Here is a 55,153-nt window from a genome sequence, read left to right as displayed (position 1 = left end):
ATCTTGTCGATCTCGTCGATGTAGATGATGCCGGTCTCCGCGCGCGTGACGTCGAAGTCGCAGTTCTGCAGCAGCTTGAGGACCACGTTCTCCACGTCCTCGCCGACGTAGCCCGCCTCGGTCAGCGTGGTGGCGTCGGCGATGGCGAAGGGGACGTGCAGGATCCGCGCGAGGGTCTGGGACAGGAGCGTCTTGCCCGTCCCCGTCGAGCCGATCATCAGGATGTTGCCCTTCTGCAGCTCGACATCCCTCGGCCGGGTGCGGTTGAGGACGCGCTTGTAGTGGTTATGGACGGCGACGGCGAGGACCTTCTTCGCCCGCTCCTGGCCGATCACGTACTGGTCCAGGATGGCCTTGATCTCGGTCGGCTTGGGGAGCTGCAGAACCTGGGCGGCGTCTTGCGGCGCGGCGGCGCGCTCGCTGAGGAAGGTGCTGCAGAGATGGATGCACTCGTTGCAGATCAGCAGCGTGGCGCTGGTCCGGCAGCTCCGGCAGTGGTAGGAGGCGGGGCTCTCGATGAGGCTCTTGACCAGGCCCTCGCGCTTGCCGCAGAAGGAGCAGTGCCGCTCCTGCTTCTCCTTCTCCTGGCGGGACTCCCAGAACACCGTCGGTTCCTCCCTCGCGGCCCCGCGCGGGCGCGGAGCCGGCGATCATCTTAGCGGGAGGCGCGGCTCCTGACAAGCGGTCAGCCGGCGGTCCCCCGCGCCGGGACTCCGGCCTCCGGCCCCGTGCCGTCCCCGGGCGCCGGCGGGCCGCAGGCCGGGAAGCGGAGGATGAACCGACTGCCCCGGCCCTCCTCGCTGGCGACCTCGATCGCGCCGCCGTTGTCCTGCACCAGCCGCTTCACGTTGGTGAGGCCGAGGCCCGTGCCGTACTCCTTGGTCGTGAAGAAGGGCTCGTAGATGCGGTCCAGGTGGCTCGCGGGGATGCCGCAGCCGGTGTCGGCCACCTCGATCGCCACCAGGCCGTCCCCCTCGGCGCGGGTGGCGAGGGTGATCTGGCCCCCCGCCGGCATGGCCTCGCGGGCGTTGGCCAGCAGGTTGACCAGCGCCTCCTTCACCTGGTCCGGGTCCACGGCGATGTCGGGCAGCCCCTCCGCGAACCGCGTCTCCACGCGTACCCGCTCGTGGCCCCCCTGCGTCTGCCACTGCCAGAGCGCGAGCTGGGGCAAGGCCTCGGGGCGCAGGCGTCTGGGCTCGGGCGGCTTCTGCCGGGCGTAGCGCAGGAAGTCGTTGATGCGGTGCGTAAGCCGGTCCACCTCGTCGATGATGTACTGCGCGACCTCCCGCCGGACCTCCTCGGCCTGCCGGTCCTCGACCACGAGCTGGGCCGAGCTGCGGATGACGCCGAGCGGGTTGCGCAGGTCGTGGGCCAGCGCGGCGAGCAACTGGCCGACCGACGCGAGCTTCTCCCGGCGGATCAGCTCCTCCTGCTGGGAGGTGACCGTGCGCAGGCTCTCTTCCAGCGCGCTCCGCATGGCCTGGAAGGTCCGGGCCAGGTCCTCGATCTCGTCCCCCGTCCGGATCTCCGGCGCGGGCTCGATGCGGGTCGCCGGCGGCGCGTTGGGCAGGGCGGCGACGTGCTGCTTGAGCGCCTCCGTCTCGCGCCGGAGGGCCAGGATCGGGCCCACGATCCGGCGGCCCACGACGAAGCCGAGCGAGGCCAGCACGACGACGAGGCCGAACCCGATCAGCCCCACCGCCAGCAGCATGGAGTTGATCGGGGCGTAGGTCTCCTCCGGCGGCTGTCGCACGAAGGCGAACCAGCGGGTGCCGCCGAGGCTGGCCGGGCTGAGCCGGTGGGCGAACCGCACCGGCGCCGCGCCGACGATCGAGTCGTGCCCGCCGTGGGCGTCGTCGTCGGCGACCAGCCAGAGCGGCTCGTCGCGCGCGAGCTGGTCGAGCAGCGTTTGCGGGATGAGGTGGGCGGTCGGCGGCAGGACCGGACAGATGAGGGGCGTGCCGTCGGTGTCGAGCAGCATCCCGTGGCCGGTGTCGCCGACCCGGATCGGCAGGATCGTGTTCAGGAGCACGTCGCGGCGGACGACGATCCCGACCGCCCCGGCCGGCGGGCCGCCGGCCTCGCCGGGAATCGGGACTGCGACCTCGAAGACGTATTCGTTGAGTCGGGGGTCCAGCCGGAGGGCGCTCACGTAGGCTGTGCCCGGCGGGCCGCCGAACGCCTCCCGCCACCATTCTTCGTCGGCGTTGAGGTAGGGCACGTGCGCGTCGGTCGAGGCCACGAGCGCGCCGCGGCTGTCGGCGATGACGACGCGCACGTAGTAGCCGGCCTCCCGCGCCCATTCGCGCAGGTACTCGCCCGTCTCCAGCAGGCCGGGCGGGAACGGACCGCCGTCGAGCAGCGCCTTGCGGTGCGCGGCGGCCCGGGCCGCGAGCAGCATGCGGACCTCCGCCTCGCTGCGGCCCGCGTACTGCCGGTTGGTCGCGTCCACGACCCGCCGGATGAGCAGGGGAACGCGGGCCAGCCGCACGGCACGGTCCACTTCCTGGTCCACCGCGGCCGCGATGCGGATGGCCGTGGATCGGGCGATCTCCTGGAAGCCGCTGCCGATGGACCGCTTCAGGCTGCTGATGCTGTAAAGGTAGGTGGCCGTCAGCGCGACGACGCCGGGGAGGGTCCCGACGATCAGCAGGGCCACGAAGAACTTCTTCTGAAGGCCGCCGGTGCGGGGCATCGCGTCGCTCGCGACTCAGGCCAGGCGGTACTTCGCCATCCGGTAGCGCAGCGTGTTCCGGGTCATCTTCAGCAGCCGGCTCGCCTCCGAGATGTTGCCGCCGGCCTTCTCGATGGCCTCCTCTAGCAGGGTCTTCTCCAGCTCCTCGGCGGAGAGGCCGAGGGCCAGGAGCGAGGGGCGCTCGCGCCGGTCCCCGTCGGCCGGCGCCCGCAGGTAGGCGGGGAGGTGCGCCGGCGCGATCTCGTCCTCCTTGCAACTGATCGTGAGCCACTCCGCGACGTTGTGCAGCTCGCGGACGTTGCCGGGCCAGGCGTGGCCTTCCAGGACGGCCAGGGCCTCCGGCGTGACGCGCCGCGCCCGCGTGCCCCGCTCGCGTCCTGCGCCCTCCAGGAAGGCGTCGAGCAGGGCGCGGATGTCCTCCGGCCGCTCGCGCAGCGGCGGCAGGTGCAGCGGACAGACGTTCAGCCGGTAGAAGAGGTCCTCGCGGAAGCGTCCCCGGCGGATGAGGTCGGGCAGGTCTTGGTTGGTGGCGCAGATCACCCGGATGTCCACCGTGATCGCGCGCGTGCTGCCGAGCGGCTCCACGCGGTGGTCCTCCAGCACGCGCAGCAGCGTGGCCTGGGCCGCCGGGCTCATCTCGCCGATCTCGTCGAGAAACAGGGTCCCGCGGTCGGCGAGCTGGAAGCGGCCGCGCTTGGCCTTCTTCGCGTCGGTGAAAGCGCCCGCCTCATGGCCGAACAGCTCGGATTCCAGGAGCGATTCGGGCACGCCGGCGCAGTTCACGGCCACGAGCGGGCCGCGCGCCCGCGGGCTCGCGTAGTGGATCGCCCGCGCCAGCAACTCCTTGCCGGTACCGCTCTCGCCGGTGATCAACACCGTCGCGTCGGTCCGCGCCACCTCCTTCGCGAGCTGCAGCACCTCCTGCATCTTCGGGGAGCGGGTGACGAGTCGCTCGAAGGCGTACTGGTCCCGCAGGCCGGCGCGCAGCGCCTGGTTGTCCTGGGTGAGCTGCCGGTGCTGGAGGGCCCGGCCGATGACGATCTTGAGCTCCTCGTTGTCCACGGGCTTGGAGAGGTAATCGTAGGCGCCCTTGCGCATGGCCTCGACGGCGGACTTGACCGTGCCGTAGCCGGTGATGACGAGGACGGGCACGTCGGGCAGGGCCTGTTTCGCGGCTTCCAGCACGTCGAGCCCCGTGACGGCTCCGAGCTGGAGGTCCGTGACGATCAGGTCTACGTCCGGCTTGTCGCGGATGAGCGCCAGGGCTTTCTCGCCGGATTCGGCGAGGATAAGGTCGTACCCCTCCGGCCGCAGCACGAGGTCGAGGAGACGCCGCATCCGTTCCTCGTCCTCGATGATGAGCAGGGTGGCAGGAGGCATGGGCACCTACCGGAGGGGCCGGCGGCGAGGGGCGCCCCTGCGATCACTATAGAGGAGGCGTGTGGCTCGCGCAAGGGCGCGGCCTAGCCCGCGGCGCGCCGCGCCAGGTTGCGGAGGGCGAGCCCGACGTTCCGCAACAATCCTGCGCGCTTGGCCCGGCGGATGGGGCTCCCGCGGAAGGCGGCGGCGAAGCCCGCCTCATCCAATCGGGTCAGGGCGAGGAGGTCCGGCCCCCTCGTGAGCGGAGTCGGCCGGAAGGCGGGCTCGGCGGTCGGCGATTCCTGGACGTTGTAGGGGCAGGCGTCGAGGCAGTCGTCGCAGCCGAAGATCCGGTTCCCCAGGCCGCGGGCCAGGTCCTCCGGGATCGCCTCGGCGGGCCCGCGGAACTCGATCGTGAGGTAGGACAGGCAGCGGCGCGCGTCCACGACGTAGGGCTCGACGATGGCCCCCGTCGGGCAGGCGCGCAGGCAGAGCGTGCAGGAGCCGCAGAGGTCGGCGCCGGGCTCGTCGGGAGAGAGCTCCAGCGTCGTCAGGATCTCGCCCAGCAGGAGCCAGGAGCCGAACCGATCCGACACGAGGTTCGCGTGCTTGCCGATCCAGCCGAGCCCGGCCTCCTGGGCCCAGGCCTTCTCCATCACGGGTCCCGTGTCCACGTACCGGCGCGTCGCGACGCCGGGCGCGAGGGCGCGCACGCGGGCCTCCAGCCGCGCGAGCCGCTCGCCGAGCACCTCGTGGTAATCCCGGCCCCAGGCGTAGCGGGCGATGCGGCCGCGCCCCGGTCCCTCGTCCGGGCGGTCGCCGGTGAAGTAGTTCAGGCCGACGGAGACGACCGACCGGCAGCCGGGGAGCACGAGGCGGGGATCGGCCCGCCGTTGCGGGTCCCGCGCCATCCAGGCCATCGTGCCGTGGCAGCCGCGGCGCAGCCAGTCGGTCAGGCGCCGGCCCAGGCGCGCCGGCAGCGCCGCCTCCCCGGGAGCGACCCGCGCGATGCCGACGGCGTCGAACCCCAGGGCGCGCGCCTCGCGCTTGATCGCCGCCGCCAGGTCCATCTCACTCATCCGGCTCCGGCCCCCGCTCGTCGTAATACTTTTCCCGATAGACCGGGCAGAGCCCGCGCCGGTTGAGCAGCGCCGTCACCTCCTTGATCATCGCGCCGTTGCCGCAGAGGTAGGCGGCGAGCCCGGCGACGGAGGTGATCCGTTCCTCGACCAGGCGCGTCACGCGCCCGACCTCGCCCGTCCAGTCGGGCTCCGGCCGGGACAGGGTGACGACGGCGGAGAAGCCGGGGTGCTCCGTGGCGAGCGCCGCCAGCTCCTCCTGATAGTAGAGGTCGCGCCGGCTGCGCAGGCCCCAGTAGAGCGTGGCGCGGCGGGCGTCGCCGCGCTCGCGCAGGGCCAGCAGCATCGAGCGGATGGGCGCGATGCCCGTCCCCGTGGCGACGAAGAGGCGGTCGCGGGTCCCGTCGTCCTTCAGGGTGAAATGGCCGGCCGGGCCCTTGAAGCGGACCTCGTCCCCGGGGCGGAGCCCGAAGAGAAAGCCGGAGCCGGGGCCGCCGGGCACGCGGTTGAACAGGAGGGTGAGGATCCCGCGCCGGCTCGGCGGGGAGGCGATCGAGTAGGGGCGGGTCACGGGCCGTGCGGCGCCGGGGGGCAGGACCTCGAAGGAGATGAACTGACCGGCCTGGAAGGCCAGCTCCGGGGGCTCGATCAGCTCGAGGTCCAGTTCGCGGACGTCGTGGGTGAGGTCCCGGCAGCGGGCCACCCGCGCCCTGAAGGTCTGGAGGGGCATGTGGCTATTCTGCCACAGGGAGCCAGCCCGGCGCTCGGAGGGGCCGGGCCGGCCCGGCCCAGGCGGTCAGGTTGCGAGGCCTTGATCGACTGTGACAGAGTGAGTGCCCGAAGGAGGGGCGGGCCATGCCGCTGGATCCCCAGGCCGAAGCGCTGTTGAAGGAGGTGGCGGCGAGCGGCTTGCCGCCGCTCGAGAGCCTGACACCGGCCCAAGCCCGCGACCTGACCCGCCAGCGTCGGGCCCAATGGGCCGGCGATCCCTTGCCGGTGGCGGCGGTGGAGGAGCGCTGGGTCCAGGGTCCGGCCGGGCTCGTTCCCTTGCGCCTCTACAAGCCGGCGGAGGCCGGTCCGCTGCCCTTGCTCGTCTATTTCCACGGCGGAGGATGGGTGAATGGCGACCTGGACAGCAGCGACGTGCCGTGCCGTGCCATCGCCCAGGCCTCCGGCTGCCTCGCGGCCTCCGTCAATTACCGCCACGCGCCGGAGCACAAGTTTCCCGCCGCGGTGGAGGACGGCTACGCCGTCTTGCGCCATCTCGCCACGCATCCCCGGGAATTTGCAACGGCTCCGGGACGGATCGCGGTCGGCGGTGACAGCTCGGGCGGCAACATCGCCGCCGCCGTGACCTTGATGGCGCGCGACCGGGGCGGCCCGCCGATCGCCTTTCAGCTGCTCCTCTATCCCGTCACCGACCACCGCTTCGATACGCGGTCCTACCGCGACCATGCCGAGGGGTATCTTCTCACCAAGGCCGGCATGGCCTGGTTCTGGAACCATTATCTCAAGTCTCCGGCCGACGGCGACCATCCTTATGCCTCGCCGTTGCGGGCGGGGGATTTCCGCGGGCTGCCGCCGGCCTGGATCGCGACAGCCGAGCACGATCCCTTGCGGGATGAAGGGGAGGCCTACGCGGCGAGGTTGGAGGAGGCGGGCGTGCCGGTGACGGCGAGGCGCTACGACGGCATGATCCACGGCTTTCTCAACATGGCCGGCGTGCTGGATCAAGGCCGGCAGCTCATGGAGGATGCCGCCGCGGCGCTCCGCGCGGCCTTCACGAAGTAAGCGGCCGCGGCTGCGCTCAGCTTCTGGTCAGCTTGCGATAGCGGATCCGGTGGGGCTGGTCCGCCTCCTTGCCGAGGCGCTTTTTCCGATCCGCTTCATACTCGCTGAAGCTGCCTTCGAAATAGGCCACCTTGCTGTCGCCTTCGAAGGCCAGGATGTGGGTGGCGATGCGGTCCAGGAACCACCGGTCGTGGCTGATCACGACGCAGCAGCCGCCGAAAGCCTCCAGCCCCTCCTCCAGCGCCCGCAGCGTGTTCACGTCCAGGTCGTTGGTCGGCTCGTCCAGCAGGAGGAGGTTCGCGCCCTCCTTGAGCATCCGGGCCAGATGCACGCGGTTGCGCTCGCCGCCCGAGAGGTCCTTGACCTTTTTCTGCTGCTCCGACCCGCCGAAGTTGAAGCGCCCGCAATAGGCGCGCGAGTTGACCTCGGTCTTGCCCAGCGCCACCGTGTCGCGGCCGTCCGAGATGACCTCCCAGACCGTCTTGTTCCCGTCCAGGGTCCGGTCCTGGTCCGCATAGCCGATCTTGACCGTCTCACCGACCTTGAAGGAGCCGCTATCCGGCTTGACCTGGCCGGTGATCAGCTTGAACAGCGTCGTCTTGCCGGCGCCGTTGGGGCCGATGACGCCGACGATGCCGCCGCGCGGCAGCGAGAAGTTCAGGTTCTCGAAGAGCAGCTTGTCGCCGTAGGCCTTGCTGACGTCCTTGGCCTCGAGCACGATGTCGCCCAGGCGCGGCCCCGGGGGGATGTAGATTTCCAGATCATCCGCCTGCTTCTGCTCCAGCCAGGAGGAGTAATTGCCCTCGAAAGGGATGCCCTGGCCGCGGTCCAGCTCGAGGATCCAGCCCGCCACATTGTCCAGGAAGTAGCGGTCGTGCGTGACGGCGATGACCGTCCCCTTGTACTGCTGGAGGTGCTGTTCCAGCCAGAGGACCGATTCGGCGTCCAGGTGGTTGGTCGGCTCGTCCAGCAGCAGGATGTCCGGCTCCTGGATCAGCAGCCGGCAGAGGGCCACGCGCCTCTTCTCACCGCCGGACAGCACGTCCACCTTGGCGTCGGCCGGCGGGCAGCGGAGCGCGTCCATGGCGACGTCGAGCTCGTTCTCCAGCTCCCAGCCGTTGGCCGCCGCGATTTTCTCCTGCAGCGCGCTCTGCTTCTCGAGGAGCTTTTCCATCTCCTCCGGCGTGCAGTCGCCCAGCTTGTTGCTCACCGCTTCGTACTCGCGCAGCATCGCGATCAGCTCGCGGCGGCCCTCCTCCACGACCTCCTTGACCGTCTTGTTCTTGTCGAGCTGCGGCTCCTGCTCGAGCAGCCCCACCGTGTAGCCCTTCGACATCGTGATCTCGCCGAGGTAGTCCTTGTCCGCGCCGGCGATGATCCGCAGCAGGCTGCTCTTGCCCGAGCCGTTGGGGCCCAGGACGCCGATCTTGGCGCCGTAATAAAAGGAGAGGTAGATGTCCTTGAGCACCTGCTTCTTCGCGGGTGGACACGCCCGACGCCGATCAGGGAGAAGATGACTTGCTTGTCGTTGGTGGTCGCCATAACTCAGTGTCGCCTTTCAAGGGTTTACGGTTGTCGCTCGGTCAGCGGTCGCTTTCGGCCTTCCGAATCGCTTCCGACTGATCCTTGGCCAGGTCGGCCTCGAGGAAGTCCCCGCATTGCGGCATTTCCATGTGGAGGTCCGAGGTGACGTCGATCTGCACGGTCGCGTCGCGCATGCGGAAGTTCAAGACGTGGCCGCCGGTCCGGCCGTCCTCGGTGAGGAAGTGAACGTGGTAGCCGGGGACGTTCAGCCCTTGCGCATAGTCCGGGAAGCGGAAGCCGACCAGCGTGCCGCGGACTCCCTCGTGCTCGAAGACCGCCTGGCGCTTGGCCACCTCGGCCAGCGGCGGATAGGGCTTCTGCTGGCGCGGGACCGTGCGCACCTTGATGTAGTCGAAGGCGGCGGTGGCCATGACCGCATAGAAGATGTTTTTGCTCGGCACGGCCTTGTCCACGGCCTGTTGAAAGTGGTCCCAATCCGTCAGCTCTTCCCACAGGACCTTGACGGTCGGATCGAAGAACATGACCACGGCAAAGGGCGTCTTGGCCGAGGGCGAGACCGGACGGGCCTTGCCGTCGCCCGTGATCTGGTAGAACCGGCCGTTGAAGGCGATCATCTCGCCGTCCAGCGCGTTGAAGGTGCCCAGGCCGAAATCGCCGTGCTTCGCCAGCTCGCCGTAGGTCACCTCGCCGTCGTAGATGCCTTCCATCAGCGCGCCGATCGTCGAGGTCTGAAACAGCTCGTGCGCCTGCCGCTGATCGTGGTGAAAGAGGTCGCCCTGGGTCCGGTGCGACTGGAAGGCTTTGATGAAGACGTCGTCGATGGCCATGCGATGGTCGATTAGTGTTGCGCGGATTCGCCGACCGCTTTGACCAGCTCGGCATTGTCGGCATAGTCCACGGGCATGTCGATCAAGGCCGGCCGGCCGGCTGCCAGCGCCCGCTTGAGCGTCGGGACAATCTGATCGGGTTCGGTGATGCGGAAGGCCGCCGCGCCGAAGGCCTCGCCCAGCTTGACCAGGTCCGGATCGGTGAACGTGGCGCCGAAGGTCCGCCCGAAATCGCGCATCTGCAGCTGCTGGATCAGGTTCAAGGTGCCGTCCCGCCAGACCACGTGCACGATGGGCAGGTTCAGGCGGACGGCGGTTTCCAGCTCCATGCAGGTCATCAAGAAAGAGCCGTCGCCCGAGACCGAGACGACCGGCCGGCCGGGCCGGGCCAGCGCGGCGCCGATGGCCCAGGGCAGCGCCACGCCCATCGTCTGGTGGCCCATGCTGAACAGCAGGTGCCGGGGCTCATAAGAGAAAAAGTAGCGCGCCATCCAGATTTCGTGCGCGCCGACGTCGCAGGTGACCGTCACGTCGTCGCCGATCGTCTGCCGCAGGTCGTGCATGAAGCGGAGGGGGTGGATCGGCTTGCCGGAGAGCCTTGCCCCGCGGCCCTGCTCGTCGAGCAGCATCTGGCGGGCCCGCGACACCTCCTGCCATTCGTCCTCCGCGGTCAGGCTCAGGCGCTCGGCCAGCGCGTCGAGGTTCCGCCCGATGTCGCCCAGCACCTCCACGGCCGGCTGATAGGACCGATCCAGGCCGGCGGGATTCTCGTCCACGTGGATCACGACGCCGCGGCCGCCGCCGTGCCAGACCGTCGGGTCGTATTCGACCATGTCGTAGCCGATCGTCAGGACGGCATCGGCTTGCTGCAGGATCGCGTCGCCCGGCTGATTCCCTACGTAGCCCACGCGCCCGACGAAGCGATCGGCCAGATCGCGCGAGACGACGCCGGCGGCTTCAAAGGTGCAGACCACCGGGAGCGCGTGCCTGTGCAGCAGGCGGCGGAAAGCCGCGGCCGCCGCCGGCGTGCTGGCGCCGACGCCCAGGAGCACGACGGGCAACCGGGCGTGGTTCAGGAGCGCGGCGGCGCGGCCGAGCGCATCCGGCGCGGCCGCGCCCAGGTGGGGCTGTTCGGGGGCCGGAATGGGCTGCGCCGTCACGGGCGACTTGGCGACGTCCATCGGCACGGAGATGTGCACGGCGCCCGGGCGTGATCGGGCGGCGATGCGAAAGGCGCTGACCACGATCTCCGGCAGCGTGTCGGCCACCTCCGCCTCGACGCTCCACTTGGTGATCGGGGCGAAGAGGGCGACCGAGTCCAGGTTCATGTGGCTCTGCTTGAAGCGCATCCCGCGCGGCACCTGGCCCGTGATGATCACCAGGGGATCGCGGTCCTCCGTCGCCGTGGCCACGCCGCAGACGGCGTTGATCAGGCCGGGGCCGGAGGTCGTCAGCACCACCCCGGGCTTGCCGGTGATGCGGCCCCAGGCCTGGGCCATGAAGGTGGCCCCGGTTTCGTGCCGGCAGAGGACGAACTTCGGTCCGCCGTCCGCCAGGACGTCAAGAATCGGCAGCACGGCGCCGCCGGGAATGCCGAAGATGTAATCCACGCCCTGCGCTTCGAGCGACCGGATCAGCAGTTCGGCGCCGTTCTTAATGGTCGGCGATGCCGTCATCTCAGCATTGATGGTGGTAAACGGGCGACCGCGAGCCTCAAGGCAGCGGCGGGAGCCCCACGATAACAAAGTCTTTGCCGATACACAATTGCCCCGGCGTCCCGGGTGATGTAACCTTCTCTGTGTAAAAACAAGACGGGTGTAAGCTGGGCGCTGCTGAAGCCAACCCATTCTCCACTGAAGGAGGCTTACACCCCTGGCAACGCTAGCACCGTGGACCGAGCAGTGGCAACACGTTGTGACCGATGGGCGCGAGCAGTTGTGGGGCGACCTGACGCAGCACACCCGGCAGATCTGGGCCGACTTCCTGGGGCGGCTCTCGGTCGAAGCCCGGGATCAGTACCTGGGCGTGCGGGCGTATGAACGCAGTCCGGCCCGTGCGGACGCCCGCAACGGCTTTTATGAACGGGACTTTGTGACGCGCCTCGGCACCGTGCGGGTGCGCGTTGCCCGGAGCGGCGGCGGGCGTTTCTGCCGGCCGGCCTGGGGCGCTTGCAGCGCCGGGCGGGGGAGGTGCTGCTGTTGATCCGCGAGGCCTTCTTGCGCGGGCTGTGAGTACCCGGACGGTAGGGTGCGTGGTCGCGCTGGTGACGGAGGAGGCGGTCAGTGCCCAGACCGTCTCGCGCCTGACGCAGGCCTTGGACCAGGCCGTGGCGCAGTTTCATGCGGCCCCGCTGGGCGATGTCTGGCCGTACCTGTTCCTGGATGGGGTGAGTCTGCGGGTGCGGCGGCCCCAGGGCCGCCAGCGGGTACAGCTCTTGGTGGCCTATGGCGTCCGGGCTGATGGGCGTCGGCAGCTCCTCGCCTTTACCCGCAGCCAGGGGGAGAGTCAGGCCGCCTGGGAGGGGTTGCTCCAGGATCTGTACCGGCGGGGGCTGGAGGGCTGGCAGCTGGCGCTGATCGTGACGGACGGCTGTCCCGGCCTGGCCGCGGCGCTGCAGACCGTCTATCCCCGGGTGCCCCATCAGCGCTGCTGGGTGCACAAGCTGCGCAACGTGCTGCAGGCCGTCCGGCGGCGGGATCACGCGGCCGTGAAGGCCGATGTCCAGGCGATCTATCAGGCCGCCAGTCGCCGGGAGGCCGAGGCCCGGGCCCGCCAGGTTGCGCAGCGGTGGCAAGCAGCCTACCCGTCGGTGATCACGCGGCTGGTGCGGGATCTGCCGGAGTTGCTGGCCTTCTTCCAGTGCCTGCGGCGCCTCTGGCGGCGGCTCCGCACCACGAACTTCATCGAGCGCTGCTTCGTGGAGGTGCGCCGCCGGACCCGACCGATGGTGTGCTTTGTGAACGTCCAGAGCGTGGAGCGGATCATCTTCTCCATCTTCAACCGGTTTAACCTGGAGTGGCACCAGCGCACCCGTCGCCAATTTACACAAGCCGCGTGACATTACCACGGCCCCCGCCGTCTTGACAGGCCGGGAGGTATGATTACAATTCTCGAGTGGCTCCGGCCCGGAAAGGAGGTGAGCGTGCCGATGTTGTGGACCGAAGCGGCGAACGTCAACTGGATGGAATCGCTCATGTGGATCTTCATCGGGATGTCGGCCGTGGCGGGTATCGTCGGGCTGTGGCGTCGGCTGACCGGCGCCTCGTCCCAGATGGATCGCCCCGCCAGCAAGGCGGCGTAGCCCAGCCCCTCACCGATGGCTCGATGAGCGGTCGTCACGGGGCGCGGCTGTCGGATGCGTCGCGCCCCTGCTCATCGGGAACGCTCCCGTTGTTTCCCCGCCCGAAGTCCCGTCACGCTACTTCCCGCCCCCCGGCGTCTGCGGCGTGTAGGGGGCGGCGGAGGCGGAGCAGTCGAACATCGCGCTGAAGCGGGCCGAGCATTGCGGCGACTTGCAACGAAGGCAGGTGCCGGTGATCGTCGTCTTCCAGTCGGTGGCCTGCTCGTCGAACCGGCAGGTGCAGTTGCCGCCCTTGGAGATGGTGGCCCAGGGCTTGTCAGTCCCCGGCAACAGGGCGACCCGGCAGCCGGCCGGGATCGGAACCCGGCAGCTCCGCGCCGTCTCTCCCTTCACCATCCCGAAGGTGCAGTTCGACTCGGTCGTCGCGGGCGAGCCCGACGGCTGGGCGGCCGTCGCTTCCGCGAGGACGAGCAGGCCGGCGAAGGCCAGGGGTAAGCCCACGAGCGAAGGAATCGGCATCGAGCACCTCCCGAGGGTGAACGCCGCGGATCGTAGCACAGGGCCCGCGTCGTCGGCGACCGCGTCGGCCCCCGGCGGTTCCCGCGCCTGGACTGACCGCCGTCGTGGGGGTAGACTACGCGCAGTGGGGGGACGATGTCCTGCCGATCGTCGGCCATCATCCTGGTCATCGGGGCCTGCCTGGGCGTGGTGGGGGAGGCAGCCGCCGAGGCCCTGCCCGCCCCGGACGTTACGACAGACCGTTCGGGGACGGTCACGGCCAGGGCCACGCTGCGGCTGCCCGGCCCGCCCGCCGCCGTCAAGGCGGTCCTGACCGACTACGCGCACTGGCCGGAGCTGTTCACCACGCCGCTGCGGGTAGCCGGACTGGAGCGTCGGCCCGACGCGGTCCTGACCGACCTCTACATCGGCCATCCCTGGTGGTTCGGGGAGAAGCGGCTGCTCTGCGAGACGCGGGAGCTGCCGGGCGGGCGGCTGAAGACCTCGCTCGTCGCCGGCGACTTCCGCGCGTACGAGCGCACCTGGGCGTTGTCGGAGAACGGCGCGCCGGACCGGACGCAGGCGGAGTTCGAGCTGGTCGTCGCGCTCGACACCTGGGCGCCCGACTGGCTGGTCGTCTGGGAGCTGCGCCGCCAGCTTCAGGGCCATTTCGAGCAGCTCAGCCGGCGGGTGCGCGCGCAGGTCTCGTCGAGCCGGCGGGGAAGGTGACCTCGGCCAGCTCCGCCCGCTCCACTCCCAGCTTGACCATCCCTTCCACGTCCAGGCCCCGCTCGACCTTCCGGACGTCGTCCGGCGCGGTCCTGGTGCTCGGATGGGGCGGGACGAAGAGCCGGCAGCAGTCCTGGTCGGGCTCGATCGAGGTCTCGAAGGTGCCGATGCGCTGCGCCTGCTCGGTGATCTCGACCTTGTCCATGCCGATCAGCGGGCGCAGGATCGGCAGGCGCGCGGCCTCGCCGACGACGCTCAGGTTCTGCGGCGTCTGGGAGGCCACCTGCCCGAGGCTGTCCCCGGTCACCACGGCCCAGCACCGCTCCTGCCGCGCCAGCTCCTCCGCGATCCGCAGCATCATCCGGCGATAGAGCACGATCCGCAGGGGCGCGGGCGCGCCGAGCACGATCTGCCGCTGGATCTCGCCGAAGGGCACGAGGTAGAGCCGCGAGTACTGCTGATAGGCCGTGAGCTCCTCGACGATCTCCCGCACCTTCTCCTCGGACGCGCGGCTCACGTAGGGCCGGCCGTGGAAGTGGACGAACACCGCGCGGCAGCCCCGCTTCATCATCCGGTAGGCGGCGACGGGGGAGTCGATCCCGCCGGAGATCAGGCAGGCGACCTTGCCGCTCACGCCGACGGGAAGCCCGCCGGGCCCCGGCTCGCGGCGGACGGCAAGGTAGGCCTCCTTCGACAGGGTCTCGATGTGGACGGTCAGCTCCGGGTCGCACAGGCTCACGCGCTTGCCCGTGACGGCGCAGAGGTGCGCGCCGACCTCCCGGTCCACGTCCATCGAGGTCTTCGGGAACCGCTTGTCCGCCCGCTTGGTCGTCACGCGGAAGGTGGCGAAGGGCAGGTCGCGTACCGCCTCCGCGGCGGCGGCCTTCAGCGCGTCGAGGTCGCCGTCGGCCGACAGGGGCACGGTCTCGGCCGGCAGAAAATGGGTGACGCCGAAGGTGCGGGCGATCCGTGCCTTCACCGCCGGCCAGGGCGTCTCGTCGCCGAGCATCACGCGCACGCGCCCGGGCAGGGCCTCGACCGCCCTGACATGCAGCCCCCGCAGCGTCTCCCGCAGGTTGCGGACGAGCCGGCGCTCGAAGAGGGGGCGGTTCCGCCCCTTCAGGGCCAGCTCGTGGTAATGGACGATGACGCAACGCATGGGGACGTCGCTCGTCAGCCGGCGAGCGCTTCCAGGTAGCGCTCGGCGTCGATGGCGGCCATGCAGCCGGAGCCGGCGGCGGTGACGGCCTGGCGGTAGCGGGAGTCCTGCACGTCGCCCGCCGCGAAGACGCCCGGCACGCTCGTCGCCGTGCCGTGCCGGGTCAGGAGGTAGCCCTTCTCGTCCATCTCGACCTGGCCCTTGAACAGGTCCGTGTTCGGCCGGTGGCCGATGGCGACGAACAGGCCCGCGCAGGCCAGCTCCGACCGCCGGCCGGTCACGACGTTCCGCAGGCGGACGCCCGTCACCACCCGGTCGCCGAGGACCTCTTCGACGACGCTGTTCCAGACGAAGGTGATCTTCTCGTTCTTGAACGCGCGGTCCTGCATGATCTTGGAGGCGCGGAGCTTGTCGCGGCGGTGGACGACCGAGACCTTCGTCGCGAACTTGGTGAGGAAGTTCGCCTCCTCCATCGCGCTGTCGCCGCCGCCGACCACGACCAGCTCCTTGCCGCGGAAGAAAAAGCCGTCGCAGGTGGCGCAGGTGGAGACGCCGTGTCCGGTCAGGCGGGCCTCGTTGGGGACGCCCAGCGGGATCGCGGCGGCGCCGGTCGCGATGATCAGCGCGCGGGTGGCGACCGTCTCCTCGCCCTCGATCGTCAGCGTGAAGGGCCGTTGCGCCAGATTCACCGCCGAGACATTGCCGGTGAGGAACTCCGTCCCGAAGCGCTCGGCCTGGGCGCGCATCTCCTGCATCAACTGGGGGCCGAGGACGGCCTGGCGGAAGCCGGGGTAGTTCTCGACCTCCGTCGTGGTCGTGAGCTGGCCGCCCGGCTGGATGCCTTCGATGAGGAGCGGCGAGAGGTTCGCCCGCGCCGTGTAGATCGCCGCGGTCAGCCCCGCCGGGCCCGAACCGATGATGACGACATGGCGCATGACGCCGACTCTACCACAGGCGGGCGGGGGGCGTCATGGGCGGGCGACGGCTAGAGCGATATCCCGCACGGTCCTGCCTCGTCATGCCGGCGGACGGTTTACCCCGGACATATTCAATCCGGGGCCGGCATCCAGAATCCTGCCCCATCGCGGGAGCCCAGTTCGCAGCGACCGAGGGGGCAGGCGGCTTCTTCTCTGTACGATGAGCCTCCGAGCGAGGCGAGCACGCCGCCCTCGCCTCGTCATGCCGGCGGACGCCGGCATCCAGGACCGTCCCCCGTCCTCGGAGTCCGGTCCGCGGCCGCGCCACTATGTCCGTGGCGGTGGGGCCGCCGCCCGGAGCACGTAGGTCAGCGGGGCCAGGTACGGTTCGGGGGCGGAACTCTCCGTCATGACGAGCAAGCCCAGGTCATGGGTCGCGCGGGGGCGTCCCCAAGCCCCGAGCGCGAGTGCGCCGATCACGCAATAGGAGGACGAGGCGATGGCCAGGGCCTCCGTCGCCGCCGAGAGCACGGCGAGATACCCGGGCGAACGGTCATTCCCCGGGGACATGGGATCGGACTTCCCCGGCGGTGCTGGAGGCAGGGAGGGCTGGGAGGAGGGGCGCCCTGTCGAATGACGCTCCCGAGCCCGGGCGAAGGCCTTCATCAATTCAAGTTGGGCATCCGAGAGGCGGCACACCCTGAGCATGCCTTCCTCGGGGCTCGCCGCATACTCGCTCGGAACGAGCTGCTGCGCGGTCACGTGCAGCTTCCGGAGCCAGATCGGCGGATGGTCGGGATCGAGCGCCATGGGCGGTATCCTACCGGAACCCGTTGAGAAAGCAAAGGCTCCCGCCGGGTCAGCCTGTCGCGGCCCCGGCCGGCCCAGTCCCGCTTGCCCTCATAAGGGGGAATTGCTACCCTCCCGCGCGTAGGCCGCCGGCGTTGTGACCCCATCTGTCACAGTCCGGTGGTAGCCTGTCCCGCGCGATGACGGGGAGCCCGGCCGCAGTTCCGGTCCGTTGGAGGGTGAGAGCACCGAATCCGCGCCTCTTCCCCGGCGGGAGAGGGAGGTAAGCACGGCCTCGTGGCAAAGGAGTGGACGCCTTGAACGACGGGACGAGTGAACGGTTCGCGCGATGGTTTACGCACGCTACGGGTCATGCGGCCTACCCGTTCCAGGTCCGTTTCGCGTGCGAGCCGGAGCTGCCGGAACTGGTGGACGTGCCGACCGGCCTGGGCAAGACCGCGATGGCGGTGCTGGGGTGGCTGTGGCGGAGACGGAGTCATCCGGATGAAGCGGTTCGGAAGAGTACGCCGCGCCGCATGGTCTACTGCCTGCCGATGCGGGTGCTGGTGGAGCAGACGGCCGAATGCGCAAGGCAATGGACGGCGAATCTGAAAACAGCCGGCCAATTAGCCGACGAAATTCCCGTGCATGTGCTCATGGGTGGCGAAGAGGAAGAAGATTGGGACATGTACCCGGAATCAGAGCAGATCATCATCGGCACGCAGGACATGCTGTTGTCGCGAGCGCTCAACCGAGGGTATGCGGCCACACGATCCCGCTGGCCTATTCAATTCGGCCTCCTCAACACGGACTGCCTATGGATGTTCGACGAAATCCAGTTGATGGGCACCGGATTGGCGACCACGACCCAACTGGAAGCATTCCGGCGGGTGCTTCCTGACACAAAGTCGGATCATGCCAAGAACGGCCGTGGCTGCCGCAGTGTCTGGATGTCCGCGACGCTCAAGCGGGACTGGCTGGGAACCGTAGACTTTGCGCCATTTCTGACGAATATGCGGGAGCTGCGGTTCAGCTTCGAGCAGGAGATCGTGGCTTCTGGACTTGGGACACAGGCACGCAAGGCGTTGGAAGATCGCTGGACCGCGAGGAAACCGCTGGCCAAAGCCGAGGCCATGATGGGTGACATCAAAGAGTTGGCCAAGGAAGTTCTGGAGGCTCACCAGCCCGGCACACGGACAATCGCCATCGTCAACACAGTCAAACGGGCGCGCGAGGTGTTCGACGCTCTGAGGAAGGCAGTCGGCAAGGCGTCCCTTAAGCCTGAGCTGGTGTTGTTGCATTCGCGATTTCGGCCAGAGGATCGCAAAAGGCAGGTGGACCGTGCTCTGGCGCAGCCTGGGGAGCCTGGGACCATCGTCGTCAGCACGCAGGTGATCGAGGCCGGTGTGGATATCAGCGCCACTACCCTCTTCACCGAGGTGGCGCCGTGGGCGTCGCTTGTGCAGCGGTTCGGACGCTGCAACCGGCGCGGGGCAGACAATGCGCAGGCCAACGTCTTTTGGATCGGCTTGCCAAGCAAAGAAGCGGACGCCAAAGGCGTGGTAGCCCCGTATGATCTCGATGACCTGAAGAATGCCGAAACGCGAGTGGCCAGATTGCACTATGTCGGCCTCCAGTCGCTTCCGGAGGTTCCGCTTCCCTTCGAGCATACTCACGTGATCCGCCGCAAGGACCTGATCGATCTCTTCGACACCACGCCCGATCTGGCCGGCAACGACATTGATATTGATCGCTTCATCCGGGATGTCGAGGACAGCGACGTTCGTGTGTTTTGGCGTGACTACGGCAAGGGTCCCGGCGAAACTGAGGAGAAGGCAGCCGAGCCCGCGCCGAGGCGAGAAGAACTCTGCCCAGCCCCGATTGGCGAGTTCCGAGATTTCGTCAAAAAGCACAAAGGTCAGGTCTGGCGGTGGAACTTTCTCGAAGAGCGATGGGATCGGACGGACACGATCATCCCTGGGCAGGTGCATCTGGTTCACGCGAACGCCGGTGGCTACAGCTTAGAGCGAGGGTGGGATCCTAGTTCAGAAGAATCTGTCCAACCGATTGTCCCCTCACCCGGAACCCGTGTGAAGACTCCCGATGCGACCGACGCGGACCCGCTCTCACAGATAGGAACGTGGCAAACCATCGCGGAGCACACAGACGATCTCCGCCGAGAGGTCGATCAGCTTCTGCGCGCGCTGGTGATGGATGGAGATGACGCCGAGGCGGTTCGCCAAGCCGCCCGCTGGCACGATCGAGGGAAGGCGCATGATGTCTTTCAAGCTGCGGTACCCGGCGGGGCTCCTGTGGCAGCCCAGCTTTGGGCGAAGGCTCCTAAGCGGGGCTGGAAACGGTACGCACGCAGGCACTTCCGCCATGAATTGGCCTCGGCAATGGCGGTGCTCGATCCGCGGAATACCCTGGTTCCCGAAGAGATCCGTAACTTGGTCGCCTACCTGGTCGCTGCGCATCACGGCAAGGTGCGCCTCTCCGTCCGCTCGTTGCCGAACGAAAGCCGTCCCGATGCAGGACGCCGGTTTGCCCGAGGCGTGTGGGATGGCGATGAACTGCCTGAGACCGATCTCGGCGATGGAACCGTGGCGCCCAGGGTCGCGCTGTCCCTGGAGCCGATGGAGCTCGGCCTGTGCGAGCAGCCGCCATTTACGGGCCGCCCGTCGTGGGCCGAGCGGATGATCGGTCTCCGCGACACACTGGGCCCGTTCCGTCTGGCCTATCTTGAGGCTATTCTCCGGGCAGCGGACATGCGTGCCAGTCGGGATGCGGCGCAGAAAGCTGTGGCGAAACAGCAGGACCACGTCTCTCCACAGGGGAAGGATGCAGCATCGTGAAATTGGCAAGCGTTGAAGCCATTGTTCGCGCGCTCAACGAGGCCGGCGTACGCTACCTGGTCGCCGGCGGATTGGCGGTGAACGCCCACGGCTATTTGCGTTTCACCAAGGACGCCGACTTGGTCATTGAGTTGGTGCCGGACAACATCAAACGGGTCTTTGCCGCTCTTGAACCACTGGGCTATAAGCCAATCGCGCCTGTGACGGCGGAGCAGTTTGCCGATCGCTCAACGCGCGAGGGGTGGATCCGCGACAAGAATATGCAGGTGTTGCAACTCTGGAGCGATCGCCATCGTGAGACGTCCATTGACCTGTTCGTTCATGAGCCCTTTCAGTTTGATGAGGAATATGCCAAGGCGTTGATCAAGCCCCTGTACGGAACCATAGAGGTTCGGTTTGTCAGTATCCCCACGCTGATCAAAATGAAGGAAGCGGCGGGCAGGGAACAAGACAGGATAGACATCGAACACTTGCGCATGAGGTTGGAAGACGATGCCGGACAATAACCTGCATAGGCCGGAATTCGACTGGCGGCTGACCACCTTCGAAGGCGCGCGGCGCGAACAACTCCGCCGCTGGGCGCAATTGTCCTTGGAGGACATCCTCAGGGCGCTCGAGGAGATGGAAGACTTGTCCCGGCAGTTGGGCCCGGCGCCCGCCGATGAATCTGGCGAACCTGCGCCGGGGCTGATCGTCAAAGAGTCTTCAGGCGTGTATGGAACGAGCGGCAGCGATGATCTCGCGCTGGCCGGCTGCACACCCGAACCACTGATGGCCTACCTGAAGGCATTAGGCGTTCTGCGTCTAGTCAGCGAGCAGAAAGATCCGGAAGCTCGTGGCTGGTGGAGGAATGATGTGTTCTGGCTGCGGGCGCCGGAGTTGTTCAAAGATGCAGCCACCGAGGAAGCCAAACGGGACGCGCTGGCGAAGTTCTTCTTGGAAGAATACAAGCCGACGCCGATCGTGGCGCCGTGGGCGGGCGGGTCGGGTTTTTTTAGAAAGGACAACAAGAAGGCGGTTGCGGCATTAGGAACGAGCAATGACCCTCGCATTGCTCGTTATACGGAGGTAATTCGGCAGGTCCAAGCGATCATTCAGGATGAGGGAATCGGCGACAAGCCGAAAAACGACGATAAGACTCGCCTGATCTGTCGCTACCGGCGCGACCTGCCTGACAACGTGGTGGCCTGGATGGATGCCGTCATGGTGCTGCAGCAGGTCGGCCAGAGCTTCGCCCCACTACTCGGCACGGGCGGAAACGACGGGCGCCTCGATTTTACCCAGAATTTCATGCAGCGGATCGTCTCCCTCGGTTTGCACACGAGGGGGGTACAAAGCGGTCAATCGAAGCGATGGCTCCACCAAGCCCTCTTTGCATCGTTGGCAAAGCTCGATTCCGCCAGCGTCGGGCAGTTCGCCCCAGGTCGCGTGGGTGGACCGAATGCCACTCAAGGCATGGAAGGAGACTCGACCGACAATCCATGGGACTTTGTCTTGATGATGGAAGGAACTCTTGTGCTGGCAGGTGCTGCCGTTCGACGCTTGGGGGCGAGTCGCCAGGCTCGCTCATCGTTTCCGTTCACGGTCCGGGCGGTCGCTGCGGGGTTTGAGGCATCGACGCGGCAAGATGAGTTTGAGTCGCGTGGCGAACTGTGGTGCCCTCTCTGGACACGGCCAGCGAGCACCGACGAACTGCGTCAGCTCTTTGGCGAAGGCCGGGCAGAAGTCTCGGGGCGTCCTGCACAAAACGGAACCGACTTCGCGCGGGCTGTGGCAGGGCTGGGTGTGGATCGCGGCATCGCGGGATTTAGTCGGTTTGGATTCCTGAAGCGGAGCGGGAAGGCATTCCTTGCGGCGCCGATCGGGCGCTTTGCGGTTACAGAAAGGCGGAAAGTTGATCTGCTTCGAGAGGCCGACGGTTGGCTGAGCACGTTCCGCCGTGCCGTCGGAGACCAAAATGCGCCGCCTCACCTTGGTTCGGCCCTTCGCAGGATCGATGCGGCCGTCTTTGATTTCTGCAAATACGGGACCCCGACGTTCTTTCAAGCAATCCTGATCGCACTAGGTCGGGCAGAACGGCTGCTCAGCATGGCGGAACGCTTTCGAGATGATAAGCAGATCAGCCCGTTGTCTGGGCTTTCCGCAGGATGGATCGTAGCCGCCAATGATCACTCGCTGGAATTCACCGCGGCCATGGCTCTGGCATCTATCAACGATTCCGAAAACAAGATCGGCCCCTTCCGAGCCAACCTCGAACCCGTGGATTGGAAGAAACGATGTCGGGCCTGGGCCGACAGGGGGCGCGCCGTGGTCTGGGACCCCGGAGATTTGACGACTAACCTCACCGACGTGCTCCAACGGCGGATGATGGACGGTCAACGAGCCGGGTGCGAACACCTCCCGCTAGCGTCCCGATTCACCGTTTCGCTTGAGACCGTGGCCGCATTTCTTGACGGAGATTTTGACGAGCAACGCGTCGAAGACCTCCTTTGGGGGCTGACGCTGATTGATCATCAGGGCGTGCCTCACGGCAGTGGTCACGAGCGAGCTGCTCGCCCGCTACCGAGGAACTACGCACTCCTGAAGTTGCTCTTCCTGCCGCAGCCCCTTGTCGTAGGTCGGCGGAACGGTGAAGTCGTCTGGCGGCTGGCACGGGAGGGCGAAGCGGGCATCGCGATCCGCCCGGAGCCGCGCATCCTGCCGCTCCTTCGTGCCGGTCATATCGGCGAGGCCTGCCGCATTGCGGCGCAGCGGTTGCGTGTGTCGGGGTTGCCACCGTACCCTGGTGTGCTCCCGAACGGAATGACACGTGACGACACGTGGTCCGAATTCGTGAGCGACCCCCGTCATGCACAGCGCCTGTCCGCGAGCTTGCTCATTCCCATCGATCCAACATCCGTCAACCGACTTGTGCACCTCGTTTGCCGAGACGAATTGGCGTTCGCCACAACGTAGAAGGAGGGGAATCCGTATGCCTACGGCGACCAATACCATTAACTATGAAGCGCTCAAGGCTGAGCCGCGCCTGCTCATGGAAGCGAAGCTCAAGCCGCTCCAGGGCCACCGGTTCCAGCCCACGGGCTTTGCCGATCTCGGTCCGGCGAGGTACACGCTCCCCGACGGGACCGAGATGCTCTTGGTCGAATCCGTCCAGTCTGTGGCGAATAGGATGGAGCTGGCGTGCTGGGATCAGCCAACCGCCGACCTGATCGAGGGGCTTAAGGGGCTGCCCTACATTCGAGTCAAGTCGAGCAATGACGGCGTGCTGACCAACTCTGTTCTTGAAGCCCACCGGATCAATTCACCATACATCCTTGAAAGCGGGGACAAGAGTGTCTTCAACAAGCTCAAGCAAGATACCGCGAGCATGGAAAAGGGCGCGGTAGACATACGGGCGCTCGCGAAACTGATCTTGAAGTATGATCCTAACGCGATCATTCATGGTGTGTTCCTTGCCAAGAGCGACCTTGCCGGTGGTCGGCTCCGATTGCCGCGCTTGCTCAGCGGGTTTATCGAGGCTTCTCATGTGCGCCCCGTTGAGAGCGGTGGGGTTAAGAACGACAGGGTCGATCCATCCGGCGATACTAAGCAGGGTTTCGGCAATGTCCCGTTTCACCGAACAGAGTTTGTCGCCAAGGAGATCAAGGCATACTTCAACCTCGACCTGGCTCTGCTTCGGGGCTATGGGCTAGGTGACGACGCAACGAAACTCCTAATTGCTCTCTCGCTCTTCAAGGTCCGCCGGTTTCTCTCGACAGGTCTCCGCCTCCGCACTGCCTGCGATCTGGAAATGATCGATGATGTGCAAGTCACGCGGCCCAACGGGTTTCAGATTGCCGATGAGACCGCGCTGCTGGATGAATGCAAGCGGCTCATAGGCGCGTGCAAGCGCCTGTTTGCCGATCCCCCAATCACCGAAGTCGAGTGGAAGCCCAATAAAAAACAAGCCAAAGACAAGAAAGAAGAAGTTGATGAACATGATGCCGACAACGAAGACGATGTGAACGCAGAGGCAGACGAACAATGATCGCCATCTCCTTCACATTCCTCGCCGGTCGCTACCACGCCACGCCGTGGGGGCGGCACGTCAACGAGGGCGCCGTCGAATGGCCGCCCTCGCCCTGGCGCATTTTGCGCGCGCTCGTGGCAACCTGGAAACGCACACTTCCCGATCTGCCGCAGGAACAGGTCGAGCCGATCTTCCGCGCGTTAGCTGAGCCACCGGAGTTTCTCCTGCCTCCTGCCTCGACAGGCCATACGCGCCACTTTATGCCGAAGAAAGGGCCGGACGATCGAACGCTGGTCTTCGATACCTTCGTCGCTGTCTCCCGAGAGTCGCCGGTATGGGTCCGCTGGCCGAATGTATCGCTCGATGGGGCGCAACGCGACGCGCTCACCTGCCTTCTCCGCAACCTCAATACCCTCGGGCGATCCGAGTCCTGGTGCGAGGCCGAGCTTGCGGACGATGTCGGCAACCCAGACTGGCGCGTGTGCCGTCTGCTCCAAGGCGATGTTCCCCCCGGGCACGAGATCGTTCGCCTGCTCTGCCCAGATCCTGAAAGTGCCTTTGCCGATGACCACGTCGTTACCGTCACAAACAAAACCGCGGGCCGCGGGAAAAATAAGCGAACCGTCGAGGAACGATCTGCCATTTATGACCCAGCTTGGCATCTCTGCATGGAGACGCTTCAACTGCACAGAGAGCGCTGGTCCGACCCGCCCGGCTCACGCTGGGTGCCGTACACCCGCCCGCGCGATTGTTTCAAGATCGAGCCAAAGGCGCACACAAGACAAATGACTGACCGCACTCGTATCCGCGTCGTCCGCTACGCGCTCGACTCGACGGTACTCCCGCTCGTGACGGACACCTTGCCGGTGGCGGAGGCGGCCAGGCGCACGCTAATGGGCCTCTACGGGCGGCAAGTGTGGAAGCGACTCCACGGTGCGACACCCTATCCGGATGACGCCGCGCAGCGTCCGAAATCGTCCGTGCTGTCGGGGAAAGATGCGTCGGGGAACCCACGGCAAGGCCATCGCCATGCTTATTATCTGCCGACTGACGAGGATGGGGACGGCCGTCTGGACCATCTCACGATCTATGCCCCAGACGGTTTCGGAGCAGACGAACAACGGGCATTCGACGCGTTGCGCGGGCTGCGAGCGGGTCGTGAAGCAGAGGCCAGACATCCATTGCGTGTGTTGCTGCTCGGCATGGGAGACCAGACAGCGTTTCCGAGGGGGCCATGCCAAGCGGCGCAGGTGTGGGAATCGGCCACTCCCTATCTGGCCACCCGCTATGCCAAAACCAGGGGACGGAACCGGATCGATCTGCGCTCGCCGGAGGCTCGCGCCGCCTTTCTCATCGAGGACCTGGGGGCACAGCTACGTGCGGTGCGGCAGGATATCGCGGGGGAAGTGACCATCGAACCGCTCTGGGATCAGAATCAGGTCTTTTCGATTGCCGATCGTTGGCGATCCATTCAATTCAAACGGTTTCGGAGAAAGTCCAGCGATGACGGGGGCCGACGGTTGGCCGGCGCCTTCCGGCTCATGTTTTCTGCCCCTGTACGCGGTCCTCTTGCCCTTGGCTGGTCGAGCCACTTCGGCCTTGGGCAGTTTGTGCCTGTCGGCATGCGACGGCCAGGCAGGGCGGTGCCGGAAACCGGTGAGGCTGAGACGTAAGGGGGAAGGGGCATGATTGTGGATTGGCGGCGGATCGAAGTGGTTGACGATGTCATGGCGAACATCTTGCGTGGAAAAACGCCGGCGGAACGCCTCCAGATCGGCTTTGGGTTGTGGCGATCGGCGCAGAAGCTGTTGCGGGGGCAGTTGGCGTCGCTGCACCCCGACTGGGATGCGCAACGGCTCGCACGGGAAGTCGCGCGGAGGCTCTCGCATGGAGCTGTATGATTTACTGGCCCACGTGGCGGCGACCTTTGAGCGGTTGCGCATTCCCTACCTGGTCACCGGTTCAGTCGCCTCCATGGCCTACGGCGAGCCTCGGCTGACCAATGATATCGATGTGGTGGCTGGGATTCGGGCGGACGACATCCCGGCACTGTTGGCCGCGTTTCCTGCCCATGAGTTCTATCTGAGCGAAGAGGCGGTTCGTGAGGCGATTCGCCGGCAGGGGCAATTCAACATCATTCATCCCGGCTCGGGGTTGAAGGTGGATGTCATGGTTCAGAAGGACACGCCGTTCGATCGCAGTCGGTTTGCGCGGGCCCGTGTGCTGCGTCCAGCCGAGTCTTACGAAGCAGCCTTTGCGTCGGCCGAGGATGTCATTATCAAAAAACTGGAATATTACCGCGAGGGCGGATCGGAGAAGCACCTGCGGGACATTACGGGGATGTTGAAGGTCAGCGGAGATGAAATCGACCGGGCCTATATTGTGGAGTGGGCCGATCGCTTGGGGCTGCGCGATATTTGGGACATGATTCAACGGCGCTTGGAAGAGAGGCCATAGTGCCCCGCTCCAGTGCGGATCGGTGCGCGCCGGACTGATTCTCGACACCGCCGACTACGTCGACCTGGTCAGTTCGTGCCGATGCAAAAATTGTATGTGCGAGAAGTTCATCTGACGGTCAGGCAGAGTCCTTGCCATTCCCTGCGGGAGAAAGGAGCAAGGACGATGGCGACGACGAGCATGAAGATCATCAAGACCAAGATAGGGCTGTTGGAGCTGGTCAAGCAACTCAGCAATGTGTCCAAGGCCTGCCGGATCATGGGCGATAGCCGGGACAGCCTCTCCCGGTGCAAGGACCTCTAGGAGACCGGCGGCGAGGCCGCGCTGCAGGAGCTCTCCCGGCAGAAACCGATCCTGAAGAACCGAGTCCCGGCCGAGGTCGAGGAGGCGGTCGTGGCCCTCGCGGTCGAGCAGCCGGCCTGGGGCCAAGTGCGGGTGGCCAACGAGCTGCGCCAGCGGGGGGTGACGGTGTCCCCCGCCGGCGTCCGGTGCATCTGGCTGCGGCATGACCTGGAGACGATGCGCAAGCGGCTGAAGGCCTTGGAGGCCAAGGTGGCGCAGGCCGGCGTGATCCTCACCGAGGTCCAGGTGGTCGCCTTGGGAAAGGCCGCGGCCGACAAAGAAGCCCACGGGGAGTTCGAGCGCGAGTGTCCCGGCTACTGCGGGGTGCAGGATACCTTTCAGCCGAGTCCTGACCGATCGCGGGGCGGAGTACGGTGGGGCGCCGGACCGCCACGAATCCGAGCGGTCCCTGGCGGTGGAAGACATCGAGCACACCCGGACCAAGACCAAGCGCCCACCGACCAACGGCATCTGCGAGCGGTTCCACAAGACGCGGCTCAACGAGTTCTTCCGGGTGACGTTTCGGAAGCAGATCGACCGGAGCCTGGAAGAGCTGCAAGCCGATCCGGAGGCCTGGCTCCCGGAGTGAAACGAACGCCGACCGCACCAGGGGCGCTGGCGCTACGGCAAGACGCCCATGCAGACGTTCGTAGATACCGTGCGCAGCAAAGGTTGGACCGTCCATCCGCAAATCGGCTGTTCCGGCTACCGGATCGACATCGCCGTCGTTCATCCGCACGAGCCGGGGAAGTATCTTCTTGGTATCGAGTGCGATGGGCGCCATACCACTCATTGCCAACTGCTCGTGACCGGGACGCCTGCGTCAATTCGTTCTGGAAAATCTGGGCAGGACGCTGCATCGGATATGGTCAACGGACTTGTGGAACGATCCGGAACGGGAAATCGAGAAACAGGAAGCGTCTACCAACAAACGGCTGACCATTCACTCGTCCCAAAGCAAACCACCCGGTTGATCACGAGGGTTTAGCCTGTTCTTTGACAACTGAATAGCGAAAGGAGTGGCGATCATGGATCGGAAAGTTGACGGGACGCTTCCCTCGGTGGCGGAGGAACCGCTCCTGCCGGTAAGGATGCTGAACGAATACGCCTACTGCCCGCGGCTCGCGTACCTGGAGTGGGTGCAGGGGGAATTCACGGACAGCGCCGACACGGTCGAGGGGCGGTTCCACCACCGGCGGGTGGACCGGGGTCCACGGCGGAGGAGCTCTCAGGACGAGGGGGAGGTCGCCGGCGAGGACGAGGTCGTGCATCAGCGGTCCGTCTGGCTGTCGTCGGACCGCCTCGGCATCACGGCCAAGATAGATGTGGTCGAGGGCGTCGGGACCAGCGTCGCGCCCGTGGACTACAAGCGCGGCAAGCGGCCGCACGTGGAGAAGGGCGCGTGGGAGCCCGAGCGCGTGCAGCTCTGCGCGCAGGGGCTGATCCTGCGCGACAACGGCTTCGAGTGCGACGGCGGGTTCCTGTACTTCGTCGGCTCGCGCGAGCGGGTGGCCGTCGCCTTCGATCCGGAGTTGATCGAGCGGACCCTCGCGCTCATCGCCGAGATGCGGCGGCTCGCGCGGGGCGGGGACTTGCCCCCGCCGCTGGTGGACAGTCCCAAGTGCCCGCGCTGCTCCCTCGTGAGCATCTGTCTGCCGGACGAGGTCGGCTGGCTGCGGGTGGATCGGCGTCGGGACGCCGAGGCGGTTCGTAAACTCTTGCCGGCCCGCGATGACGCGCTGCCGCTGTATGTGCAGCACCCGGGTGCCCGCGTGACGAAGGACGGGGAGTGTCTCCGGGTGCTGGACCATGACACCCTGCTGGCCGAGGCCCGAATCGTCGAAACTTCCCATCTGGTCCTGTTCGGCTCGGTCCAGGTCAGCACCCAGGCGGTGCAGGAGCTCTGCAAGCGGACGATCCCGATCTCGTACCTGTCCAGCGGCGGCTGGTTCTACGGGCTGACGGTCGGGATGGCGCACAAGAACGTGGACCTGCGGCGGCGGCAGTATGCCGCGGCGGGCGATCCGGTGCGGTGCCTGAGCCTGGCCCGCCGATTCGTGCAGGCCAAGATCGCCAATTGCCGCACCTTTCTGCGGCGGAACCACGCGGCCGCGCCCGACGGCGTGCTCCAGGACCTGAAGGGCGATCATCAGCGTGCGGGCGCGGTGGAATCCCTGGAGGCACTGCTTGGCGTCGAGGGCACGGCGGCGCGACGCTACTTCGCGGAATTCGCCGGGCTGTTCAAGGGCGGCGATGAGATGCCCTTCGATTTCGAGGGCCGCAACCGGCGCCCGCCGCGCGATCCGATCAACGCCATGCTCTCGCTGGCCTACGCGCTGCTCGTGCGGGAATGGACGACGACGCTCCATGCGGTGGGCCTCGACCCCTACCTGGGGTTCTATCACCAGCCGCGCTACGGCCGGCCGGCGCTGGCCCTCGACCTGATGGAAGAATTCCGTCCCCTGATCGCGGATTCCGTGGTCGTGACGGCCGTCAACAACGGGGAGGTTCGGCCGACCGACTTCATCCAGCGGATGGGCGCCGCGGCGCTCACGGCCGAGGGACGCCAGCGGTTCATCCAGACGTACGAGCGCCGGATGGGCCAGGAGATCGCTCATCCCGTGTTCGGCTACCAGATCAGCTACCGGCGGGTCCTGGAGGTGCAGGCGCGGCTCCTGGGCCGGTATCTGCTGGGCGAGATTCCGGACTATCCGGCCTTTCTCACGCGGTGACCCATGCGGCGGCTCTACATCGTGACCTACGACATCTGCGACCCCAAGCGGCTGCGGCGGGTATTCAAGACGATGAAGGGGTTTGGCGTGCATCTCCAGCTCTCGGTCTTTCAATGCGACCTGCCGGCCGTTGATCTGGTGAGAATGCGCGAGGCACTTGAGGAGATCATCAACCATGCCGAGGACCAGGTTCTGATCGTGGACTTGGGGCCGACCGAAGGCCGGCCCATCAAGAGCATCGCCGCGCTCGGCCGGGGCTATGAGCCGACCGAGCGCCGAGCGGTGGTCGTCTAAGCGGCGCTGCCGGCTGCCGCGCGAGCGGTGCCGTGCCCATTCAGACCGTCGCGGCGCTCGCGGGGCCGGAAGGCCTTGCGTGGGAAAGGAAATTCAAGAAGAAGGGAGGTGAGGACAACGATCCTGATGGTGCGACCTGACGAGGAAAAGCGACCCGCTCGCAATCAAGGCTGGATTGCCGGGCCAGTACGTCGGTTGCGAGGCACCTGATTCCACGGCTCCGATGCCGTGGCCCCATTGAAGCGAGTGGCTGGCGAACAGCTACCCGACCATCTCAGCACGATTCCACGGCTCCGATGCCGTGGCCCCATTGAAGCGGCAGGCGCGGATTCCGACCCGCTATCTCGGATGCCGGATTCCACGGCTCCGATGCCGTGGCCCCATTGAAGCCTCTACTATGTCTGGCCTGAGCAGGTGGAGCCGTCCAGATTCCACGGCTCCGATGCCGTGGCCCCATTGAAGCGGGGTGGGCTTGGCAAGCTGGGCCTCCAGGCCATCCGCGATTCCACGGCTCCGATGCCGTGGCCCCATTGAAGCCGCAGCCGCGGCTTGGTCGCCGTCGCCGTGTCGGCGATTCCACGGCTCTGATTCCACGGCTCCGATGCCGTGGCCCCATTGAAGCGTGGTGTTGGCGACCAGGAGCTAAGCCGCAGGAAGGATTCCACGGCTCCGATGCCGTGGCCCCATTGAAGCTCCTCGGCGAGCTGCCGCGCGCGCGCCCGCATCGTGGATTCCACGGCTCCGATGCCGTGGCCCCATTGAAGCGTGAATTTCTCATAGTTGCCGGCAGGATGCTGCGGGATTCCACGGCTCCGATGCCGTGGCCCCATTGAAGCGGGAACCCCGCCGGGTTCAACCGGCGGATGAAGTACCGCGATTCCACGGCTCCGATGCCGTGGCCCCATTGAAGCATGGCGGGCACCACGGCCCCCCAAGTGGGGGCAAAGGGATTCCACGGCTCCGATGCCGTGGCCCCATTGAAGCGGCCTAGGGGCGGCGCGCGTCACGAGCCGGACGGTGGATTCCACGGCTCCGATGCCGTGGCCCCATTGAAGCCTGAGCGCATCGTCGTCGTCAGGGAGGGCGCACGTCTGATTCCACGGCTCCGATGCCGTGGCCCCATTGAAGCCGCCAGCCCCCCAGGCCTGCTGGATCCGCCCGGCGGCGCCGTCGCCTTCTGCTCCAGGTCCTGGACGCGTTGGCCGAAGGACTGGATGACGGCCGTGCCGTCGTCCTTCACCGTGAGGCTAATTTGGATGGCCACCGCTTAGCTCCGCTCGCCGCCCGCCGCGCGTGGTGGTACAATAGGTCCTGTGCTGCGCCCCGCCCTGACACTCGTGCTCCTGCCGGTCCCCTTCGCGGCGCTGCTGTTCCCGCTCGCCTGGTTGCGGGCAGCCCTGCGGCCAGGGGCACCCTGGTACCGCACCTGGCCCTTCGCCCTCTGGGCCATCCTCACGCTCCCCGGCGTCTTCGTGCTCGCGATCCTGCTGCTGCTCTCACCGGAGTCCTTCCGGTAGCGGCCAGAGCTGCGCGCAGCGCAGCAGCCGCTGCCGGAGGCCCTCCGCCGCCTCGGCCGAGAGCTCGAGATCGAGCAGCTCCCACGTCGTCCGGGCCCCCAGGCGCTGGAGCGAGCCCCACACGTCCAGCGCCAGCCGATTGTCCGGCGAGAGGTCGGGGCAGGGCTCGCGGGCCTGGCATTGGAAAGCACGGTCGGTCTCCTCACACAGCGCCCGGCACTGCTCACAGCTCAGGCCCGGGTTGGCCCGCTGCCACTCGGCGCAGGCGACGAGGGCGTCGAGGTCGGCGGCGAGCCCGGCACCAAAGGGTCGGGGCCCTCGTTCACCGCGTCGAGCAGCTGGCTCATCACTGAATCAGGGAGATGCGCGATCAGGCTCCGGTCGTACCCCGTCGGCACGCCGTCCACCTCGATCGCATCCCAGCCCACGATGCAGGCCTCCAGCTTCGCCACCGCATAGAGCAGGGCCTCGAACCGCCCCTTGTGGGTGTGCGCGTGCCGGAGCCGTTGGTCCTCCTGCGGCGACAGCCGCCGCAGGGTGAAGGTGGTCCCCTCGATCGTGACCGGGAAGGGCCGGCCCGGAGGGGTGATCCGAATCGCCATGCGTCTCCTCCTCAGACGTTCAGGACGGTCAGCTCACACTCGTCCTGGACGGCCGCAGCCCGTTCGTCGCGCCGTTCCTGAAGCAGCGGAGCGTCACCTGTTGGCTGTAACGGCGCCGCGTTGCCCGTCTCGATCGCCACGGCCCCGCCGTTCTCTAACGGCTCGAGGATCTGCCGCTGACCCGACACCGGTTGGGCATCCAGCGGCCGCGTCAGCTTGAGCTGCCAGGCATCCAGCGACCAGTGATCGCCCGCCACCAGCGCATCGGCCTGGTCGCCCACCCAGCAGGCCGTCAGGTCCTTGTGTAGGATGAAGGTCCGGTCCCGCTTGAGTCCGGCCAGGCGCGCCGCCGTGTTCGTCGGGGAGAGGTCTTCGTCATAGCCGACCAGGTCATAGGTGGCCCGTAGGCCGTCCGCCGGGGCACTGCGCCACCCAGCTCTCGCGCGTGAGGTTCCGGTACACATGGCCCCAGGCCTGCCCGAACGCCTGCTCCAAGATTCCACCGTTCTGGCGGAAGCCGGAATCCAGGACCGACTCCCACAGACCCGGCCTGGGCCCCGGCTTTCGCCGGGGCGACGGGACTGGGTGGCGTCCGGCGGGGTGACGGCGCAAGGTGGCCGTGTGTCAGGGGTCACGGAGAGCGGGGCCTGCGCCTGTGCGGAGCATGGTCGTAGGGGAAGGCCTTGTCCGGCGCTCCCGCGGGTGCATCCCCGGGCGATTCTGCTACCATGCCGCCCGATGGTGCGCCCTCGCCGGCCCAGATGGGCTCCGGGAGCGGGGACAACCGATGGAGAGACGCAGGAGTCGAGAGAGGCCGGCCGGTCCCCGCGAAGGGAGGGAGTGTCGTGGCGGCGCGGGTCAGGCGAGCGGCGTGAGCTCGGCGACGATGGCTGCGACCTGCCGGCTGAGGATGCGGCGGGGCCTCGTGCCGTCCAGCACGTAGTCGGCCAGCTTGACCTTCCGCGCCAGCGGCATCTGGGCGCGGAGGCGGCGCAGCGCCTCGGCCCGGCTGAAGCCGTTGCGCTTCAGGAGGCGCGCGATCTGGGTGTCGCGGTCGGCCGCCACGACGATGGTCCGGTCCATCCGTTTCTGCACGCCCGCCTCGAAGAGGAGCGGCGCATCGTAGACGATCAGGGCGCGCCGGTCCTGCGCGGCGATCTCCCTCGTCAGCCTGGCCTGCTCGCGCGCCACGCGCGGATGGACGATGGCGTTGAGCCGCGCGAGCGCGGCGCGGTCGCGGAAGACGAGGCGGGCGAGCGCGGCGCGGTCGAGGGTGCGGTCGGGCCGGAGGACCTTCCTGCCGAAGGTCCGCACGATGTCCCGCCACGCGGGCGTGCCGGGCTGGACGACCTGGCGGGCCAGCTCGTCCGCGTCGATGACGCGGGCTCCGCGGGCCCGGAACATCCGCGCGACCGTGCTCTTGCCCGTCGCGAGTCCGCCGGTCACCCCGATCAGCAACATGCGCCGGAGGATAGCACGGGCCCCCCCCGACCCTCAAGGCACGGCGTTGACAGCGCGCCCGCGTTCCCTGTATCACGCTCTGCATGCGACAGCGAGTTCCCAAGACGCCGGCGGCGGCCTGTGTCCTGTTCGCCCTGGGCTGGGTCGGGGTCGGCTGGGCTGTGTCGCCGGGCGACCGGCCGGTCGCGACCGGGCCGCGCACCCTCGTCGTCGCCCCGGACGGGAGCGGGCAGTTCACCTCCATTCAGGAGGCGATCGACGCGGCCGGCGCCGGCGACACGATCCGGGTCGCGGCGGGCGTCTATCCCGAGGACGTGACGATCCACAGCAAGGAGCGCCTCAAGCTGGTCGGCGCGGGCCGGGATCTGGTCACGATCCTGGGGCGCGAGCGGGTCGGGGTCTTTCACATCGGCAAGTGGCCCTACGGGGCGACGGACATCGAGATCAGCGGCCTGACGATCAACGAGCACGGCGGCCACGCGCTGGGCATCTTCAACGGCCGGCGCATCCTCCTGCGCGACGTGCGGGTGAAGGGCATGGTCTTCGCCCAGCAGGTGCAGGAGGTTCGCATCGAGCGGAGCGAGATCGGCGGCAGCGAGACGACCGGCCTCCAGTTCGCGGACTCGCAGGCGGCGCTCGTCGAGAACCTGATCCACGACAACGACCACGGCGTGACGGTCGCGGGGAAGTCCGAGGTGCGGCTGGAGCGCAACGTCATCACGCGCAACCTGTTCGAGGGGGTGGTGGTGACCGACGGCGCGCGCGCGACGCTCGTGAGCAACACGATCGTCAAGAACGGCGGCGGCGTCGCCATCCTCGGCCGGGCCCGCGCCGAGGTGTCGGGCAACATCGTGGGGCTGAACCGCGTCGGATTGGTCGTCGCGCCGGGGGGGCGGCCGGTGCTCTCTTTCAACGCCCTCTACAACAGCGAGGGCGACTACATGGCCGAGGGCCAGCCCCGGCTGCCGGCCCCGGCGCTCAAGGCCGAGTCGGACCTCCGTGCCGACCCCCGCTTCGTCGACGAGGCCCGCGACGATTTTCGCCTGCGGGCCGACAGCCCGCTGGTCCGCCTCGGGGGCTTTGCCTATCTCGGGGCCTTGGCGCCGGTGGGCGGCCCGCCGTAGGGCGACCGGCCGACCGCGCGCGTCTCCGCCGCGCCCGGTCCTCTCCCTGCAATTCCAGGCACTTCCGTCGTGAGCCGGCGTCCCGGACAACCTGTGTTATGATGAACCCGCAGCCCACAAATTCCGGGCCGAGAGCCCGGGGGAGAGCCGGGAACATGGCCAGTTTTCGTTCCGAGCACGAGAAGGTCGAGCCGCAGGGGTTTCCGCCGCTGGAAGACCTCGAAGCGGGCCGGCCCGTCGGCGCCATCCTCTCCATGTCCGAGGATGCGCAGGTGGCGCTGCGCGACAGCATCGAGCTCATCGACTTCCTGATGAATCAGGAAGAGGTCACCTGGAATTGACCGGGCCGAGCGCCCTCTCCGTCCCGCCCGCCGCCGCGAGCGTTCACCGAACAGCCCGATAGTCCGGTAAGGTTCCGGCCGCCGGTCCGACCGATGGACGGCTCGCGGGGCCGCATCGTCCGGCCTCGCCTGTGCTATCCTGGCGGAACGGATGGTCCTGACCGATGGCTTGCGCCGACGTGACGGAGTGAGGGTGGACGCGACAGGGTGCCGGACGCTCGATCGTGCGCTCGGCCTGGAATGGCTGGAGGCGAACGGCCTGGGCGGGTTCGCCTCCGGGACGGTCGCCGGGCCGAACACGCGGCGCTACCACGCGCTGCTCCTCGTCGCCCGCCGCCCGCCCGTGGATCGGGTGGTTCTCGTCAATCACCTGGAAGAATCGCTCTACGTCGAGGGCACGGTCCATCCCCTCTCGACCAACCTCTATCCCGGCGTGGTCCATCCAGACGGCTTCACCCGCTGCGTCGGGTTCACCGACGAGCCCTGGCCGACTTGGACCTACGAGGCCGGTGGTTTCCGCCTGCGGCGGGAGCTGTTCGGCGTCCGGGGGCGCGATCTGCTCGTCGTCCGGTGGACGGTGCTGGAGGGCGCAGGCGCGCCGGCGACGCTCGCGGTCCGTCCCATGCTCACCGGGCGCGACCACCATGCCCTGCATCGGGAGAATCCCGCGCTGCGGCCGGAGGCCGAGGTGCGGGAGGGCGCCGTCCTCTGGCAGCCCTATGCCGACCTGCCCGCCGTCCGCGCGCTCCACGACGGCACCTATCGCCACGAGCCGGACTGGTACCGGCGCGTCCAATATCCGATCGAGCAGGAGCGGGGCCTGGACGGCGAGGAGGACTGGTGGTCGCCGGGGGAGATCGCCTTCGACCTGGCGGCCGGGCGGAGCGGCTGCCTCGCCCTCACGACCGAGCCGCTGGGGACGGTTGATGCGGACGCGCTCGCCCGGGCCGAGCGGCGCCGGCGCGCCCAAGTCGCCGGCGCGGCGCCGGGCGACGATCCTCTAATCCTGGCCCTCCGGCGCGCGTCCGAGGCCTTCATCGCGGCGAGGGGCGAAGGACGGACCGTCGTGGCCGGCTATCCCTGGTTCACCGACTGGGGGCGGGACACCTTCATCGCCCTCCCGGGGCTCTGCTTGGTGACCGGCCGCTTCGACGTGGCCCGCGGGATCATCGAGGCCTTCGCGCCCCACGTCCGCGCGGGGCTCGTGCCGAACCGCTTTCCCGACGCGGGCGAGCGGCCGGAGTACAACACGATCGACGCCTCGCTCTGGTTCATCCAGGCGACGGGCCGGTACCTGGCCTACACGGGCGACGTCGCCCTGGTCGAGCGGGTGGCCTGGCCCGCGATCCGCGCGATCCTGGACGGCTACCGTAAGGGGACGGTGTACGGCATCCGCGTGGAGGGGGACGGGCTGGTCGCCGGCGGCGCGCCGGGTGTCCAGCTCACGTGGATGGACGCGAAGGTGGGCGACTGGGTGGTCACGCCGCGGCGCGGCAAGCCGGTGGAGATCCAGGCCCTCTGGGTCCATGCCCTGCGGGTGGGGGAGGCATTGGCCGCGCGGTTCGGGGACCGGGGCTATGGCGAGGAGTGCGCGGCGGATCGGGCGCGGGCCGCCCGGGCGTTCCGCGAGCGCTTCTGGTACGAGCCGGGCGGCTATCTCTACGACGTCGTGGACGGGGAGGGGGGCGACGACCCCGCGCTCCGGCCGAATCAGATTTACGCGGTGGCGCTCGGCGACGACCTGCTCGATCCGGCCCGGGCGCGGCGGGTGGTGCAGGTCGTGGAGGAGCGGCTCCTCACGCCGGTCGGGCTGAGGACGCTCGCGCCGGACCATCCCGACTATCGGCCGCGGTACGAGGGCGGGGTGCCGGAGCGGGACGGGGCGTACCACCAGGGCACGGTCTGGCCCTTTTTGCTCGGGCCCTTCGTGACGGCCTGGGTCACGGTACAGGGCGCCACCCCCGAGGCGCGGCGGCGGGCCCGGCGGTTCTTCGACGGACTGGAGCGACACCTCGCCGAGGCCTGCCTGGGTCAGGTGTCGGAGATCTTCGACGCGGAGCCGCCCCACCGGCCGCGCGGCTGCCCCGCCCAGGCCTGGTCGGTCGCCGAGCCGCTGCGCGCGCTGATCGAGGATGTCCGGGCGGCCGGGCCGCCGTCCGCCTGGCACTGAACGCCATGGCCCGCTTCATGCTCACCTGCGCCGAGGCCACGAGGCTCCTGTCGGATGCGCTCGATCGGCCGCTGCCCCTGGGCAGGCGGCTGGGGCTGAGGCTGCACCTGCTGGTCTGCCGCTGGTGCGACCGCTACGGGCGGCAGCTTCGGTTCATCCGGGACGCGCTCCGGCGCCGGGCGGAGCCGCCCGACTTGACCGGCGACGCTCTGTCCCCCGAGGCGAGGGAGCACCTGCGCCGGTGCCTGGAGGTCAATCTCTTCGGCCGGTCGCCGGCCTGAAGGGCCACCCGCGCACGGCCTACCGCCCCGCCTCGGGAGCGCCGGGCCGCCCGCTGTAAGGATTTCCTCCGCCCGCCGACTCCCGATCACGCGCGGGCCTGCCGGCCCGGAAAATTGACAGGGAGGGGCGAGGTCGCCATGATACCGGGACGGACCGCCATGCAGGCATCCCTCGACACAGAGGCCGGTGCGGGCTCATCGAGCCGCGGCAAGCTGATCGTGCTGGCGCTCTTCGCCCTCGCGATCGCGTCCTTCCTGTACTTCGACGTCGGCCGGTTCCTGTCGCTGGACGCGCTCAAGGCCAACCGGGACGGCCTCCTGGCCTTCACCGAGGACCATTACGGCGCGGCGGTCGGCCTCTTCATCGCCGCCTATATCGCGGTGACGGCGGCCTCGCTGCCCGGCGCGGTGATCCTGACCCTCGCCGGCGGCTTCCTGTTCGGCAGCCTTCTCGGGACGCTGTACGTGAACCTGGGCGCGACGACCGGCGCGACGCTCGCCTTCCTCGCCTCCCGCTACCTCCTGCGCGACTGGGTGGAGCGTAAGTTCGGCTGGTGGCTCGGGCCGATGCAGGAGGGGCTGGCGAAGAACGCCTTCTCCTACCTGATGACGCTGCGGCTGATCCCGATCTTTCCCTTCTTCGGCGTCAACGCGCTGTGCGGGCTGACGCGCATCCCCCTCGGCACCTACGTGGCGGCGACGGCGATCGGGATCATCCCGGGCAGTTTCGTCTACGCGTACGCGGGCCGGCAACTGGGGACGATCAATTCCTTGAAGGAGATCGCCTCGCCCAACGTCCTGCTGGCCTTCACGCTGCTGGGCCTGCTGGCGCTCGCGCCGATCCTCTACCGCAAGCTGCGGCCGGCGGCCTGAGGCGATGGCAGGGAGCGACCCCATGGAGCGGCTGACCGTCCTCCCCGACGACGAGCACAACCGGGCGCTGGTCGAGAACGTCCATCCGACGGGCTGGGTGAACCCGGAGCCGCGCGGCCGGTACAACCTCGTCGTGATCGGGGCGGGGACGGCGGGCCTGGTCACGGCGGCGGTCGGGGCGGTGCTCGGCGCACGGGTGGCCCTGATCGAGCGGCACCTGATGGGCGGCGACTGCCTGAACGTCGGCTGCGTCCCCTCCAAGGGCCTCATCCGCGCCTCGCGGGCCTGGGCGGACCTGCGCCGGGCGGAAGAGTTCGGCGTCCACCTCCCGCCCGGCGCCAAGCCGGACTTCGCCGCGGCCATGGCACGGATGCGGCGGCTGCGCGCCCGGCTCAGCCGCACGGACTCCGCCCATCGGTTCACGGCGCTCGGCGTGGACGTCTTCATCGGGGACGCGCGGTTCACCGGACCGGATGCCGTTCAGGTGGGAGACAAGATCCTCCGCTTCGCGAAGGCCGTGGTCTGCACGGGCGCGAGGGCTGCGGCGCCGCCGATCCCCGGCCTGGCGGAGGCGGGCTACCTGACGAACGAAACGGTCTTCTCGCTCACCGAGCTGCCGGCGCGGCTGGCCGTGATCGGCGCCGGGCCGATCGGCTGCGAGCTGGCCCAGGCCTTCGCCCGGTTCGGCAGCCGCGTGCACCTCATCGAGGCGCTGCACGGCATCCTGCCGAACGAGGACCGCGACGCCGCAGAGCTGCTAAAGGCCTCCCTGGCCCGCGACGGCGTCACACTGCGCTGCTGCGGCAAGGACCTGAGGGTCGGCCGGACCGAGGGCGGCAAGCGGCTCGCCGTGGAGTCGCACGGGCAGCGGTACGACCTCACGGTGGACGAGATCCTCGTCGGCGCCGGCCGCATCCCGAACACCGAGGGGCTGGGGCTGGAGGCCGCCGGCGTCGCCTACGACAAGGCCGGCGTCACGGTGAACGCCCGGCTGCAGACGACCAACCCGCGCATCTACGCCGCCGGCGACGTCTGCTCGAAGTACAAGTTCACGCACGCGGCCGACGCGATGGCGCAGATCGTCGTCCAGAACGCGCTGTTCCCCCATCCCCTCGGCCTCGGGTACGCGAGCGCCGAATCGCTCGTCGTGCCCTGGTGCACCTTCACGGAGCCGGAGGTCGCGCACGTGGGGCTGTACGAGGCGGAGGCGAAGGCCCGGGGCATCGAGGTGGACACCGTCACCGTCCTGCTGGACGAGGTGGATCGGGCGGTCCTGGACGGGGAGGAGGAGGGCTTCGCGCGGGTGCACGTCAAGCGGGGCACCGACAGAGTCCTCGGCGCGACGATCGTCGCCGCCCACGCGGGCGACCTGATCAACGAATTCACGCTGGTCATGAAGGCCGGGCTGGGGCTCGGGGCCATCTGCGGGACGATCCATCCCTACCCGACGCAGGCGGAGGTCGTGAAGAAGGCGGCGAACGCCTGGCGCAAGACGACCTTCACCGAGGGCAAGAAACGGCTCTTGACGAGGCTGTTCGCATGGATGCGCTGAGCGGGGCGCGACGGGTCGCGCTGCTCGGGCTGGTGCTCCTCGGTCCGCCGCCCGCGGCGGCGGGCGACGCGGGCCCGATGCTCACCGTCGGCGCCTTCTCCGCCGCCGCAGAAGGCCAAGCCCTGCCCGACGGCTGGCGGCCCCTCACCTTCAAGAAGGTGGAGCGGCACACGAGCTATGCGCTGGTCAAGGACGGGGAGACGGTCGTCGTCAAGGCGGTGAGCGCCGCCGCCGCGTCGGGGATCGTCAAGCCGGTTCGGATCGACCTCAAGGAATACCCGGTCGTCCGCTGGCGCTGGAAGGTCGCCAACCTCCTGAAGAAGAGCGACGTCGCGCGGAAGGATGGCGACGACTATCCGGCCCGCCTCTACATCACGTTCGAGTACGACCCCGACAAGGTCAGCTTCTCCCGGCGGGCCAAGTACCAGGCCGGTCGGCTCCTGTTCGGCGACATCCCCATCGGCGCGCTCAATTACATCTGGGACAGCCGGGCCCCGCTCGGCGCGATCGTCGACAACGCCTACACCGACTTCGCCAAGATGATCGTCGTCCGGAGCGGGAGCGCGGGCGTCGGGACCTGGGTGGAGGAGCAGCGCAACGTCTACGAGGACTACAAGAAGGCCTTCGACGAGGAGCCGCCGCTCGTCTCCGGCGTGGCGATCATGACCGACACGGACAACACCGGGGAGTCCGCGACCGCCTACTACGGCGACATCGTCTTTCTCCGGGCCCCGACGCTGGGGCAGGGACGATGACGAGGCGGCTCGCCATGTTGATCGCGTCGCTGGCGCTGGCCGGCTGTTCGGCCGTGCCGCGGACCTTCCACCCTGCCGAGCCCCTCGCGCCGGCCGAGTTTTCCCACCGGCTCTTCGACGGGGTGCTGCGCGACCACGTGGCCCGGGGTGTCGTGGACTATCCGGCGATCGCCGCGGATCGCCGGCTCGACGAGTACCTGCGGCTGGTGGACCGCGTCGATCCCAACGCCCTGCCGACGAGGGCGGAGCGGCTGGCCTTCTGGATCAACGCCTACAACGCCTTCGCCATCCGGGGTATCCTGGACGGCGGCTCGCTGCGGACGCTGATCGGCCGGTATCGGGACTTCATCGGACGGGCCTACCGGGTCGGCGGCCAACCCCTGAACCTCTACGACCTGGAGCAGAAGCTCCTGATCCCCGACTTCCGCGAGCCGCGCATCCATTTCGCGATCGTCTGCGCGTCGCGGTCCTGTCCCGCGCTGCGGGCCGAGGTCTACGGGGCCGACCGGCTGGAGGAGCAGTTGGAGGCCGCCGCCGTGGCCTTCATCAACGATCCGGAGCGGAACCGCTTCGACCGGACGGCGAAGGTGGCCTCCCTCTCGATGATCTTCAAGTGGTTCGAGGAGGACTTCGCCGTGCGGGGCGGCTCGCGGCTCGGCTACGTCAAGCGGTACGTGGCCGACCCGGACCTGGCCGCCGAGCTGGACGAGGCGCGGTGGCGGGTGGAGTTCCTGCCCTACGACTGGAGCCTGAACGGGACGCCGCCGGAGGAGGGCTATGCTGGTTCGACCTGACGAGCAGGCGCCGATCGCGAACCTCCTGCGGTTCCTCGAGCAGGGCGAGCGGCTCGCCCACGACTGCGCCTTGGCCCAGGCGGCACTCGCGCCGGAGCCGCGCGACGCGCGATTCCTGCTCAGCCAGGCGAGGCAGGAGGCGGGCCACGCCTGGTCTTCCGCGGCGCCATCGCCTGGCTGGCGCCGCGCCGGCTCGGCGCCTGTCCGCTGCTGCCGCCGCTGGAGCGGTACCGGCGGCTCATCGAGGAGGCCCTGGTCCGTCGGGACTTCACGGAAACCCTGCTGGCGGAGCAGATCATTCTAGAGGGGATCGGCGAGACGATCCTCTCGCGTATCGAGGCGGGGCTGGCCAGGCGCGGCGCTCCCTTCGCCCGGTTGCGCCGCCTGTTGCTCCAGCAAGAAGAAGCCCACCACGGGTTCGGCCGACGCGGCCTGGCCCAGGCCATCGCCGGGGCGACGGGCCAAGGGAACGTCCGCCGGGGCGACGAGAGAGTTCGTCATTCCGGCAGTCCGTCATTCCGGCGGAAGCCGGAATCCAGAATTGGGCCTGGGCCCCGGCGTCCGCCGGGGCGACGGGCCATGGGAACGTTCGCCGGGGCGACGGGCTAAGGGAACGTCCGCCCCGGGACCCGGGAAGGCTGTGACCACCTGCGCCTCCACGGCCGACCCGCCCGTCCTCCGCTTGCAATCGCCGTCCCGCCTGCGTAGGCTGTGGCCGAACGGCCGGGGAACGTACCGACCATCGGCTCGCGCAGGGGCTGCCGGAAGAGACGGAAATCAAGGTCGTCGTCGAGCCGATCTCATGCGCCGACCTGGCGGTGCCGGCAAGGCGGCAATGTGGCGTGCGTCCGTCGCAGGGCAATCGGTCGCGCAACGTCGAGGCCCCGGCCCTCCGTGAGGCCATCGGCAAGGTCGTTCGGCGGCTGGTGAGGGGCTGATCCGATGGCGCATCAGCATGCGGAGTTGGCCGCAGGCCGGTGGTACGGGCTGTCGCTGGTCGAGCAGCTCGCCAACGTCGGCAGCGAGGTGGCCCGGATTCGGCGGTGGAAAGACCGGGACCCCCGGCTCTGCCAGAACGCCTTCGTTCGGGCACTGGAGCTTCTGGACCTGACGATCGGCGACCGGCGGTGGACGGGCCGCCGGAAGGAGCTGACGCGCGCGCACGAGTTCCTGTACGACACCATGCTCGGCGGAAAGGAGTACGGGAGCGACTTGGAGAGCCTGGATCGCTACTTTTTCGCCTTTGCCGTCGCGGCCCGGGCCGGCCACTGACCGCCGCGGCCCGGCGCCGGCCGCCCCGTCCGGCATTCTCTCCCGATGGACCTCATCACCACCCATCTGAACGCGGACTTCGACGGCCTCGCCTCTATGGTCGCCGCGCGGAAGCTCTACCCCGGCGCGGTGCTGGCCCTGCCGGGCGGCGCGCAGGACTCCGTGCGCGGGTTCCTCGCTGTGCACGACCTCGGCCTCGCCCGGTCCAAGGACGTGGACCTGGACCGCGTCACGCGCCTGATCCTCGTGGACACGGACGATCCGGAGCGGATCGGGCCGTTCAAGGCCCTGACCGAGCGTCCCGGCATCGCCCTGCACATTTTCGACCACCATCCGACCGAGGGGCCGACCGGGCGGCCGACCGGCGGATCGGCCGAGGCGGGGGCCGGGCCGGGCCGCAGGGCCGTGCTCCACGTGGCCGAGCCCGTGGGCGCGACCACGACCATCCTGATCGAGCGGCTGCGCGCGGAGCGGATCGCGGCGACCCCCTTCGAGGCGACGGTGTTCGCGCTGGGGCTCTACGAGGAGACCGGCTCGCTGGCCTACGTCTCGACGACGCCGCGGGACCTGGAGGCCGCCGCCTGGGCGCTGGCCTCGGGCGCGGACCTCAACATGGTCGGCGAGGTGCTGCGCCGGCACCTGGACCCCGAGCAGGTGTCGCTGCTGAACGAGCTGCTCCAGGCGAGCGAGCTGCTCTACCTGGAGGGCTTAAAGGTGCTGCTCACCTCCACGGCGTCGGATCGCTACCACGGCGACCTGGCCGGCCTCGTCCACCAGTTGGCGGAGATGGAAGGGCTGGATGCGGTCGTCGCCGCCTTCGCGATGAAGGACAAGGTGGAGATCATCGCGCGCAGCCGGCGGCCCGAGCTCGACGTGGGCGAGCTGGCGCGGGAGTTCGGCGGCGGCGGCCATGCGGTCGCGGCGGCGGCGACGGTCAAGGGCCGGACCGTGCCGGAGGTGCGGGAGCGCCTGCGGGGCTGGCTGGTCGAGCGCCGTCGGCCCGCCCTCTTCGCGCGCGACGTGATGACCAGGCCGGTCAAGGCCGTTCCCTGGGGCGCCACGGTGGCCGAGGTCGAGCGCCGGATGACGACCGCCGGCGTGAACGTCCTGCCCGTCCTCGACGGGCGGGACCGCTACCAGGGCCTGATCACGCGGGAGCTGGTCCAGAAGGCGCTGTTCCACGGCTTCGGCGACAAGCCCGTCCGGCTCTTCCTCCAGCCGGACCAGTACACGGCGGCGCCGGAGACGCCCTTTCGCGAGGTCGAGGTCCGCATGATCGAGCGGAACCAGCGCTTCGTGCCGGTGCTGGAGGGCGGCAAGGTCGTCGGCGTCATCACGCGCACCGACCTGCTGCGGGCCCTGCACGAGGACGTGGTGTCCGCCGCGCGGGCCCGGGCCAAGGGCGAGCCGCCGCCGCCCTCGGCCGTGCGGCGCAACCTCCGGGCGCTGATGCGGGCCAAGCTGCCGGAGCGGGTCGTCCGGCTGCTGGAGGACGCCGGCCGGCTGGCGGACGAGGCCGGGCTCTCGGCCTACGCGGTCGGCGGGTTCGTCCGGGACCTCCTCCTCGGGTCTCCGAACCTGGACGTGGACCTCGTGGTCGAGGGGGACGGGATCGCCTTCGCACGGGCGCTGGCGCGGCGGGAGGGGGCGCGCGTGCACGCGCACGAGCGGTTCGGGACGGCGGTCCTGGCCTTTCCCGACGGCTTCAAGCTGGACGTGGCGACCGCGCGCACCGAGTACTACGAGTATCCGACGGCGCTGCCGACCGTCGAGCAGAGCTCGATCAAGAAGGACCTCTACCGGCGCGACTTCACCATCAACACGCTGGCGATCCGGCTGAACGCGAAGGGCTTCGGCGAGCTGATCGACTTCTACGGCGGCCAGCGCGACCTCAACGAGGGGGCGATCCGCGTCCTGCACAGCCTGAGCTTCATCGAGGACCCGACCCGCGTCTTCCGGGCCATCCGCTTCGAGCAGCGGTTCGGCTTCCGGCTCGGCAAGGAAACGCTCGCGCTGATCAAGGGCGCGGCGGCCATGGACCTTTTCCATCGTCTGTCCGGCGACCGGCTGCGGGAGGAGCTGGTGCTGCTCTGCTCGGAGGAGCAGCCGGCCAAGGCGCTGGCCCGGCTGGGGGAGCTGGGCCTGCTCCGGTTCATCCATCCGGGGATCAAGTGGTCCGCCAAGCTCGCCGCGCGGCTCAAGGCCGTGGAGGAGGTGCTGGCCTGGCACCGGGTGGCGTCGCTGGCGTGGCGATCTGGGACGGACCGCGGAGGGGAATCTCCGGGGGTGGACACCTGGCTGGTCTGGTTCCTCGCGTTGCTGGACGGGTTGCCGGACAAGGCGGTCGGCGAGGTCCTGAAGCGGCTGGCGTTGGCCGAGCGCCAGGCGGCCAAGGTGCGCGCCGCGCAGGAGGCGCCGCAGCATCAGCTTCGCGACCTGGCCCGCCGCCCGTCCGCCGCGCCGGCCGAGGTCGTGCGCGCGTTGAAGGACCTGCCGGAGGAGGCGCTGCTCTTCCTCATGGCCAAGACCGGCTCCGCGACGCTCAAGGGCCGGATCACCGCCTACCTGAGCGACTACCGCCGCCTCAAGCCCGCGTTGACGGGCAAGGACCTCAAGGCCATGGGCTTGAAGCCCGGGCCCCAGTACCGGCGCATCCTCGACGCGCTCGCCGCCGCCCGCGTCAACGGCGAGGTCCGGACGCCGGACGAGGAGCGCGCCCTCGTCCGCCGGATCGCGGGGAGCTGAGCGAGCCGCGGCCCTGCGATGACCGCGCGATGCCCTGGGGAGAGGAGCCGCCGTCCGCTGCAGGGGCCCGGTCGGAGGCGGGCCCCGCAGGACGGTCGGATCAGGCAGCCTTGGGCTGCGACCGGTCCAGCGACCGGTGACCGGCCGGCAACCGCCCGTCGGAAGCGGCGGACATGGTGGTGGATGGTGAGTGGACGGTCGAGATGCCGGTCATGAGGACCGCCGCCACTGCGAGCAAGACGAGCGTCGCATCAACCACCGAGCTCAGATCCATCATCACGTTCACCTCCTTCCCTGTTTGAGAGGCCGTCCCGGCGCCGCGGGCCGGTCCTCGCCGGTTGATCAGCCGTGCACCGGAATCCGGTGAACCCGCTCACGGGCCTCCGGGAGGCGCGGGATGCGCACGGTCAGGAGCCCGTGCGTGCACGAGGCCTTGGCCCCCGAGACATCCAGCCCCTCGGGCAGCCAGACCGTCCTGCTCATCGCGCCGTACCGGTGCTCCCGGTACCCGCCGTTGCCGGATCGAGACTCCCGCTCGGCGCGGATGTGCAGCGCGCCGTCGCGGAAGGTCACGTCCAGCTCCTTCGGGTCGATCCCCGGGACCTCCACGCGCACGATCACCTCGTCGGCCTGCTCTTCGATGTCGCCTCCCGACCACCAGGCCCGCTCGGGCCACCAGGGGCTGTCGAAACCGGACCAGAAGAACCGGTCGAAGAGGCGATTGATGTCGTCCCGCAGCGTGACGACCTCGTGGGTGTCCACGGGCCTGCGCCGCCACGGGATCATCTCCTTCATCTTCGTCAGCAGTTCCATCGTGATCCCTCCTTTCCTTCATCCGTCGGGGAGCCGGCCGGTGGACGCACGAACCGGCTCGCTCGCGCCGACGGTTGCTCAATAAGCATTCCCCCTCGCTCCGTCAAGGCGGTCCGCCCGCGCCGCCTCCGGGCGACGCGGGGTTGACTCGCGCTCGGCGGGGATTATGGAAGTCGAGCGGCGCGCGCATCCCCGCCCGGGGGCGCGGCGCCGACGTCGGGCGGCGACGATGATGTCGAGAGTGATCAGAGGAGGTGAAGCCTATGGTTCCCGTGATTGCGCTGTTGAGCCTGATGGGGCTGACCTGGGCCGCGGCCGTCTGGGCCACCTTCGAGGAGGATCACGCGGAGGAGGCGGACGGGGCTCGGCAGGCCCCGCGCCGGAAAGTCGCGTGACGGCGTCGGCCGGCCATGCGAAGCGCGGGTCGGGATGGCGGTCGGCGGCGAGCGCGGCGCAGAAGCGATCCACCGTGCGCTCGAACGGGAAGCGGGCGCGGTCTTCGCGCGAAGCGGCCGGGGCTGCCTCCGATAGCTCCTCGTCGGTCCCGCGACGCTGCGTCGCGATGAGGCAATCGAGCGGCGCGAGAAGGCGGATTCTCAGCCCCCGCTCCCCCAGGAGGGCGGTCGCGCGGCAGCTCCATGAACGGCCGGTACAGCCGATCGTCAAGGCGGCGGCCGATCACTCCGGCAGGGGCCGGCCGCGGGTCTCCGGCGCGAAGGGCAGGACGGCGAGGCCGAGGAGGTAGATCAGCGCGACGGCGCTGGCGGCGCGGCCGAAGGTGCCGAGTCCCGCGACGAGGAAGCCGGTCAGGAAGGGGCCGATGGAGGCGAGCACGCGCCCCGCGTTGAAGCAGAAGCCCGCCCCGGTGGCCCGCAGCCGCGTCGGGTACAGCTCGGGCAGGTAGATGGGAAAACCGCTGAAGATGCCGTTGTTGAAGAAGCCGAGCAGGGGCAGCAGCAGGAGCACGTGCCCGTAGGAGTGCGGGGCCAGGAAGGTCAGCGGTACCATCACGAGGCTGCCCGCGCACATCAGTGCGAAGACGGACCGGCGGCCGAAGCGGTCGGCCAGCGGGCCGAAGCAGAGGTAGCCGGCGACCGCGCCGAGGTTCAGCGCCATGATGGCGAAGCTCACCGACTCGGCGAGGGCCACCTTGTCCGCGCCGCGCAGGTCCGGCAGCGCGCCGATCAGCGTCGGCGTCCAGTTGGTCGCGCCCCAGAGCCCGAAGACCGCGACGAAGGCGAGGGCCGAGCCGACCATCGTCGGCCGCCGCAGGTCGCCCTGGAAGAGGGCGGGGAGCTTGATCCGGCTCCCGCCGGCCCTGAGGTCCTGCTCGTGCGCCTGCACCCAGCGCTCCGGCTCCTTGACCCAGAGCCGGACCAGGAGCGCGACGAGCGCGGGCGCGATCCCGACGAGGAACAGCACCCGCCAGCCGTAGCCCTTGAGCGCGAGGTTCACCGCGGCGGCGAGGAAGAAGCCCGCCGCCCAGGCCGACTGGAGGATGCCCGCGGCCTTCGAGCGCTTCTCCTCCGGCCAGACCTCCGCGACGATCGCCGCGCCCGCCGCCCATTCCCCGCCGATGCCGAAGGCGGTCAGGAACCGGTAGAGCGCCAGATGCCACCAGTCCTGCGCGAGCGCGGCCATCCCGGTGAAGATCGCGTAGATGAGGATCGTCGCGATGAGCGTCTTGGTCCGCCCGAAGTAGTCCGCGAGGACGCCGAACAGCACCCCGCCGATCGCCCAGCCCGCCAGGAAGATGGACAGGATGATCCCGCCGTACCAGCCGATCTCGTCGGCGCCCACCGGCCCGCCGCCCCGCCCGCTCAGCAATTCCTCCAGCGCGGGGTGCAGGACGATGGCATAGATGGTCGCGTCCATCGAATCGAAGACCCAGCCGAGCCAGGCCACGAACAGGACGAGCCACTGGTAGGGGGTGACGCCCTCGCGCCAGGACCGTGCCGCCGGGGATGCCGTCATGCGTCGTCTCGCTGAAGGGTGGACCGCCGGAGCCGAGGGCCTTCCCTTAGCAGGAATCCTGCGCGCGCGTCAACGGCGGGACCCGCCGCCGCGCGGTTGCGGGACGGCCGACCCGATGCTATAGTCCGCGCCATGTCGCGGCTCGACTACTATGCCGTGCTCGGCGTGGACCGGCACGCGTCCGACGACGAGATCAAGAAGGCCTACCGCCGGCTCGTCTTCAAGTACCATCCGGACCGCAACCCCGGCAGCAGGGAGGCGGAGGCGCGCATCCGGGAGATCAACGCCGCCTGGGAGGTCCTGGGCGATCCGGACACCAGGCGGTCTTTCGAGCGGCTGGAGCGCGGGCTCTACCATGAATACCGGCCGGAGCCGCCGGACCCCGCCGTCGTCCTCGCGGAGATGGAGCGCCGGCTGGCCGACGAGGCCAGGCGGGAGGTCTTCACCCTCGTCATGAAGGACACGGGCCGGATCAAGGCCGAGTTGGCGCTCATCCGCGAGCGGACCGTCGCCAGCCAGGGCTACGACAGCTTCCGGGAGGCGATCGTCTTCGCGCGGGGCGCCGAGGTGCTGGCCGAGCTGCTCGGCGCCGAGGCCGAGGCGCGGATGGGGAAGCTGGTGACCGTCGCGCTCAAGATCCTCATCGCCCAGGGCGCGGTGAAGGGCGAGGACGAGCGGGCGGTCCGGGAGATGGCCGAGCACCTGCGCGACACCTGCCGGCGCGGCCGGCTCGCCGGCTTCCGGGACGCGCTGGAGCTGTTCTACGTGCGGCGGTGAGGGGAGGGGGGTGAGCGGTCGAGGATGGAGTCATAAGTTGCGGAGAGGGCCGGCGACGAACCGTCCGCCCTGCATGACGCCGGCGATCCGGTCCCGGTCCCGCAGCAGCTCGATCCGCTCCAGCGGGTTCCCCTTGACGAGCAATAGGTCCGCCAGTCGGCCCGCCTCGACGGTGCCCAGCTCGTCCGCGAGCCCCAGCAGCCGCGCCGCCGCGCTCGTGGCCGCGCAGATGGCCTCCATGGGGCTCAGGCCCAGCGCCACCAGCCGTTCGAGCTCCTGCGCGTTCTCCCCGTGATGGTTGGCGGGCGTGCCCGCGTCCGTGCCCAGCGCGATCGGGATGCCCGAGCGGTGGGCGAGCTTGACGCTGGCCTCGTGCCGGGCCCGGATGGCCTTGGCCTTGTCCACGGCCTCGACGGGAATCCCGCAGACCGCCCCCTGCTCGACGGTCATGGCCAGGGCCGAGAGGGTCGGCACGAGAAACACGCCCTGTTCCCGCATCAACGCCGCGGCTTCGTCGTCGAGCAGAGTGCCGTGCTCGATGGAGTGGACCCCGGCCCGGACCGCGTTCTTCATCCCCTCGGCGCCGTGGGCGTGGGCGGCCACGCGCCGCCCGGCGCGCCCCGCCTCCGCCACGCCGGCGGCCAATTCCTCCTGCGTCATCTGCGGCCGGTCGGGGGACGTGCCGGGGGTCAGGACCCCGCCGGAGGCGATGAGCTTGATCAGGTCCGCCCCGGCCGCCACCTGCTCGCGGACCGCCTTGACGACTTCCACGGGACCGTCGGCCTCGCGCCCGATGAAGCGGGCGTGCCCGCCCGTCATGCAGATGACCCGGCCGGCCGCGAGGATGCGGGGGCCGGACGTCAGCCCCTCGGCGATCGCCCGCTTCAGCGCGATGATGCCGTCGTCCCGGGCGCCGAGGTCGCGCACGGTGGTGAAGCCCGCCTCCAGCGTGAGCCGGGCGAAGCGGGCCGCCTTCAAGAGGGTGAAGGCCGGCGGCTCGGCCGCGATCGTAGCCACCACGTCCGGCTCGGCGCCCAGGCAGAGGTGGACGTGGCAGTCGATGAGGCCGGGGAGGATCGTGAAGCCCGACGCATCCACCTCCGTCGCGTCCTCGAGGCGGGCGACGTCCGAGTCCGGTCCGACCGCCGCGATCCGCCCGTCCTCGACCAGCACGGTCGCGCGGTCGAGGACGAGCCCGCGCCCGTTGATCACGCGGGCGTGTCTCAAGGTCCAGCGCATGTCGTCGCCCTCGCCGCGGCGCGGCTCACTGCCCGACGGGGATGGAGATCACGATCCCGCCCATCACGTCGTTCAGCTTGAAGTCGCGCCGCGGGCTGTTCATGTGGGAGTTGTGGCAGTCGATGCAGGCGTGGCTGATGGCGACGTCCGCGTAGACGGCCTGGAAGTAACGGTCCCGTCCGATGCGGACGAACCCCGTGTAGGGGCGGGTCGGGTTCTTCGCCACGGCCTCGAGCCCCTGCCGCTCGAACTCGGTGGCTGGCGCGTTCCAGACGTAGATCGGCCAGAGGCTCGCCAGGCGGAACTTGATGCCGCTGCCCTTCTCCGCCACGAGACGGCCGCTGTCCATCAGGAACTGGGCGGGCAGGGGGAGGGCGTTCTGCTGCCGCCAGTGCTCGGCGGCGACGACGATTCCCTTCTCCTGCATCTTGTCCACGACGTTCTTCGTGTAGACCGTCCGGCTGGCCTCGATCACCGCGTGGACGTACTCCGCCACCCGCTCCGGCGGGAGCGTGGCCTCCTTGTCCTCCTCCGTCTGGAGGGAGGACAGCCCCCAGTAGGCCAGCGCGCCCAGCGCCACCAGCACGATCGCGCCCACTCCTCCCAAGGCGATGCGCGTGCCCCTCGTCATGCCCCTCCTTTTCCGGCGGGCTCCTCCCGCCCGGCATAGACTCGCGCGGCTGCCTCCAGCGCGACGCCCGGCCGCGTCGGGCGGCCCCGCCGCGCCAGGAGCCGCTCCAGCGCCCCCAGCAGCGCGAGCACGTTGGGGGCGGTGCTCGACTCGCCCATCAGGCCGATGCGCCAGACCCTTCCCTGGAGCGGCCCGAGCCCGCCGCCGATCTCGATCCCGAACTCGCGCAGCAGCTCCGCGCGGACTTCCGCTTCCGCGACCCCGGGCGGCACCGTCACGCAGGTCAGGCTCGGCAGCCGGACCGCCTCGTCGGGCAGCGGCGCCAGGCCCAGCGCGCCGAGCCCCGCGACCAGCGCCGCGCCGTGCAGCCGGTGGCGGGCGAAGCGGGCTTCCAGCCCCTCCTCCAGCACCAGCCGCAACGCCTCGTGCAGCGCGTAGAGCATCGAGATCGGTGCCGTGTGGTGGTAGGCCCGCCGCGACTCGGCCCAGTAGTCCGCGATGAGCGAGAAGTCCAGGTACCAGCTCCGGCAGGGCGACTTCCGGGCGCGGATCGCCGCGAGCGCGCGGTCGCTCACCGTCACGGGCGCGAGGCCGGGCGGACAACTCAGGCATTTTTGCGTGCCGCTGTAGCAGACGTCGAGTCCCCACCCGTCCACCTCGACGGGCAGCCCGCCGAGCGAGGTGACCGCGTCCACGACCAGGAGCGCGCCGTGTCGGCGGCACAGGTCGGCGAGCCCCTCCAGCGGCTGGCGGACGCCGGTGGAGGTCTCCGCGTGGACGAGCGCGACCGCCTTCACGGGTCCCGCGTCGTCCAGGGCCTCCGCGATCGCGGCCGGCTCGATCGGCCGGCCCCAGGGCGCCTCGACCCGCACGGGCCGTCCGCCGCACCGCTCGACGACCGCCGCCATACGCGCGCCGAACACGCCGTTCACGCCGACGAGCACCGCGTCGCCGGGCTCGATCAGGTTCGCCAGCGACGCCTCCATCCCCGCCGAGCCGGTGCCCGAGACGGCGATGGTCAAGGCGTGGCGCGTCCGGAACACCAGGCGCAGCATCTCCTGGACCTCGGTCATCACGCGCAGGAACTCCGGGTCGAGGTGTCCCAGCAGCGGACAGGCCATCGCCCGCAGGACCCGGGGATGGACCTGGCTGGGCCCCGGTCCCAACAGGAGCCGGGCGGGGGGAGCGAGCTCGCCGAACGAGGGACCCATCATGTCTCTCCGGAAGGGCCGCGCGGTCTGGCGGCGCGCGCGTCCGGGCCGCCGGCCGGAAAAGAGCGGCTCAGTATACCCAACTGCGGGCGATTGCGCCATGGCGCGGCGAGAGCGAGTCGGCGGGGGACAGGGATGCGCGCCAGTGGTATACTCCCGGCCTTCGTTCGGGGGGGGCGGCGGGATGAACGACGGCATGGACGAGCGGGGCGACACGGTCGTGGGGGAAGCGGCGGATCCGTCCGAGGCGGAGTCGCCTCCGTGCGAGCCGGGCCTCTCCTCCCTCGTGACGGGGCTGGCCGCCGTGATCCTCGTCCTCTGTCTCTCGCTCTTCGGGTACCTGCAGGCCACGGTCCGGCCGCTGGAGCGCGTGCCCGCTCCCGAGGAGGCCCTTGCCCTCATGGTCGGTCGGTCCCTGGAGCTCGACCGGGCCATGGCCGCGACCTCCCCGCCGGAGCAGGTGCTCTACGCGGTGTTTCTGGGAGCGGGGGCCGGCGAGCTGGAGCAGTCCATCCGGTGGTACGAGGAGCTGGCGAAGGAGTCGGAGAATCCGCTGGTCCACCTGCACCTCGCCGTTCTGGAAGGCGAGGCCGGACGGACGGAGGCGCTCCACGGCCGGCTCCGGACGTGGGAGGGCTTCGGTGCTCCCTGGCCCCTCGTCGGTCGGCTCGTGCGGGCGGCCTATTTCCAGGGGCGCCTCGATCGGGCCGACGAGCAGGAGCTGCAGGCCGGGCTGGCGGAACTGGCGCCGGCCGGGTGGTTTTACGACCGCCTGGCGATCCGGCTCGCCGAGCGGGCCGGCGATCGCGCGCTGCTGGAGGCGACCGAGGCCGCGGCAAAGCGCCGCGTCGAGCCGCTGCTGCGGCGGCTCCGCCTGCTGGCCGCCCTCCAGGGCGCGGTCGTCGTCCTCGGCATCCTGTCCTTCCTGGCCATCGTCTTTCAGGACCGAGGGCGCCGCCTCCTGCCGATCGGCACGGCGCCGATCCCCCCGCCCTGGCGGGGCCGCGTCGGCGCCGCCGTCCTGACCCGCGGGGGCGCGGTCGGGGCGGTGCTCGTCCTGCTGTTCCTGTTCGTGAGCGACGACAACCTGCTCCTGCGCCTCGCGGCGACGCCGGTGACCTCGCTGCCCCTGCTGTGGCTCGCCGACCGCCATCTCTTCAAGCCGGCCGGGCTCCGGTTCCGCGAAGGTCTGGGCCTCCGGGCCATGCCCGGCACGCTGGGCCGGTTGGGGCTGGCCACCCTGGCCTTGGCCGGCCTGGCCTTCCTGGGCGAGGGGGTGCTGGACGTCGTCGCGGACGCCTTCGACTACGCGAGCCACTGGACCGAGTGGTTCGACGCGGACCTGGCCTGGGGGACGGCACCGCTCCTGGCGACCGCGCTGATCGAGTACGTGGTCTTCGCGCCCCTGTTCGAGGAACTGGTCTTCCGGGGCCTGCTCTTCGGCACCCTGCGGCGGCGGCTGGGGTTCGCGCCCGCGGCGCTCGTGAGCGCGGCGATCTTCGCCCTGGCCCACGGCTACGGCGCGCTCGGCTTCGCCAGCGTGTTCTGGAGCGGGCTCCTCTGGGCCTGGGCCTTCGAGAAAACCGGCAGTCTCCTCCCCGGGATCGCCGCCCATGCCCTCAACAACCTCCTGGTCTGCCTCGGCGTCCTCGGCCTCCTCCGTCCCTGACTCCCGCCGTTGCCGAGCGCTTGCCGCGCCCGTCCTCACGCAGACGACGGAGCGTCGCGCCGCGCCCGGCAGGCCGGCCGTGGCGCCGACGGATCCCCTGGCCCTTCCGCCAGTTTAAATGTCGGAGAACTCACCGACAATGCTGTCAGATTCGGTCCCCATTTGCCCGCCTCGCTCCTGACTCTACCCTACATACAGGGTTAAGGTTTGGCGGTACCGTTGCACCCGACAGCTTGGGGAAGGAGCGGCGATGGGACAGGGACGCATCATTGGGGTGAACTTCTTACAGGGGGGGTGTCGCCATGGAATGCCGACGCTGCCGTGGGCTGATGGTGCTGGATGGGTTGGTCTGCAGCGAGGAGGAGATGGTCTGGCTGGATGTCTGGCGCTGCATGAACTGCGGCGACCTCCTCGATCCGGCGATCGAGACGCACCGTCGGGCCCAGGGCTTCTACGCGGGGGCCGTTGCCGTCTGCGCCCAGGGGTGAGGAGGATGGAGGTCCGCCGGCCGATCGTGAGCGCGTCCGGTTTGCGGCGCCGGCGCGCGGCTCGATCCGGCGATCCGATCCGGCATGTCCTGTGAGGAGGAGGCTGCCATGACACCGGTCATCATCGAGATCAGCGAAGGGCGGGTGCAGGAGGTCTACAGCGGGCAACCCGCCGAGGTCATCATCATCGACTGGGACCGCGACCCCGGCACGCAGCCCCTGGCCTACCGGCTGGAGCCGCTCGCGCTCCACTGCCTGGCGCTGTTCTCCCGGCTGGCCCTGGCCTCGCTGGCACCGGCGAGCCCGGCCCCGCGCGACGAGCCGCTTTCCGAGCGGCGGGCGATCGGCTGCTGATCCACCCGTCCCCGTCGTCCGAGGGCACGGCCCCAGGCCGGCCTCGCCTTCCGTCGAGCGCCGATCCGCCGGGTGTCCTCCCTTGTCGCCCGTTCCCGCCCGTTGACAAGCGCGAAATTCACTATAAGATGCCGCATGCCTCTCGGCGGCTTCCATCCCGTGATCGCGGACTGGTTCCGCCGCCGGTTCGGCGGTCCCACCGAGGTCCAGGCGCAGGCATGGCCGGCCATCGCCTCGGGCGGGGACGTGCTGCTCGCCGCGCCGACCGGCTCGGGGAAAACCCTGGCCGCCTTCCTGACCTGCCTCGATGACCTGTTCCGTCGGGCCCTGGCCGGGGGGCTGGAGGACCGGACCCACGTTCTCTACGTCTCGCCGCTCAAGGCCCTCGGCAACGACGTGGAGAAGAACCTCCGCCGGCCGCTGGCGGAGATCGGGGAGGCGGCGCTCGGGGCGGGGCTGCTGACGCCGGAAATCCGCGTCACCGTCCGGACCGGAGACACGCCGGCCCCGGAGCGGCAGCGGATGCTCCGCCGGCCGCCGCACATCCTCATCACCACGCCGGAGTCGCTCTTCCTGCTGCTGACCGCGGCCAAGAGCCGGGCGGTGCTGCGGGACGTCCAGACGGTGATCGTGGACGAGATCCACGCCGTCGCCCCGAACAAGCGTGGCGCGCACCTGGCGCTCTCGCTCGAGCGGCTGGCGGCGCTCGCGGACGTCCCGCCGCGGCGCATCGGCCTCTCCGCCACGCAGCGGCCCATCGAGGAGATCGCGCATTTCCTGACGGGAGGGGCGCGCGGCGCGGGGCCCCCTCCCGTAGTGATCGACGTCGGCCACCGGCGCGAGATGGACCTGGCGGTGGAGGTCCCGAAGGACGAGCTGGGCGCGGTGGCGACGAACGCGATCTGGAGCGACGTCTACGACCGCCTCGCCGAGCTGGTCGCCGCGCACCGCTCCACCCTCGTCTTCGTCAACACGCGGCGGCTGGCCGAGCGGGTGGCCCACCATCTGGAGGAGCGCCTGCGGGAGCGGCTGGGCGCGGAGGTCGTGGCCGCGCACCACGGGAGCCTCTCGCGCCGGATCCGCCTCGCGGCGGAGGAGCGGCTCAAGGGCGGCAGCACGCGCGTCGTCGTGG

52 protein-coding genes, 3 pseudogenes and 1 CRISPR repeat array (2 of these 56 only partly in view) are annotated in these 55,153 nt (G+C 69.2%); of the genes and pseudogenes, 33 read left to right on the top strand and 22 right to left on the bottom strand.

All coding sequences use genetic code 11. The features are described 5' to 3' along the window. From clpX to AC1U7O_RS16610, 5 genes are all read right to left on the bottom strand, one after another. Positions 1-605, bottom strand: partial view of an ATP-dependent Clp protease ATP-binding subunit ClpX gene (gene clpX, locus AC1U7O_RS16630; RefSeq protein ID WP_479896013.1) — the start only. It extends 673 nt beyond the left edge of the window; only the first 605 of its 1,278 coding nucleotides appear in the window; its start codon is at positions 603-605; its stop codon lies off the left edge, out of view. An 80-nt stretch (positions 606-685) separates the two neighbouring features. Then, on the bottom strand, positions 686-2,695 hold the full coding sequence (locus tag AC1U7O_RS16625; RefSeq protein ID WP_479896012.1) for a sensor histidine kinase: 2,010 nt from the start codon (positions 2,693-2,695) through the stop codon (positions 686-688). 15 nt (positions 2,696-2,710) lie between these two features. Beyond that, positions 2,711-4,075 (bottom strand): sigma-54-dependent transcriptional regulator, encoded by a 1,365-nt coding sequence (locus AC1U7O_RS16620; RefSeq protein WP_479896011.1) that lies wholly within the window; start codon positions 4,073-4,075, stop codon positions 2,711-2,713. Between the two features lie 83 nt (positions 4,076-4,158). After that, positions 4,159-5,133: a tRNA epoxyqueuosine(34) reductase QueG gene (gene queG / locus AC1U7O_RS16615; protein ID WP_479896010.1), complete on the bottom strand. Its 975-nt coding sequence runs from the start codon at positions 5,131-5,133 to the stop codon at positions 4,159-4,161. After that, a complete protein-coding gene (locus AC1U7O_RS16610) occupies positions 5,126-5,863 on the bottom strand; it encodes an FAD-binding oxidoreductase (RefSeq protein WP_479896009.1) in 738 nt (245 codons plus the stop codon). Before AC1U7O_RS16610 ends, queG begins: the two co-directional genes overlap by 8 nt. Before the next feature lie 125 nt (positions 5,864-5,988). Here AC1U7O_RS16610 and AC1U7O_RS16605 point away from each other — a divergent pair, with 125 nt between their 5' ends. Next, positions 5,989-6,924 (top strand): alpha/beta hydrolase, encoded by a 936-nt coding sequence (locus AC1U7O_RS16605; RefSeq protein WP_479896008.1) that lies wholly within the window; start codon positions 5,989-5,991, stop codon positions 6,922-6,924. Positions 6,925-6,940: 16 nt separating this feature from the next. Here AC1U7O_RS16605 and AC1U7O_RS16600 read toward each other — a convergent pair. The 3 genes and pseudogenes from AC1U7O_RS16600 to alsS form a co-directional block, all read right to left on the bottom strand. Beyond that, positions 6,941-8,466, bottom strand: a pseudogene (locus AC1U7O_RS16600) (ABC transporter ATP-binding protein). A 41-nt stretch (positions 8,467-8,507) separates the two neighbouring features. Further along, complete coding sequence (gene budA / locus AC1U7O_RS16595; protein ID WP_479896007.1) at positions 8,508-9,296, bottom strand: acetolactate decarboxylase; 789 nt, start codon at positions 9,294-9,296, stop codon at positions 8,508-8,510. A gap of 11 nt (positions 9,297-9,307) precedes the next feature. Continuing rightward, positions 9,308-10,972: an acetolactate synthase AlsS gene (gene alsS, locus AC1U7O_RS16590; RefSeq protein ID WP_479896006.1), complete on the bottom strand. Its 1,665-nt coding sequence runs from the start codon at positions 10,970-10,972 to the stop codon at positions 9,308-9,310. Between the two features lie 238 nt (positions 10,973-11,210). On the opposite strand from alsS, the gene AC1U7O_RS16585 reads away from it, so the two are divergent. The 3 genes from AC1U7O_RS16585 (at position 11,211) to AC1U7O_RS16575 (ending at position 12,597) form a co-directional block, all read left to right on the top strand. Further along, the gene (locus AC1U7O_RS16585) at positions 11,211-11,498 is read left to right on the top strand and encodes a transposase (RefSeq protein ID WP_479896005.1); all 288 of its coding nucleotides are present in this window, start codon (positions 11,211-11,213) and stop codon (positions 11,496-11,498) included. Next, positions 11,419-12,354, top strand: coding sequence for an IS256 family transposase (locus tag AC1U7O_RS16580; RefSeq protein ID WP_479896004.1), 936 nt, complete (start codon positions 11,419-11,421; stop codon positions 12,352-12,354). Before AC1U7O_RS16585 ends, AC1U7O_RS16580 begins: the two co-directional genes overlap by 80 nt. A gap of 84 nt (positions 12,355-12,438) precedes the next feature. After that, positions 12,439-12,597, top strand: coding sequence for a hypothetical protein (locus AC1U7O_RS16575; RefSeq protein ID WP_479896003.1), 159 nt, complete (start codon positions 12,439-12,441; stop codon positions 12,595-12,597). Positions 12,598-12,714: 117 nt separating this feature from the next. Here AC1U7O_RS16575 and AC1U7O_RS16570 read toward each other — a convergent pair whose 3' ends face one another. Then, on the bottom strand, positions 12,715-13,116 hold the full coding sequence (locus AC1U7O_RS16570; RefSeq protein ID WP_479896002.1) for a hypothetical protein: 402 nt from the start codon (positions 13,114-13,116) through the stop codon (positions 12,715-12,717). A gap of 135 nt (positions 13,117-13,251) precedes the next feature. On the opposite strand from AC1U7O_RS16570, the gene AC1U7O_RS16565 reads away from it, so the two are divergent. Continuing rightward, positions 13,252-13,824 (top strand): SRPBCC family protein, encoded by a 573-nt coding sequence (locus AC1U7O_RS16565; protein ID WP_479896001.1) that lies wholly within the window; start codon positions 13,252-13,254, stop codon positions 13,822-13,824. Here the strand turns inward: AC1U7O_RS16565 and thiI are convergent. The 3 genes from thiI to AC1U7O_RS16550 form a co-directional block, all read right to left on the bottom strand. Next, a complete protein-coding gene (gene thiI, locus AC1U7O_RS16560) occupies positions 13,775-14,983 on the bottom strand; it encodes a tRNA uracil 4-sulfurtransferase ThiI (RefSeq protein ID WP_479896000.1) in 1,209 nt (402 codons plus the stop codon). The genes AC1U7O_RS16565 and thiI overlap by 50 nt on opposite strands. A gap of 14 nt (positions 14,984-14,997) precedes the next feature. Then, positions 14,998-15,918: a thioredoxin-disulfide reductase gene (gene trxB / locus AC1U7O_RS16555; protein WP_479895999.1), complete on the bottom strand. Its 921-nt coding sequence runs from the start codon at positions 15,916-15,918 to the stop codon at positions 14,998-15,000. A gap of 309 nt (positions 15,919-16,227) precedes the next feature. Then, a complete protein-coding gene (locus AC1U7O_RS16550) occupies positions 16,228-16,710 on the bottom strand; it encodes a hypothetical protein (protein WP_479895998.1) in 483 nt (160 codons plus the stop codon). A gap of 296 nt (positions 16,711-17,006) precedes the next feature. Here AC1U7O_RS16550 and cas3g point away from each other — a divergent pair, with 296 nt between their 5' ends. The 12 genes and pseudogenes from cas3g (at position 17,007) to AC1U7O_RS16490 (ending at position 30,895) form a co-directional block, all read left to right on the top strand. After that, positions 17,007-19,544 (top strand): type I-G CRISPR-associated helicase/endonuclease Cas3g, encoded by a 2,538-nt coding sequence (gene cas3g / locus AC1U7O_RS16545; protein ID WP_479895997.1) that lies wholly within the window; start codon positions 17,007-17,009, stop codon positions 19,542-19,544. Beyond that, on the top strand, positions 19,541-20,050 hold the full coding sequence (locus tag AC1U7O_RS16540; RefSeq protein WP_479895996.1) for a nucleotidyl transferase AbiEii/AbiGii toxin family protein: 510 nt from the start codon (positions 19,541-19,543) through the stop codon (positions 20,048-20,050). Before cas3g ends, AC1U7O_RS16540 begins: the two co-directional genes overlap by 4 nt. Continuing rightward, a complete protein-coding gene (gene cas8g1 / locus AC1U7O_RS16535) occupies positions 20,037-22,499 on the top strand; it encodes a type I-G CRISPR-associated protein Cas8g1/Csx17 (protein ID WP_479895995.1) in 2,463 nt (820 codons plus the stop codon). The genes AC1U7O_RS16540 and cas8g1 overlap by 14 nt, the downstream gene beginning before the upstream one ends. Before the next feature lie 16 nt (positions 22,500-22,515). Next, positions 22,516-23,571: a type I-G CRISPR-associated RAMP protein Csb1/Cas7g gene (gene cas7g, locus AC1U7O_RS16530; RefSeq protein WP_479895994.1), complete on the top strand. Its 1,056-nt coding sequence runs from the start codon at positions 22,516-22,518 to the stop codon at positions 23,569-23,571. Beyond that, complete coding sequence (gene csb2, locus AC1U7O_RS16525) at positions 23,568-25,226, top strand: type I-G CRISPR-associated protein Csb2 (RefSeq protein WP_479895993.1); 1,659 nt, start codon at positions 23,568-23,570, stop codon at positions 25,224-25,226. The genes cas7g and csb2 overlap by 4 nt, the downstream gene beginning before the upstream one ends. 12 nt (positions 25,227-25,238) lie before the next feature. After that, a complete protein-coding gene (locus tag AC1U7O_RS16520) occupies positions 25,239-25,454 on the top strand; it encodes a hypothetical protein (RefSeq protein ID WP_479895992.1) in 216 nt (71 codons plus the stop codon). Continuing rightward, a complete protein-coding gene (locus AC1U7O_RS16515; RefSeq protein ID WP_479895991.1) occupies positions 25,441-26,010 on the top strand; it encodes a nucleotidyltransferase family protein in 570 nt (189 codons plus the stop codon). Before AC1U7O_RS16520 ends, AC1U7O_RS16515 begins: the two co-directional genes overlap by 14 nt. Before the next feature lie 165 nt (positions 26,011-26,175). Then, positions 26,176-27,007 (top strand): annotated as a pseudogene (locus AC1U7O_RS16510) (helix-turn-helix domain-containing protein); the annotation flags it as partial. Continuing rightward, positions 26,990-27,340 (top strand): hypothetical protein, encoded by a 351-nt coding sequence (locus AC1U7O_RS16505; protein ID WP_479896068.1) that lies wholly within the window; start codon positions 26,990-26,992, stop codon positions 27,338-27,340. The pseudogene AC1U7O_RS16510 and the gene AC1U7O_RS16505, both read left to right, overlap by 18 nt. A gap of 40 nt (positions 27,341-27,380) precedes the next feature. Beyond that, complete coding sequence (gene cas4g/cas1g, locus AC1U7O_RS16500; RefSeq protein WP_479895990.1) at positions 27,381-29,084, top strand: CRISPR-associated endonuclease Cas4g/Cas1g; 1,704 nt, start codon at positions 27,381-27,383, stop codon at positions 29,082-29,084. Between the two features lie 3 nt (positions 29,085-29,087). Further along, a complete protein-coding gene (gene cas2, locus AC1U7O_RS16495; protein WP_479895989.1) occupies positions 29,088-29,378 on the top strand; it encodes a CRISPR-associated endonuclease Cas2 in 291 nt (96 codons plus the stop codon). 208 nt (positions 29,379-29,586) lie between these two features. Next, positions 29,587-30,507: a CRISPR direct-repeat array (repeat unit 36 nt; unit sequence GATTCCACGGCTCCGATGCCGTGGCCCCATTGAAGC). Between the two features lie 184 nt (positions 30,508-30,691). Next, positions 30,692-30,895, top strand: a complete 204-nt coding sequence (locus AC1U7O_RS16490) for a hypothetical protein (RefSeq protein ID WP_479895988.1) — start codon at positions 30,692-30,694, stop codon at positions 30,893-30,895. Here the strand turns inward: AC1U7O_RS16490 and AC1U7O_RS16485 are convergent. The 4 genes from AC1U7O_RS16485 to coaE all read right to left on the bottom strand — a co-directional run bounded on the left by AC1U7O_RS16485 (position 30,875) and on the right by coaE (position 32,958). Further along, positions 30,875-31,018: a hypothetical protein gene (locus tag AC1U7O_RS16485; RefSeq protein WP_479895987.1), complete on the bottom strand. Its 144-nt coding sequence runs from the start codon at positions 31,016-31,018 to the stop codon at positions 30,875-30,877. The two genes, AC1U7O_RS16490 and AC1U7O_RS16485, sit on opposite strands and share 21 nt — an antisense overlap. 107 nt (positions 31,019-31,125) lie before the next feature. Continuing rightward, on the bottom strand, positions 31,126-31,497 hold the full coding sequence (locus tag AC1U7O_RS16480; RefSeq protein WP_479895986.1) for a hypothetical protein: 372 nt from the start codon (positions 31,495-31,497) through the stop codon (positions 31,126-31,128). Positions 31,498-31,508: 11 nt separating this feature from the next. Further along, positions 31,509-31,961, bottom strand: coding sequence for a hypothetical protein (locus AC1U7O_RS16475; RefSeq protein ID WP_479895985.1), 453 nt, complete (start codon positions 31,959-31,961; stop codon positions 31,509-31,511). Between the two features lie 394 nt (positions 31,962-32,355). Next, entirely contained in the window at positions 32,356-32,958 is a 603-nt protein-coding gene (gene coaE, locus AC1U7O_RS16470; RefSeq protein WP_479895984.1) for a dephospho-CoA kinase, read from the bottom strand. Positions 32,959-33,041: 83 nt separating this feature from the next. Between coaE and AC1U7O_RS16465 the strand changes: the two genes are divergently transcribed. From AC1U7O_RS16465 to AC1U7O_RS16420, 10 genes are all read left to right on the top strand, one after another. Next, positions 33,042-34,082, top strand: coding sequence for a right-handed parallel beta-helix repeat-containing protein (locus AC1U7O_RS16465; protein ID WP_479895983.1), 1,041 nt, complete (start codon positions 33,042-33,044; stop codon positions 34,080-34,082). Between the two features lie 155 nt (positions 34,083-34,237). Next, complete coding sequence (locus AC1U7O_RS16460; RefSeq protein WP_479895982.1) at positions 34,238-34,423, top strand: hypothetical protein; 186 nt, start codon at positions 34,238-34,240, stop codon at positions 34,421-34,423. Positions 34,424-34,616: 193 nt separating this feature from the next. Further along, positions 34,617-36,593 (top strand): amylo-alpha-1,6-glucosidase, encoded by a 1,977-nt coding sequence (locus AC1U7O_RS16455; RefSeq protein WP_479895981.1) that lies wholly within the window; start codon positions 34,617-34,619, stop codon positions 36,591-36,593. Between the two features lie 5 nt (positions 36,594-36,598). Then, the gene (locus AC1U7O_RS16450) at positions 36,599-36,874 is read left to right on the top strand and encodes an anti-sigma factor family protein (RefSeq protein WP_479895980.1); all 276 of its coding nucleotides are present in this window, start codon (positions 36,599-36,601) and stop codon (positions 36,872-36,874) included. A gap of 159 nt (positions 36,875-37,033) precedes the next feature. Further along, positions 37,034-37,747, top strand: coding sequence for a TVP38/TMEM64 family protein (locus tag AC1U7O_RS16445; RefSeq protein WP_479895979.1), 714 nt, complete (start codon positions 37,034-37,036; stop codon positions 37,745-37,747). A 22-nt stretch (positions 37,748-37,769) separates the two neighbouring features. Beyond that, entirely contained in the window at positions 37,770-39,299 is a 1,530-nt protein-coding gene (locus tag AC1U7O_RS16440; RefSeq protein WP_479895978.1) for a mercuric reductase, read from the top strand. Further along, complete coding sequence (locus tag AC1U7O_RS16435) at positions 39,287-40,054, top strand: DUF3047 domain-containing protein (RefSeq protein WP_479895977.1); 768 nt, start codon at positions 39,287-39,289, stop codon at positions 40,052-40,054. The genes AC1U7O_RS16440 and AC1U7O_RS16435 overlap by 13 nt, the downstream gene beginning before the upstream one ends. A 14-nt stretch (positions 40,055-40,068) precedes the next feature. Next, on the top strand, positions 40,069-40,848 hold the full coding sequence (locus AC1U7O_RS16430; protein ID WP_479895976.1) for a DUF547 domain-containing protein: 780 nt from the start codon (positions 40,069-40,071) through the stop codon (positions 40,846-40,848). Between the two features lie 942 nt (positions 40,849-41,790). Beyond that, positions 41,791-42,120 carry a hypothetical protein gene (locus AC1U7O_RS16425; protein ID WP_479895975.1) on the top strand — a complete coding sequence of 110 codons (330 nt, stop codon included), beginning with the start codon at positions 41,791-41,793 and terminating at the stop codon, positions 42,118-42,120. A gap of 45 nt (positions 42,121-42,165) precedes the next feature. Then, the gene (locus AC1U7O_RS16420) at positions 42,166-44,865 is read left to right on the top strand and encodes a CBS domain-containing protein (protein ID WP_479895974.1); all 2,700 of its coding nucleotides are present in this window, start codon (positions 42,166-42,168) and stop codon (positions 44,863-44,865) included. 100 nt (positions 44,866-44,965) lie between these two features. Here the strand turns inward: AC1U7O_RS16420 and AC1U7O_RS16415 are convergent, their stop codons facing one another. Both AC1U7O_RS16415 and AC1U7O_RS16410 read right to left on the bottom strand, forming a co-directional pair. After that, on the bottom strand, positions 44,966-45,142 hold the full coding sequence (locus tag AC1U7O_RS16415; protein ID WP_479895973.1) for a hypothetical protein: 177 nt from the start codon (positions 45,140-45,142) through the stop codon (positions 44,966-44,968). 65 nt (positions 45,143-45,207) lie between these two features. Next, positions 45,208-45,678, bottom strand: coding sequence for an Hsp20/alpha crystallin family protein (locus AC1U7O_RS16410; protein ID WP_479895972.1), 471 nt, complete (start codon positions 45,676-45,678; stop codon positions 45,208-45,210). Positions 45,679-45,941: 263 nt separating this feature from the next. On the opposite strand from AC1U7O_RS16410, the gene AC1U7O_RS16405 reads away from it, so the two are divergent. Next, positions 45,942-46,073 carry a hypothetical protein gene (locus AC1U7O_RS16405; protein ID WP_479895971.1) on the top strand — a complete coding sequence of 44 codons (132 nt, stop codon included), beginning with the start codon at positions 45,942-45,944 and terminating at the stop codon, positions 46,071-46,073. Positions 46,074-46,356: 283 nt separating this feature from the next. On the opposite strand, the gene AC1U7O_RS16400 is transcribed toward AC1U7O_RS16405, so the two are convergent. Further along, positions 46,357-47,652 carry an MFS transporter gene (locus tag AC1U7O_RS16400; protein WP_479895970.1) on the bottom strand — a complete coding sequence of 432 codons (1,296 nt, stop codon included), beginning with the start codon at positions 47,650-47,652 and terminating at the stop codon, positions 46,357-46,359. 132 nt (positions 47,653-47,784) lie between these two features. On the opposite strand from AC1U7O_RS16400, the pseudogene AC1U7O_RS16395 reads away from it, so the two are divergent. After that, positions 47,785-48,024 (top strand): annotated as a pseudogene (locus AC1U7O_RS16395) (DnaJ domain-containing protein); the annotation flags it as partial. 435 nt (positions 48,025-48,459) lie between these two features. Here the strand turns inward: AC1U7O_RS16395 and AC1U7O_RS16390 are convergent. Genes AC1U7O_RS16390 through AC1U7O_RS16380 form a run of 3 tightly spaced genes read right to left on the bottom strand, consistent with a single transcriptional unit; the run spans position 48,460 to position 51,513 of the window. Then, positions 48,460-49,668, bottom strand: a complete 1,209-nt coding sequence (locus AC1U7O_RS16390; protein WP_479895969.1) for a metal-dependent hydrolase family protein — start codon at positions 49,666-49,668, stop codon at positions 48,460-48,462. A gap of 25 nt (positions 49,669-49,693) precedes the next feature. Beyond that, positions 49,694-50,299 carry a Tll0287-like domain-containing protein gene (locus AC1U7O_RS16385; RefSeq protein ID WP_479895968.1) on the bottom strand — a complete coding sequence of 202 codons (606 nt, stop codon included), beginning with the start codon at positions 50,297-50,299 and terminating at the stop codon, positions 49,694-49,696. Then, the gene (locus tag AC1U7O_RS16380; RefSeq protein ID WP_479895967.1) at positions 50,296-51,513 is read right to left on the bottom strand and encodes a pyridoxal-phosphate-dependent aminotransferase family protein; all 1,218 of its coding nucleotides are present in this window, start codon (positions 51,511-51,513) and stop codon (positions 50,296-50,298) included. The genes AC1U7O_RS16385 and AC1U7O_RS16380 overlap by 4 nt, the downstream gene beginning before the upstream one ends. Before the next feature lie 181 nt (positions 51,514-51,694). Here AC1U7O_RS16380 and AC1U7O_RS16375 point away from each other — a divergent pair, with 181 nt between their 5' ends. The 4 genes from AC1U7O_RS16375 to AC1U7O_RS16360 form a co-directional block, all read left to right on the top strand. Continuing rightward, positions 51,695-53,179 (top strand): CPBP family intramembrane glutamic endopeptidase, encoded by a 1,485-nt coding sequence (locus tag AC1U7O_RS16375; RefSeq protein ID WP_479895966.1) that lies wholly within the window; start codon positions 51,695-51,697, stop codon positions 53,177-53,179. A gap of 302 nt (positions 53,180-53,481) precedes the next feature. Beyond that, entirely contained in the window at positions 53,482-53,667 is a 186-nt protein-coding gene (locus AC1U7O_RS16370) for a hypothetical protein (RefSeq protein ID WP_479895965.1), read from the top strand. Between the two features lie 108 nt (positions 53,668-53,775). Beyond that, a complete protein-coding gene (locus AC1U7O_RS16365; protein ID WP_479895964.1) occupies positions 53,776-54,021 on the top strand; it encodes a hypothetical protein in 246 nt (81 codons plus the stop codon). A 135-nt stretch (positions 54,022-54,156) separates the two neighbouring features. Beyond that, positions 54,157-55,153 carry the start of a DEAD/DEAH box helicase gene (locus tag AC1U7O_RS16360; protein WP_479895963.1) on the top strand. It continues 3,443 nt past the right edge of the window, so only the first 997 of its 4,440 coding nucleotides appear in the window; the start codon lies at positions 54,157-54,159; its stop codon lies off the right edge, out of view.

The organism is Candidatus Nitrospira neuquenensis (assembly GCF_979578155.1).
This window is presented reverse-complemented; position numbering and strand designations above follow the sequence as displayed.

What these genes read in the sequence shown, in the direction of transcription:
- AC1U7O_RS16460 (WP_479895982.1), top strand. Translation starts at nt 34,238, where the DNA reads ATGGCCAGTTTTCGTTCCGAGCACGAGAAGGTCGAGCCGCAGGGGTTT.
- AC1U7O_RS16385 (WP_479895968.1), bottom strand. Translation starts at nt 50,299, where the DNA reads ATGACGAGGGGCACGCGCATCGCCTTGGGAGGAGTGGGCGCGATCGTG.
- AC1U7O_RS16375 (WP_479895966.1), top strand. Translation starts at nt 51,695, where the DNA reads ATGAACGACGGCATGGACGAGCGGGGCGACACGGTCGTGGGGGAAGCG.
- AC1U7O_RS16570 (WP_479896002.1), bottom strand. Translation starts at nt 13,116, where the DNA reads ATGCCGATTCCTTCGCTCGTGGGCTTACCCCTGGCCTTCGCCGGCCTG.
- queG (WP_479896010.1), bottom strand. Translation starts at nt 5,133, where the DNA reads ATGAGTGAGATGGACCTGGCGGCGGCGATCAAGCGCGAGGCGCGCGCC.
- AC1U7O_RS16435 (WP_479895977.1), top strand. Translation starts at nt 39,287, where the DNA reads ATGGATGCGCTGAGCGGGGCGCGACGGGTCGCGCTGCTCGGGCTGGTG.
- AC1U7O_RS16505 (WP_479896068.1), top strand. Translation starts at nt 26,990, where the DNA reads ATGCAGACGTTCGTAGATACCGTGCGCAGCAAAGGTTGGACCGTCCAT.
- thiI (WP_479896000.1), bottom strand. Translation starts at nt 14,983, where the DNA reads ATGCGTTGCGTCATCGTCCATTACCACGAGCTGGCCCTGAAGGGGCGG.
- AC1U7O_RS16380 (WP_479895967.1), bottom strand. Translation starts at nt 51,513, where the DNA reads ATGATGGGTCCCTCGTTCGGCGAGCTCGCTCCCCCCGCCCGGCTCCTG.
- AC1U7O_RS16480 (WP_479895986.1), bottom strand. Translation starts at nt 31,497, where the DNA reads ATGGCGATTCGGATCACCCCTCCGGGCCGGCCCTTCCCGGTCACGATC.
- AC1U7O_RS16520 (WP_479895992.1), top strand. Translation starts at nt 25,239, where the DNA reads ATGATTGTGGATTGGCGGCGGATCGAAGTGGTTGACGATGTCATGGCG.
- AC1U7O_RS16445 (WP_479895979.1), top strand. Translation starts at nt 37,034, where the DNA reads ATGCAGGCATCCCTCGACACAGAGGCCGGTGCGGGCTCATCGAGCCGC.
- csb2 (WP_479895993.1), top strand. Translation starts at nt 23,568, where the DNA reads ATGATCGCCATCTCCTTCACATTCCTCGCCGGTCGCTACCACGCCACG.
- AC1U7O_RS16410 (WP_479895972.1), bottom strand. Translation starts at nt 45,678, where the DNA reads ATGGAACTGCTGACGAAGATGAAGGAGATGATCCCGTGGCGGCGCAGG.
- AC1U7O_RS16605 (WP_479896008.1), top strand. Translation starts at nt 5,989, where the DNA reads ATGCCGCTGGATCCCCAGGCCGAAGCGCTGTTGAAGGAGGTGGCGGCG.
- AC1U7O_RS16620 (WP_479896011.1), bottom strand. Translation starts at nt 4,075, where the DNA reads ATGCCTCCTGCCACCCTGCTCATCATCGAGGACGAGGAACGGATGCGG.
- AC1U7O_RS16400 (WP_479895970.1), bottom strand. Translation starts at nt 47,652, where the DNA reads ATGACGGCATCCCCGGCGGCACGGTCCTGGCGCGAGGGCGTCACCCCC.
- trxB (WP_479895999.1), bottom strand. Translation starts at nt 15,918, where the DNA reads ATGCGCCATGTCGTCATCATCGGTTCGGGCCCGGCGGGGCTGACCGCG.
- AC1U7O_RS16390 (WP_479895969.1), bottom strand. Translation starts at nt 49,668, where the DNA reads ATGCGCTGGACCTTGAGACACGCCCGCGTGATCAACGGGCGCGGGCTC.
- cas7g (WP_479895994.1), top strand. Translation starts at nt 22,516, where the DNA reads ATGCCTACGGCGACCAATACCATTAACTATGAAGCGCTCAAGGCTGAG.
- AC1U7O_RS16365 (WP_479895964.1), top strand. Translation starts at nt 53,776, where the DNA reads ATGACACCGGTCATCATCGAGATCAGCGAAGGGCGGGTGCAGGAGGTC.
- AC1U7O_RS16425 (WP_479895975.1), top strand. Translation starts at nt 41,791, where the DNA reads ATGGCGCATCAGCATGCGGAGTTGGCCGCAGGCCGGTGGTACGGGCTG.
- cas8g1 (WP_479895995.1), top strand. Translation starts at nt 20,037, where the DNA reads ATGCCGGACAATAACCTGCATAGGCCGGAATTCGACTGGCGGCTGACC.
- AC1U7O_RS16565 (WP_479896001.1), top strand. Translation starts at nt 13,252, where the DNA reads ATGTCCTGCCGATCGTCGGCCATCATCCTGGTCATCGGGGCCTGCCTG.
- coaE (WP_479895984.1), bottom strand. Translation starts at nt 32,958, where the DNA reads ATGTTGCTGATCGGGGTGACCGGCGGACTCGCGACGGGCAAGAGCACG.
- budA (WP_479896007.1), bottom strand. Translation starts at nt 9,296, where the DNA reads ATGGCCATCGACGACGTCTTCATCAAAGCCTTCCAGTCGCACCGGACC.
- AC1U7O_RS16440 (WP_479895978.1), top strand. Translation starts at nt 37,770, where the DNA reads ATGGAGCGGCTGACCGTCCTCCCCGACGACGAGCACAACCGGGCGCTG.
- AC1U7O_RS16430 (WP_479895976.1), top strand. Translation starts at nt 40,069, where the DNA reads ATGTTGATCGCGTCGCTGGCGCTGGCCGGCTGTTCGGCCGTGCCGCGG.
- AC1U7O_RS16515 (WP_479895991.1), top strand. Translation starts at nt 25,441, where the DNA reads ATGGAGCTGTATGATTTACTGGCCCACGTGGCGGCGACCTTTGAGCGG.
- AC1U7O_RS16415 (WP_479895973.1), bottom strand. Translation starts at nt 45,142, where the DNA reads ATGATGGATCTGAGCTCGGTGGTTGATGCGACGCTCGTCTTGCTCGCA.
- AC1U7O_RS16610 (WP_479896009.1), bottom strand. Translation starts at nt 5,863, where the DNA reads ATGCCCCTCCAGACCTTCAGGGCGCGGGTGGCCCGCTGCCGGGACCTC.
- AC1U7O_RS16370 (WP_479895965.1), top strand. Translation starts at nt 53,482, where the DNA reads ATGGAATGCCGACGCTGCCGTGGGCTGATGGTGCTGGATGGGTTGGTC.
- AC1U7O_RS16465 (WP_479895983.1), top strand. Translation starts at nt 33,042, where the DNA reads ATGCGACAGCGAGTTCCCAAGACGCCGGCGGCGGCCTGTGTCCTGTTC.
- AC1U7O_RS16450 (WP_479895980.1), top strand. Translation starts at nt 36,599, where the DNA reads ATGGCCCGCTTCATGCTCACCTGCGCCGAGGCCACGAGGCTCCTGTCG.
- AC1U7O_RS16625 (WP_479896012.1), bottom strand. Translation starts at nt 2,695, where the DNA reads ATGCCCCGCACCGGCGGCCTTCAGAAGAAGTTCTTCGTGGCCCTGCTG.
- cas4g/cas1g (WP_479895990.1), top strand. Translation starts at nt 27,381, where the DNA reads ATGGATCGGAAAGTTGACGGGACGCTTCCCTCGGTGGCGGAGGAACCG.
- AC1U7O_RS16420 (WP_479895974.1), top strand. Translation starts at nt 42,166, where the DNA reads ATGGACCTCATCACCACCCATCTGAACGCGGACTTCGACGGCCTCGCC.
- AC1U7O_RS16550 (WP_479895998.1), bottom strand. Translation starts at nt 16,710, where the DNA reads ATGGCGCTCGATCCCGACCATCCGCCGATCTGGCTCCGGAAGCTGCAC.
- AC1U7O_RS16405 (WP_479895971.1), top strand. Translation starts at nt 45,942, where the DNA reads ATGGTTCCCGTGATTGCGCTGTTGAGCCTGATGGGGCTGACCTGGGCC.
- alsS (WP_479896006.1), bottom strand. Translation starts at nt 10,972, where the DNA reads ATGACGGCATCGCCGACCATTAAGAACGGCGCCGAACTGCTGATCCGG.
- cas2 (WP_479895989.1), top strand. Translation starts at nt 29,088, where the DNA reads ATGCGGCGGCTCTACATCGTGACCTACGACATCTGCGACCCCAAGCGG.
- AC1U7O_RS16475 (WP_479895985.1), bottom strand. Translation starts at nt 31,961, where the DNA reads ATGTGTACCGGAACCTCACGCGCGAGAGCTGGGTGGCGCAGTGCCCCG.